Source organism: Ignavibacteriota bacterium (assembly GCA_016708125.1).
In the GTDB taxonomy this organism is placed as follows: domain Bacteria; phylum Bacteroidota; class Ignavibacteria; order Ignavibacteriales; family Melioribacteraceae.
The window spans coordinates 2310144-2367814 of record JADJGF010000001.1; the positions used below are offsets into that span (position 1 = coordinate 2310144).

The 57671-nt window shown below is 30.4% G+C and carries 47 protein-coding genes (2 of these 47 cut by a window edge); 12 read left to right on the plus strand and 35 right to left on the minus strand.

Going from position 1 to position 57671, the window contains the following annotated elements; all coding sequences use genetic code 11:
• The 6 genes from IPH62_10115 to IPH62_10140 all read right to left on the minus strand — a co-directional run.
• A protein-coding gene (locus tag IPH62_10115; protein MBK7105625.1) for a hypothetical protein crosses the window boundary here: on the minus strand, positions 1–231 show its beginning. It extends 249 nt beyond the left edge of the window; 231 of the gene's 480 nt are visible here — the first part of the coding sequence; it begins with the start codon at positions 229–231; the stop codon falls past the left edge of the window.
• Between the two features lie 35 nt (positions 232–266).
• Positions 267–3365, minus strand: coding sequence for an efflux RND transporter permease subunit (locus tag IPH62_10120; protein MBK7105626.1), 3099 nt, complete (start codon positions 3363–3365; stop codon positions 267–269).
• Between the two features lie 12 nt (positions 3366–3377).
• A complete protein-coding gene (locus IPH62_10125; GenBank protein ID MBK7105627.1) occupies positions 3378–4484 on the minus strand; it encodes an efflux RND transporter periplasmic adaptor subunit in 1107 nt (368 codons plus the stop codon).
• A gap of 16 nt (positions 4485–4500) precedes the next feature.
• Positions 4501–5841, minus strand: a complete 1341-nt coding sequence (locus IPH62_10130; GenBank protein ID MBK7105628.1) for a TolC family protein — start codon at positions 5839–5841, stop codon at positions 4501–4503.
• 5 nt (positions 5842–5846) lie between these two features.
• Complete coding sequence (locus IPH62_10135; GenBank protein ID MBK7105629.1) at positions 5847–6467, minus strand: TetR/AcrR family transcriptional regulator; 621 nt, start codon at positions 6465–6467, stop codon at positions 5847–5849.
• 161 nt (positions 6468–6628) lie between these two features.
• Positions 6629–7963: a YihY/virulence factor BrkB family protein gene (locus tag IPH62_10140; protein ID MBK7105630.1), complete on the minus strand. Its 1335-nt coding sequence runs from the start codon at positions 7961–7963 to the stop codon at positions 6629–6631.
• A gap of 301 nt (positions 7964–8264) precedes the next feature.
• Between IPH62_10140 and IPH62_10145 the strand changes: the two genes are divergently transcribed.
• Positions 8265–10193 carry a hypothetical protein gene (locus tag IPH62_10145; GenBank protein MBK7105631.1) on the plus strand — a complete coding sequence of 643 codons (1929 nt, stop codon included), beginning with the start codon at positions 8265–8267 and terminating at the stop codon, positions 10191–10193.
• A gap of 73 nt (positions 10194–10266) precedes the next feature.
• Here IPH62_10145 and IPH62_10150 read toward each other — a convergent pair whose 3' ends face one another.
• The 3 genes from IPH62_10150 to IPH62_10160 are packed head-to-tail and all read right to left on the minus strand — an operon-like array spanning position 10267 to position 13299.
• A complete protein-coding gene (locus IPH62_10150) occupies positions 10267–10572 on the minus strand; it encodes a heavy-metal-associated domain-containing protein (GenBank protein ID MBK7105632.1) in 306 nt (101 codons plus the stop codon).
• Between the two features lie 12 nt (positions 10573–10584).
• Positions 10585–12777 (minus strand): TonB-dependent receptor, encoded by a 2193-nt coding sequence (locus IPH62_10155; protein ID MBK7105633.1) that lies wholly within the window; start codon positions 12775–12777, stop codon positions 10585–10587.
• Between the two features lie 57 nt (positions 12778–12834).
• Positions 12835–13299, minus strand: coding sequence for a hypothetical protein (locus IPH62_10160; GenBank protein MBK7105634.1), 465 nt, complete (start codon positions 13297–13299; stop codon positions 12835–12837).
• 262 nt (positions 13300–13561) lie between these two features.
• On the opposite strand from IPH62_10160, the gene ccsA (IPH62_10165) reads away from it, so the two are divergent.
• The 5 genes from ccsA (IPH62_10165) (at position 13562) to IPH62_10185 (ending at position 17795) form a co-directional block, all read left to right on the plus strand.
• Entirely contained in the window at positions 13562–14260 is a 699-nt protein-coding gene (ccsA, locus tag IPH62_10165; GenBank protein MBK7105635.1) for a cytochrome c biogenesis protein CcsA, read from the plus strand.
• A gap of 19 nt (positions 14261–14279) precedes the next feature.
• The gene (locus IPH62_10170; protein ID MBK7105636.1) at positions 14280–14429 is read left to right on the plus strand and encodes a CcmD family protein; all 150 of its coding nucleotides are present in this window, start codon (positions 14280–14282) and stop codon (positions 14427–14429) included.
• Positions 14419–14808: a cytochrome c maturation protein CcmE gene (locus IPH62_10175; GenBank protein ID MBK7105637.1), complete on the plus strand. Its 390-nt coding sequence runs from the start codon at positions 14419–14421 to the stop codon at positions 14806–14808. The genes IPH62_10170 and IPH62_10175 overlap by 11 nt, the downstream gene beginning before the upstream one ends.
• An 18-nt stretch (positions 14809–14826) precedes the next feature.
• Positions 14827–17226 carry a cytochrome c biogenesis protein CcsA gene (gene ccsA / locus IPH62_10180; protein ID MBK7105638.1) on the plus strand — a complete coding sequence of 800 codons (2400 nt, stop codon included), beginning with the start codon at positions 14827–14829 and terminating at the stop codon, positions 17224–17226.
• A gap of 155 nt (positions 17227–17381) precedes the next feature.
• Positions 17382–17795 (plus strand): hypothetical protein, encoded by a 414-nt coding sequence (locus IPH62_10185; GenBank protein ID MBK7105639.1) that lies wholly within the window; start codon positions 17382–17384, stop codon positions 17793–17795.
• Between the two features lie 86 nt (positions 17796–17881).
• Here the strand turns inward: IPH62_10185 and IPH62_10190 are convergent, their stop codons facing one another.
• Positions 17882–19969: an ammonia-forming cytochrome c nitrite reductase subunit c552 gene (locus IPH62_10190; GenBank protein ID MBK7105640.1), complete on the minus strand. Its 2088-nt coding sequence runs from the start codon at positions 19967–19969 to the stop codon at positions 17882–17884.
• A 21-nt stretch (positions 19970–19990) separates the two neighbouring features.
• Positions 19991–20368, minus strand: a complete 378-nt coding sequence (locus IPH62_10195; protein MBK7105641.1) for a response regulator — start codon at positions 20366–20368, stop codon at positions 19991–19993.
• A 248-nt stretch (positions 20369–20616) separates the two neighbouring features.
• Between IPH62_10195 and IPH62_10200 the strand changes: the two genes are divergently transcribed.
• From IPH62_10200 to IPH62_10215, 4 genes are all read left to right on the plus strand, one after another.
• Positions 20617–22095, plus strand: a complete 1479-nt coding sequence (locus tag IPH62_10200; GenBank protein ID MBK7105642.1) for a HAMP domain-containing histidine kinase — start codon at positions 20617–20619, stop codon at positions 22093–22095.
• Positions 22088–23455: a sigma-54-dependent Fis family transcriptional regulator gene (locus IPH62_10205; protein MBK7105643.1), complete on the plus strand. Its 1368-nt coding sequence runs from the start codon at positions 22088–22090 to the stop codon at positions 23453–23455. Before IPH62_10200 ends, IPH62_10205 begins: the two co-directional genes overlap by 8 nt.
• 28 nt (positions 23456–23483) lie before the next feature.
• Entirely contained in the window at positions 23484–23837 is a 354-nt protein-coding gene (locus IPH62_10210; protein ID MBK7105644.1) for a DsrE family protein, read from the plus strand.
• A gap of 179 nt (positions 23838–24016) precedes the next feature.
• A complete protein-coding gene (locus tag IPH62_10215; GenBank protein MBK7105645.1) occupies positions 24017–24685 on the plus strand; it encodes an outer membrane beta-barrel protein in 669 nt (222 codons plus the stop codon).
• A 481-nt stretch (positions 24686–25166) separates the two neighbouring features.
• Here IPH62_10215 and sppA read toward each other — a convergent pair whose 3' ends face one another.
• Entirely contained in the window at positions 25167–26936 is a 1770-nt protein-coding gene (sppA, locus tag IPH62_10220) for a signal peptide peptidase SppA (protein ID MBK7105646.1), read from the minus strand.
• 142 nt (positions 26937–27078) lie between these two features.
• Between sppA and IPH62_10225 the strand changes: the two genes are divergently transcribed.
• Entirely contained in the window at positions 27079–28290 is a 1212-nt protein-coding gene (locus tag IPH62_10225; GenBank protein ID MBK7105647.1) for an ATP-grasp domain-containing protein, read from the plus strand.
• 180 nt (positions 28291–28470) lie between these two features.
• Here the strand turns inward: IPH62_10225 and IPH62_10230 are convergent, their stop codons facing one another.
• From IPH62_10230 to IPH62_10310, 17 genes are all read right to left on the minus strand, one after another.
• A complete protein-coding gene (locus IPH62_10230) occupies positions 28471–28917 on the minus strand; it encodes a hypothetical protein (GenBank protein ID MBK7105648.1) in 447 nt (148 codons plus the stop codon).
• A 63-nt stretch (positions 28918–28980) separates the two neighbouring features.
• A complete protein-coding gene (locus IPH62_10235) occupies positions 28981–29973 on the minus strand; it encodes a rhodanese-like domain-containing protein (protein ID MBK7105649.1) in 993 nt (330 codons plus the stop codon).
• A gap of 38 nt (positions 29974–30011) precedes the next feature.
• Positions 30012–31433: a hypothetical protein gene (locus IPH62_10240; protein MBK7105650.1), complete on the minus strand. Its 1422-nt coding sequence runs from the start codon at positions 31431–31433 to the stop codon at positions 30012–30014.
• 201 nt (positions 31434–31634) lie between these two features.
• Positions 31635–32975: a sigma 54-interacting transcriptional regulator gene (locus tag IPH62_10245; protein MBK7105651.1), complete on the minus strand. Its 1341-nt coding sequence runs from the start codon at positions 32973–32975 to the stop codon at positions 31635–31637.
• A 65-nt stretch (positions 32976–33040) separates the two neighbouring features.
• The gene (gene hemL, locus IPH62_10250; GenBank protein ID MBK7105652.1) at positions 33041–34330 is read right to left on the minus strand and encodes a glutamate-1-semialdehyde 2,1-aminomutase; all 1290 of its coding nucleotides are present in this window, start codon (positions 34328–34330) and stop codon (positions 33041–33043) included.
• Positions 34331–34494: 164 nt separating this feature from the next.
• The gene (hemB, locus tag IPH62_10255; GenBank protein MBK7105653.1) at positions 34495–35478 is read right to left on the minus strand and encodes a porphobilinogen synthase; all 984 of its coding nucleotides are present in this window, start codon (positions 35476–35478) and stop codon (positions 34495–34497) included.
• Between the two features lie 193 nt (positions 35479–35671).
• Positions 35672–37051 (minus strand): protoporphyrinogen oxidase, encoded by a 1380-nt coding sequence (hemG, locus tag IPH62_10260; GenBank protein MBK7105654.1) that lies wholly within the window; start codon positions 37049–37051, stop codon positions 35672–35674.
• Positions 37052–37056: 5 nt separating this feature from the next.
• On the minus strand, positions 37057–38013 hold the full coding sequence (gene hemH / locus IPH62_10265) for a ferrochelatase (GenBank protein MBK7105655.1): 957 nt from the start codon (positions 38011–38013) through the stop codon (positions 37057–37059).
• Positions 38014–38088: 75 nt separating this feature from the next.
• Positions 38089–39465, minus strand: a complete 1377-nt coding sequence (gene hemN / locus IPH62_10270; protein ID MBK7105656.1) for an oxygen-independent coproporphyrinogen III oxidase — start codon at positions 39463–39465, stop codon at positions 38089–38091.
• A gap of 6 nt (positions 39466–39471) precedes the next feature.
• The gene (locus IPH62_10275) at positions 39472–40527 is read right to left on the minus strand and encodes a uroporphyrinogen decarboxylase (protein ID MBK7105657.1); all 1056 of its coding nucleotides are present in this window, start codon (positions 40525–40527) and stop codon (positions 39472–39474) included.
• A gap of 10 nt (positions 40528–40537) precedes the next feature.
• A complete protein-coding gene (locus IPH62_10280; GenBank protein MBK7105658.1) occupies positions 40538–41311 on the minus strand; it encodes a uroporphyrinogen-III synthase in 774 nt (257 codons plus the stop codon).
• Positions 41312–42247, minus strand: coding sequence for a hydroxymethylbilane synthase (gene hemC, locus IPH62_10285; GenBank protein ID MBK7105659.1), 936 nt, complete (start codon positions 42245–42247; stop codon positions 41312–41314). It lies immediately after the preceding gene.
• Between the two features lie 6 nt (positions 42248–42253).
• Positions 42254–43540: a glutamyl-tRNA reductase gene (locus IPH62_10290; GenBank protein ID MBK7105660.1), complete on the minus strand. Its 1287-nt coding sequence runs from the start codon at positions 43538–43540 to the stop codon at positions 42254–42256.
• 24 nt (positions 43541–43564) lie between these two features.
• Positions 43565–44389 (minus strand): cytochrome c biogenesis protein CcsA, encoded by an 825-nt coding sequence (ccsA, locus tag IPH62_10295; GenBank protein MBK7105661.1) that lies wholly within the window; start codon positions 44387–44389, stop codon positions 43565–43567.
• A 177-nt stretch (positions 44390–44566) separates the two neighbouring features.
• Positions 44567–45409, minus strand: a complete 843-nt coding sequence (locus IPH62_10300) for a hypothetical protein (GenBank protein ID MBK7105662.1) — start codon at positions 45407–45409, stop codon at positions 44567–44569.
• A 25-nt stretch (positions 45410–45434) separates the two neighbouring features.
• Positions 45435–46616, minus strand: coding sequence for a cytochrome c3 family protein (locus IPH62_10305; GenBank protein ID MBK7105663.1), 1182 nt, complete (start codon positions 46614–46616; stop codon positions 45435–45437).
• Positions 46613–47893 carry a hypothetical protein gene (locus IPH62_10310; protein ID MBK7105664.1) on the minus strand — a complete coding sequence of 427 codons (1281 nt, stop codon included), beginning with the start codon at positions 47891–47893 and terminating at the stop codon, positions 46613–46615. Before IPH62_10310 ends, IPH62_10305 begins: the two co-directional genes overlap by 4 nt.
• Positions 47894–48199: 306 nt before the next feature.
• On the opposite strand from IPH62_10310, the gene IPH62_10315 reads away from it, so the two are divergent.
• The gene (locus tag IPH62_10315; protein ID MBK7105665.1) at positions 48200–48874 is read left to right on the plus strand and encodes an FMN-binding protein; all 675 of its coding nucleotides are present in this window, start codon (positions 48200–48202) and stop codon (positions 48872–48874) included.
• Positions 48875–48947: 73 nt separating this feature from the next.
• Here IPH62_10315 and IPH62_10320 read toward each other — a convergent pair whose 3' ends face one another.
• From IPH62_10320 to IPH62_10345, 6 genes are all read right to left on the minus strand, one after another.
• The gene (locus IPH62_10320) at positions 48948–51416 is read right to left on the minus strand and encodes a cytochrome b/b6 domain-containing protein (GenBank protein ID MBK7105666.1); all 2469 of its coding nucleotides are present in this window, start codon (positions 51414–51416) and stop codon (positions 48948–48950) included.
• Positions 51417–51565: 149 nt separating this feature from the next.
• On the minus strand, positions 51566–52408 hold the full coding sequence (locus IPH62_10325; GenBank protein MBK7105667.1) for a cytochrome b/b6 domain-containing protein: 843 nt from the start codon (positions 52406–52408) through the stop codon (positions 51566–51568).
• A 33-nt stretch (positions 52409–52441) separates the two neighbouring features.
• Entirely contained in the window at positions 52442–54364 is a 1923-nt protein-coding gene (locus IPH62_10330; GenBank protein ID MBK7105668.1) for a hypothetical protein, read from the minus strand.
• Positions 54365–54475: 111 nt separating this feature from the next.
• On the minus strand, positions 54476–55624 hold the full coding sequence (locus IPH62_10335; GenBank protein ID MBK7105669.1) for a response regulator: 1149 nt from the start codon (positions 55622–55624) through the stop codon (positions 54476–54478).
• Positions 55625–55651: 27 nt separating this feature from the next.
• On the minus strand, positions 55652–56455 hold the full coding sequence (locus IPH62_10340; GenBank protein MBK7105670.1) for a response regulator: 804 nt from the start codon (positions 56453–56455) through the stop codon (positions 55652–55654).
• On the minus strand, positions 56455–57671 hold the 3' portion of the coding sequence (locus IPH62_10345) for a HAMP domain-containing protein (protein MBK7105671.1). The gene runs 625 nt beyond the window's last position; the window shows 1217 of its 1842 coding nt (coding positions 626–1842); the start codon falls outside the window, past its right edge; the stop codon is at positions 56455–56457. The genes IPH62_10340 and IPH62_10345 overlap by 1 nt, the downstream gene beginning before the upstream one ends.

The following is a 57671-nucleotide window of genomic DNA, read 5'->3' on the forward strand; positions in this document are numbered from 1 at the left end:
GATTTTTAGCAATTCTCTTTGATGTCCATCTTTTTTATTATCTATAGAATTTACAATTGTTTTTATATGTTTTTGAATTCGTAAATCATTTTCGTCCATACAATCGAAAAGTAAAAAAGCTGAACGCCATGAATACGGTTGTTTATCAGATATTGCTAAAGTAATTGCTTCATCAAAATATTGGGGATGAGATTTTAGGAATTTTATTAGCTCATCCTTATATGATGTCATTATTTTTTTTTCTAATTCAGATTCCATTTAATCAATTATTTAACTTTTCTAGCTCTCCATTTAGTCTTTATTTTATCTTCCAATTTTTCAAATAAAATATATAAAATTGGAATAACAACTAATGTTAACAATGTGGTTGTTGTTAATCCGCCAATTACCGAGCGGGCAAGTGGAGTCCATGTTTCAGAGCCTGAACCAAATTCCAATGCTAATGGAACCATTCCCAAAATAGTTGTTAATGCTGTCATTAAAACCGGGCGCATTCTAGCGGTGCATGCTTCTTTAACAGCTTCGTATAATTCTTTACCTTGTTTTCTTAATTGATTTATATAATCCACCAAAACAATGCCGTTATTAACAGCAATGCCAACTAACATTACTAATCCCACTAAAGCCATTACACTTATGCTTGTGCCGGTCATAAATAGAAAAAAGAAAACACCAATAACCGAAAGAGGAACTGTGAACATAATTATCAATGGATCAACAAAAGATTCAAACTGAGCAGCCATAATCATATAAACCAATAGAATTGCCGCAATGAAAGCCAATGTTAAATAGAAAAATGCTTCCTGTTGATCTTCTGCGGTACCGCCAATTATTACTTGAAACTCGGATGGAATTGCAGTTTCAGCAACAATTTTATTTACTTCTTCTACGGCTTTGGATAAATCAATTCCGGAAAGTCCAATTCCGACCGATACAAATCTGCTTTGATTTTCTCTAAATATTGTTGGTGATGATTCTTCTTCAGCAATGTTTGCAATTTGTTTAAGTTGAATCATTTCACCGTTCATTAAAGGAATTTGCATATTTTCAATCATTGATTTTTGGTTTCGGAATTTTTTATCATACTGAATTCTGATATCATATTCATCACCTTGTTCTCTATACTGTGAAATAACCTTTCCAGCCATCGCAGTTGAAATATTACTTGCAACAGACAATCCGGAAAGTTTAAGATCATTCATTATATCTTTGTTAAGACGGACTTGTAATTCCGGTGTTGTTTCTTTCGTGTTCAATGTTATATCAACAAATCCTTCAACTTTTTCAAATTTACTTTTTAGCTGATTGGCGATTGCTTTTGCTCCATCAGTATCAAACCCTATAATTTTAACTTCTACATCTTTTTCAGTGGAAAATGTTGCGCCTTCTTGAAAGAAATAAGTTACACCGGGAATTTCATCAAGTCTTTTTCTTAAAGAATCTTGAATCTCGAATTGTGTAATTTTTCTAAGTTCTTTTGATTTAAGTTTTATAATTGCTTCAACTGTGCTTGATGTTGTGCCGAAAGCTCCAATTCCTTCTCGCTCACCATAAAAAATTGCTAATGATTCCATTGCATCAGCCGGAACAATTTCTTTTACAATATCCTCAATTTGATATGCATATAATCTTGTTTTCTCTATTGGTGTTCCCGATGGTGATTCCATTAAGAAATCTATAAATCCTTGATCACTTTTTGGTAAAAATTCTCCGCCAAGAAATGTTGTTAATCCTATTGATGCTATAAAAAATATTGCCACAACTAAAAGAACAGTTATTTTATGAAGTAAAGACCAATTCAAAATTTTTGAGTAATTATTTGAAAGGCGATCAAGCCAAATTCCAATTTTATTTTTATATGAATTTAAAAAACCATCGTTACTTTTTTTCTCTAATCGTAAAATATTTGCCGACATAAAAGGAACAATAGTTAGCGCAACAATTAACGAAACTATTAAACTGAATGTAATTGTTAAAACTAAATCTTTAAATAATTGCCCCGTTATATTTGGCACAAATAAAACCGGAACGAAAACTGCAATTGTTGTTAATGTTGAAGCTGTAATTGCCAAACCTACTTCTGTTGTCCCAATATCGGCGGCATCAATTTTATTTTTACCCATTTCTCTATGGCGATAAATATTTTCAAGAACAACAATTGAATTATCTACAAGCATTCCTATTGCTAATGCAAGTCCCGCCATGGAAATAATATTTAATGTTAAATTTGATGCATACATAACTGCAAATGTTACAATTACGGAAAGGGGAATTGAAATTCCCATAATTATACTTCCGCGAATATTGCGAAGGAAAAAGTATATTACAATAAATGCCAGAACAAATGAAATTATTGCGGTATTGCTAAGATTATTTACGGAAAGCATTATGAAATCTGACTGATCCCACAATGATGTTAATTTTGTTCCCTGCGGAAGTCTTGCTAAAATATCCGGCATAACTTCTTTAATTCTTCTTGAAGTTAAAACTGTATTTGCATCCGATTGTTTCATAATAAACATCATAACGCCTTCACCATAATCCGCACGCACTTCCGATGCATTTTCTTTATAACCATCTTCAACATTTGCAACATCTTTTACAAGAACCGATTCTGTTCCTCGAATTGTAACAATTGTATTTTTTATTTGTTCTAAAGTACGGTACTCGCTAAAAATTCTTAAGTTATAAGTTTTTTGATTTGTTTCAATTGTGCCGCCGGGCAAAAGTCCGCTCCCAAGTTGAATAGCTTGAGCAACATCATCCGGTGATAAACCAAACGATGCAAGCAATGTTGGATTTAGATTTATATTAATTTGTCTTTGCAAACCACCTTGAGTCTGAACAGATGCAACTCCGTCAACTCTTTCAAAAAGCGGCTCAATTGTTTCTTCAGCTAATCTTCTTAATTCGGCAGAGCCAAGATATTCCGAACTTAAATTTAAAAATACTATCGGACTCATTGATGGATCGAAAACAAAAGTAATTGGTTCGTTTGCATCAGCCGGAAGAAAATCTCTTATATAATCTAAATTTTTTCTGATATCAGCTTCTGCTTGATTCATATCAGTTCCGTATTTAAATTCAAGAGTTACAATTGATGCACCTTTGAATGATTGAGAATTCACTTTCTCAATATTTTTAACTGATGATACAGCTTCTTCAATTGGTCGTGAAATTAAATTTTCAATATCTTCCGGACCAACACCGGAATAATTTGTAATAATTCCGGCAATAGGGAATTGAATATCCGGGAAGAAATCAATTTTTAATTGTGAAAATGAAAATAAACTAAAACCAATAACTACAGCATAAAACATTATGAGTGTTATTTGTCGATTCAAAGAAAATTTTGTTAATATCATAATTAGCTCGCTTTAATCAATAATTTTAACTTTATCACCAGACTTAACAATATTTTGTCCAACAACAACAATTGTATCGCCAACATTTAATCCCGATAAAATTTCAATTCTTCCGTCACTGCTTATTCCTGTTTTGACTTCAATTAAATTTGCTTTCCCATTTTTAATCACAAAAACAAAATATTTTTTAATTGATTTTTGAAGTCCGGTTTCTCTATCTATTTTAACTTCTGTTCTACTTTGTATTGAATTTTCCGGAATTATAATGCTATTATCTTTTATCGATGTTTTAATTAGGAACTCTCCAAACATTCCCGATTTTATTGAGCCACCCGGTTTTATGAGTGATATTTCAACTTGTAAATTTTTGGAAATCGGATCAACTGCTTGATCAATTTCTGATACAATTCCTTCAAAAATTTTATTTGGAATGGATGGAAATTCTATACTTACTGATTGCTCTTTAAATATCTTACCAATTTCGTCGGATGGAATTTTAACTTTTGCTTTCATTGAATTTGAATTTATAATTTGTGCAATTGGCAAACCGGCTGCAACCATTTGATTTTGTTCGATATAAATTGAAGCAATAGTTCCGTTAAAAGGAGATTTGATATAACTATTATCGAATTGTTCTTTGGCTTGCTGCAATTGTACTTTAGAAGCTTGCAAACCTAATTCTGCAGATTCGTATTGTGTTTTAATTTGATCAAATTGCTGCGAACTTATTGCTTTTTGATCAAATAAATTCTTCATCCTATTAAATTCTTGTTGTGCTAAATTAAACTGAGTTTGCGCTGATTTAACGGCTGTTTCGGCAGCAGCAACACTTTGCTTAAATAAAGCATTATATTGCAAAGCAATTGTTTGCCCCTGCGAAATTTTGTCTCCGGGTTTAACAAAAACTTTTACAATTTTCTCTGAAACTTTAGAAAACACAATAACATCTTCGCCGGCTGCAATTGTTCCTGTTGCTTTTACAAAGTTTTCAATATTATCTAATTTTACGGTATAAACTTTTACCGGAACAATCTTTTCATTTTTTTGTTTTGTTTCTTCTTCGCATGCAGTAAATATTAACATTAAAAATATTGCGGAAACCAAAAATAATTTTTTCATTTTTTCCTCTGTAAATTTATTCCCAAATTTTATTCAATACACCCATTGAGTATAATAGATTTAGCTGACTTATATTGAAATTAAAAATTCCTTGATAATATTGAGTTTGATTTGATGTATTTAAAAATTGAGTATTTAATACATCTAATTGTGTGCTCATTCCTTCTGCATAAAGTAAATTTGAAAGTCGTAAACTTTCTCTTGATTGAATCATTGCTTCCTTTAAACTTTCAAGAGTTTTCACGGATTCAGAGAAATTGTAATAATTTTCTTCAACATTTAGAATTCTTCCTTTATCAGCTTGTTCAAGCATAATTTTCATTTGCTCGGTTTGAATTTTTGCTTGTTGATAATTTAGAATTTTCTTTCCGCCTTCAAACAAAGGCCAAATCATAGATAGTGAAATTGATTTAGAACGAATGTAATCATTCCACATAACTTGTGAATTATCAAGCTGGGCTTGATGCGCAAGATTTGCCGAAGCAGCGATAATTGGAGTAAAACTTCCAAGCGCAATATTTTCTCCTTGTTTTGTTGCTGCTAACTTGTATTGAATAGATTTTATATCAAATCTATTTTCTTCGGAAACTTTTTTTAATTCATCAAGAGAAGAAAGTTTGTAATCATTTAGAAAATCTTTTTGATTCAGCGAATCAGTAACAATTAAAGAATCATCTAAAGAAATATTTAACAGAAATTTTAATCTTTGTAAACCAAGCAATTTTTGAGATTTAGCTTTTTCTAAACTTGGTAATGAAGCAGCATATTGTGCTTTTGCTCTTTGCAAATCCAACTCGGTTGCAGTTCCGGCATCATAATATTTTTTGACTTGTTCTAAATTTGATTTTGAAACTTCAACTGCTTCATACGAAGTTTTTAATAATGAATTTGCTAAAATAGTTCCATAATAAGCTTGAAGTGATTGCAATACAACTTCTTGCTCTTTGCCTTTTAATTCTTCGCTTAGAGATTTCTTAATATTCGTTTGGATATTTAAATTAAACCATCGTGATCCGCCGGTAAATAAAGGGAGAGAGAGATCAATTGAATGTTGAAAAGTAAATTTTGTTCCAACAACAAACTGCTGACCCATAAAAACAAAAACCGGTAGTTCCAAATTATTTGTTGCTAATCCTTGATAACTTAACGTAGGTAAAAAATTTGAGTAAGACTTCCATGTTTCTAAATTCTGATATTCATATTCCAATATTTTTGATTTGAGTGATAAGTTATCAGTTTTGGAAATCTCAATAATATCATCCAGCGAAAGATGAATTATGTTTTTAGATTTGTGTTGAGAATAATTTGCTTCGGTAAAAAATAAAATTGCAATTAAGAAAAAATATACGCTTCTCATAAAAATTACTCCGCAATCTCTTTTATAATAAATGTATTTATCCAGAATTCAATAAAATTGTTAAGTTTTTTGTTCAGCTCTTTTATCGATAAATTAAAAATTAAAAATTCGCCAATGTACATTACAATTGTTCCAATAAAATTTATTGTTAATGTTTCGGGATTACATTGTTTGGAGATTATTCCTAATTTCTGATTTGATTTTATAATTGAAATTAATTTTCCCATTTCCGATTTATATCTGTTCAATTTCATTTCTAAAATTCGAGATGGAACATTTGTAGATTGAATAATTGCCGAGAATCTTGTTAGGTGCGGATAATTTGTAAGAAATTCGATATAAAGTTTTATCAAATTTCTAAGCATTAATTCAAGATTTTCTTGGTTATTCAAATATTTAACAACAAGCTCATCTACCTTTGAATATGTTTCTTTAATTAATTCTTCGAGCAATGTTTCTTTATCTTTAAAATAATAGTAAAGAACCGGTTTTGTTACATTTGCAGCACCGCAAATTTCTCTAACGGAAACTTTGTAAAAACCATCGCGCGCAAATAATTCTGCAGCAGCGTTAAATATTTTATTTTTTGTTTCGTTGGAAACTATTTTTTCTTGAATTTCTTTCATGTAAAATATCCTTTACTTACCGTTCGGTAAAATAAAAAAAATGAATATAATATTCTACCTACCGTTAGGTAATTTTACAACATTTGACGAATTTGTTTGTGAAAAGTTTTGTGGGAATTTAACATGAAATTATAAATAAATCAGATAATCGATTTCTAAAATTATAATTCTGTCAATAATTTATTTTCTGAAGAATCCGAAATTAATTTCGACATCTTTTCTGTAATTTCAATAATTGAATTAAATTCATTATTTCTTTTTAACGGAATTTTTGAACCGCGTTTTTCTAAAGTTTCCGAAACATAATTCACAGTAAAATATTGCAAATCCTTTGCCGGCTGATATAAATATTTTTTTTCTTTTTCCAGATAAATTTTTGAAAACAATCCTGCTTCAACAAATTCAGAAATTATTTTATCAGTTAGAATTATTGGAATTCCCAACTTTCCTGCAATTTCATTTGTAGATAAAGCTTTATTTCCCAATTGAAAATTTTTAATTACAACTTGTGCAATTGCCAGAGAAATTAATCTTTTCTGATAATAGTTAATTTTTTTTGAATCTGCTTCAAATTCATAATTACTAATGTTCTGAATTGAGTAAGAAATTTCTGCACCAAAAAGAAATATTAACCAGCTTGTTTGAAGCCATATAAGAAACAAAGGAAACACAGCAAAACTTCCGTAAATAGCATTGTAGCTTGCAATTCCAATTTGAAAAGTTACATATAAAAATTGTACAACTTGATAAAGTGTTCCGGAGATAATTGCTGCAATAAATGCTGCTAAATAATTTACCGGACCATTTGGCATAACAACATAAAAAAGTGTGAACAAAATCCAAATAATAAAGTAAGGAAGTATTTTTAAAATAAATGAAATTAACGGAACCATCATTCCAAGTAATTTATATTGCTCTGTTAAATCATCAATAAAAACACTTATGAAAACTGTTAATCCGCTGGAAAGTACGAAGAACAAAGGAGCCAAAAAAAGTATTGCTAAAAAATCGCTGAACTGCCGCGCAACGGTTCTGGAAGTTTTAAATTTCCAAATATCGTTTAAAGAATATTCAATATTGTTTAATAATTTTATTACGGTGTAAAGCAATAAAATAATTCCAATGCCGGCAATCAATCCGCCTTTTGTATTTTCTAAAAGTATGTTGGAGTAATTGACAATTTTAATCATTACAGCTTCATAATCTTTGAAATTATCGAGCAGTAATTTTTCCAATTGTGATTGAAGTCCGAAACCTTTAAAAATTCCAAATAAAATTGCAACAACGGGAACAATAGACAGCATCGAATAAAACGTAAGTGCGGAAGATTTTAAAACACAATTATTGTCTCGGAAATTTCGAATTGAAAGAATGATAATTCTTTGCTGCTTAATAAAAAAAGCTTTTTTACCTTTTAACTCACTAAGTCTAATTCTCCAAATATCTTCCGTAAAAAATTTGATGTACTTTCTTATTTGTTGAGATATATTTTTCATAACGCTTTATTGTTGAATTAACATATATGTAAACTAAATGAATTTTTTGAAAATATTGAATTGATAATTTTCAACACAAGAATTTCTAAGATGATTTATCAAAATTAAAATTTGATTATGTGAATAAAAAATTGCTAATTATACCATACTAATTCTTTTAAATTGCATATTGCTCTCATCCAAATTAAGTTTTAAAGAAAATTATTTTTTTTGAATAAATAAAATTTTCAATTAAAGCTTTCTCAAAATTCGATTTCCGAGTAAATCAAATAAAATTACGATTTAAAATAAGGTGGGAATTATGAACAATCCGACTAAATTTTTCAAATTTATTTATGTATTAATTCATTTACAATTTATACAACTTTCAGCGCAAACAAATGTGATACGCTCAGTTGAATATACGCAGATAAGCAGTTTTGAAATTAATATGGAAATTTGCAATATGAAAATTAGTTCTGATGGTTCAAGAATTGTTTTTGCAACCGGAGGTTCCGCAAAGAAAGTTTTTACAATAAACTCAGATGGTACTTCACTAAAATTAATTTATGATTTTCAAAATACTGGATTTGGACCATTTGTTGATATTAGTGCAGATGGAAGCAAAATTATTTGGTGCGATTGGGTTGGAGAAGGAGAAATATTTATTTCAAATGCAGATGGAAGTTCTCAAGAAAAAATTGTAACTCTTCTTCCGCATCCGGATCCCAATTTTGAAGCAATGAAACCGTATGTACAATTACCTCCAAGAATAACTTCAGACGGAAGCCGAGTTTATTTCATTCACAATCATAGAGACCCGCAGGGAACCGGAGTGTGGAGAGTTAATTCAGATGGTTCAAATTTGACTCAAGTTTTTAATTTTAATTCCTTTGCAGAAAAAGTATATGGCAGAGATGTAAGTAATATTTGGTATTTGAGCTTTACAGATGGGTTTGATATTTCTGCAACCGGAGATAAAATTTTAGTCGGTACAAATGTCTTTAAAGTTGAAATTGGCAACTATGATATTGGTGAAGCTTTCGTTTTTTCAAATGATAATTTTTATAGCTTAGGAGAATATGCAGTCGGAAATCAGCCATTTGCTACATATAAAAATGGGGATCAATTTTTAGTATTTAGAAAGGAATATAATTCTGAACTGAACAATGAAGAGATAAATGTTTACTTTGATCCAATTGAAACCGGAAGTCCAATAAAAGTAATTAGCGGTTTGAATGTATTTGGAACATCGGCAATGACTCAAATGGCCGGCGATGGTTCAATTGCAATTGTTCAATCAAATAATGGAAGACTTCCTATTACTCTTGTTGATAGAGCAACATCTTCTTGCTGTGATTTAGTTAGTATTGATGGAATTAGCATAAATGCATTAGGAGGATTTCGCTTTTCCGAATCAATACTTCCGTCAATTAATTGGAATGGAGATAAGTTTTGCTTTTTGGCTCAAAGTAATCCACCACAAATTTGGATTGGAGAAATAAATTCAGATGGAGTAAATAGTGTTCCATCAATTTCCGAAATTGAATTTTCACCAAATTTTGTTTTGATTGATGGTTCAACAACTTCAATATTTAAAGCTCATTTAACAAGTGCACCAAATACAATTCATACTGCAACTTTTGAAACTTTTAAAAATGGACAGATTAAATTTCGTGCATTAAAATCAGGTTGGCCTTATAACGGATTTTTAATTGATAATGGAGAATTTGGAGATACTCAAGCTGGAGATGGGTATTATTTTAATAATAGTATTTGTGCGGATTTACCGGAAACACCAATAGGAGATTATACAATTCGGTTTGCTGCAATTAATTCAACATTAAGAAAAATTACTTCGGTTGATGTTGAAACATTTTTTATTCTAGACGAACCTAATTCAATCTCAGGTGAAATGAATTCAACAAATAATTTTTGTTTATTACAAAACTATCCCAATCCGTTTAATCCGACTACAACTATTGAATATTCCGTTCCCTCTGTTTCTGTCATTTCGAACAAAGTGAGAAATCTCAAAGATTACTCATCGCAAACTCCTCGAAATGACAATGTGAAATTAATAGTTTATGATATTTTAGGAAGAGAAATTGCAACACTTGTAAACCAAAATCAGAAACAAGGGAATTATGAAATTATTTGGGACGCTTCAAAATACTCAAACGGGATTTATTATTACAAACTGAATTTTGGCACTTTTACACAAACCAGAAAAATGATTTTATTAAAATAATTTAAATTCTGCCACCGAATTTTCGATGGCAAAATTAAATTTTGAAAGAAAAGAATTCTACACTATTTAAGAATTAATTTTTCTTAAATTCATTTATACTTTTTACATAAGCAGAATATCCAAGTTCGTTAATTTTTTCTGCTAATTTTTCAACAGTTGTTTCTTCGGAATTAAAAACTAAAGTTACAAGTTTTTCATTCAGTTCAACTTTCAAATCAACTACTCCGGCTTCTTTCGGTAAATTATCCAACATCGTATTTACACAATTTTCACAATGAATTGATGTATCAAACGTAACAACTTTTAAATTATTTGGATCTAAATTTGCACTGCATGCTGCAAATAAAACTAATATAAAATATTTAAATAAATTTTTCACTTTGTTGTTTCCTTATTTTAAAGTTAATCTAAAACCCAAATAAAATTTTCGTCCTTCAATTGGTCCCCAAATCATTGATGAATCATAATCTTGACCAAACGGATCATAGGCAGAAATAATTATTTGCGATTGTGTAAAATCAGTAATATTTTCAATTCCTAAAAATATTTCCCAGCCTTTTAGGTAATGTGTAACTTGTGCCATCATATTTACATAAGAAGGCGATTTGGTTCCATTTTCGAAAAATATATTTTCGGAAAGTTTTGGAATTCTAGATGAGCCGTTAAATTGTGCGGTTAAATCAAATTGCCATAATCTTAATTTTGTTAAATATGATAATGAAATCAATCCTTTGAATTTTTTATTAAGCGGATCAGTCAATAATTTTCCATCAAAAGTAGTTTTAGAATCTGAATATCTTACTGCTCCGGTAAAATCCAAATTTGAAATAAACTCATAATTTAATTCTATTTGAAAATTATTTGCGAAAGATTTTCCATCTAAATTATAAAAATTTACTTCGTGCGGATTTTGATCAATATCAACAACAACTTTATTTATAAATTCGGTTCTATAATATTCAGCGTTGATTGATAATTCCTTACCAAACAAATGGAAATATTGCGTAAGATTTATTCCATAATTTAATGCCTCTTCCATTTTCAAATTTTTAGTAAAAATAAAATTTCTTGATGAAGCCAACAAAGAAATATTTTCTGAAATTATATTTGATGTTCTATAACCTTTACCGATTGTAAAACGCAATGCAGTATTGGCTAACGGCGAATATCTCGCATGAAATCTCGGAGTAAAAAACATTCCGAATTTATTATTGTTGTCTGCGCGAACTCCGCCGATGAAAGATAAATTTTCTATTGGCTGAAAAGTATATTGAAAAAATGCTCCGGGAATAAATTCATATTTGTTGAAGTTTTCGTTAATAAAATATTCATCAATATTATCATAAGCTAAGCTTAGTCCGGCATTGATTTTATTATTTTGATTAAAAATTTGCGATTCAAAAATTAAATTTGAATAATAACTAACTTCATCTGAATTATAAATTCTATTGCCGAAAGTTGAATTTTGTTTATGTGTTGTTAGCATATTAATAAATCCAATGCTGGAGTTGGATTGATTGGAAAACATATAACCAATTTTTGACCAAATTTGAAAACGATTTGTATTTATAATATTTCTGTATTTATTGGAATTATTTTCTGAACCAAAACCAATTTGTCCGCCGTATCTTTCTTCGGTAATATAATTAAGGGTTGCAGCAATATGCCAATTTTTATAGTCCTCATAATTCCATCTATTTAAAATATTAATTTGTCTAACATTCGGATGATCCAAAAAACTATCATTATTGTGATCTACAGTTTTACCAAAATATTCTCCGTGAAGAAATAAAGTTGTTGAAAGATTATCATTAATATTAATTGTTGAAATTGCGTTCACATCATTTTTAAGTTGATCTGTGGAAAACAAATCTGCATAAAAAGAATTTGGCAGAATGGATTTTTTAAACTCAATATTTATTTGTCCGGTTGTTGATTCAAATCCGTTAACTACTGAAGCAGTTCCTTTTGAAATTTGAATTGATTCCATCCACGGACCCGGAACAAAATAAATTCCATACGCGGTAGCAAGTCCTCTTAAATTTGGAATGTTTTCCGTCATAATTTGACTGTACTTTCCATCAAGTCCCAAGAGCTTAATTTGCTTAGCTCCGGAAACTGCATCGGTGTAAGAAACATCAACCGAAGCATTAGTTTCAAAACTTTCAGATAAATTACAGCAAGCGGCTTTTTTAAATTCCTTATTAAAAAGTGTTTGGGTTAATATCGGATTTAAATCATCAAATTCGGTTCCTTTGGTTTTTACGGAAACAGTAATTTCATCAAGCTCAAGATTTTCTGTAAGAATTATCTCAATAAAAGTTTCAGACTTTTTAACAATTATTGTATCCGGTTTGAAAGTAACATAACTGATAATCAAGTTTGCAGAAACTGCCGAAGTTTTAATTATTTCAAAATTTCCTTCGGAATTTGTTGTTGTTCCAATTGTAGTATTTTGCCAAAAAACATTAACGCCCGGAAGCGGTGAAATTTTTGCATCAATATTTTCGTAAACAATTCCTTTCAGCTTTTGCGGAAATATTGCAGAAACGCAAAAGAGAAAAATGATTAAAATATATTTCATTTTAATCCTCCTCATTAAATAGAATTAAATAAATTTTAAAGTGTAGATTAGTATAAGTTATGCTTTAAGAAGAGCTGGAATTTTTGTTTTGTGAAGTGCAATTACGAGTGAACGCCCGGAAATATTGGGCAAAGTTTTTATTTGATCTGATGAAAAATAATTTTGATTTTCAGTTTTGGTTTCTTCAATTAAAATATTGCAAACTACTTCTAAATCTTGATTGCATTTTTCTATTTCTAAATTAATTTGATAGATGTCTAATTTAACATATCGATTTATTGAATAACAATGTCCGCTGCAATTTTTATTTTCTTCAAATTTTTTATGTAAATCATTTTCTTCGTTTTCCGAACAGCAATTATCTTTTTCAATTTTTACAGAGCAGCAGCTTTCTTCATTAAAAACATTAATAACAAATTTTGCATTTTCAAAACAACAATCTTCATGCAAAATAAATCCGATGTTAGAAATTAACATTGAAGTTATAAGAATTACAGAAACGATATTTTTATAGTTTTGCATTGAATTAAAATAATACTGTTGCTCCAAATAAACTATATTTTGATAGTAAATTCAAGCTAAATTCTCATAATAATTTTGCAATCTTGTAATTTTGTAATCTTGCAATCTTACAAATTATTTTGCATCGATTATTCACTTGTATAAATTTTTATATTAACCTATTTTAGTAAAAGTTTTTCGGTGTCTATCAGACAAAGTGTGCTTTTTTGAGTGCGGAAATTTGGTTATATTTTAGTTCAATTTTCTAAGAATTTTATTTTTTATGATATATAAATCAATTCTTTTTGTCTTAATGGTAATTGTTATAATTACCGGAATTTCATTTCCAATTGTGCTTAAACCATCGGTTTGGTATGAAATTCCAAACATTCCCGGTTTGGAAGAAAAAGCAAAAATTATTTTTTTTCATGTTCCAACGGCTTGGCTTTCTGTAATTGCATTTTTAATGGCAATGATTTATGGAATTAAATATCTGAGAAATCAAAATTTGGATGATGACGCAAAATCAAACGCCGCATTGCAATTGGGAATGATTTTCACAATTCTTGCAACTGTAACCGGATCAATTTGGGCAAAATTTACGTGGGGAGCTTTTTGGCATTGGGATCCGCGTGAGACAAGTATTTTTATTTTACTCTTAATTTATGGTTCATTATTTGCATTAAGATCGGCTGTAGAAAATGAAGATAAACGTGCAAAACTTTCTGCGGTTTATTCAATAATTGCGTTTTTAACTGTGCCGTTTTTTATTTTCATTATGCCAAGAATTATGTCCGGTTTGCATCCCGGTTCCGCAAATGATGATAACGCAGGTCCCGTTGTAGATTTTAAAATGAACGGAACAATGCAGATTATTTTCTATACTTCACTAATAGCGTTTACAATGTTTTACTATTGGATGTGGAAAATCGGTTACAAATCAATTATTATAAAAGATAGATTATTGAAGAAAATTATTTAAGGATGTAAAATTGGAAAATTTGTTAAGCTTTTTGGAAAACAATTCTATTTATATAGTTTTATTTATTGTTCTAACAATTTGGGTTGGAATTTTCACTTATATGAATTCATTAGATAAAAGATTAAAAGAAATTGAAATTGACTTAAAGGAATCAAGAAATGAAAAATAAATATATGTTTGGCGGAATTATCATTGTTGTATTTTTAGGAATTATGTCGTATCTGTTTACGGAAACTAATATTTCTTACGAAGAAAATTTTAGTGAAATTATAAATTCCACAAAAACCATGAAAGCAACCGGAAGCTGGGTAAAAGAAAAAAATTACTTAATGGATAAAGAAAAAAAGGAATTTTCATTTTATATGAAAGATTATCTTGGCAATGAAATGAAAGTAATTTATAACGGAACAATTCCAAATAATTTTGAATCTGCAACTTCTGTAGTTGTAACCGGAAAATATAAAAACGGTTATTTTCATGCAGATGATATTCTAACAAAATGTCCATCCAAATACGAAGAACAGTTTGATCAATCCGAAAAATCTTAATTAGAAAGGCAAAAACTTATGTTAGGGAACATCGTTTTAACAATCGGTTTTTTAGCCGGATTGTTTACATTTTTTATGTATTATCTAACCTACAAAGGTTATTCAAATACATTAGTAAAAGCAAGAATTGGATTTCATGTTGCTTCAATGATGACAATTTTAGCAAGTTTAATTTTGGTTCACGCAGTTTTAACTCATCAGTATCAATATAAATATGTTTTTAATTACAGCGGAAGCGGTTTATCAACCGGATTATTGCTTTCTACATTTTGGGGTGGACAAGAAGGAAGCTTTTTACTTTGGGCTTTTTTTACCGCAATTATTGGAATTATTTTACTCGAATATACTTCAAAAAGAGGGGATTTAGAACCACGCGTTATGATGGTTTTTACTCTAAGTTTTACTTTCCTTTTAATTTTAGTAAATCCGTTGTTAAAAAGTCCTTTTAACTATTTGTGGATGGAACCAAGTTTCATCGAATTAAAACACATAAATAGTCAGTTTCTTTCAATGCCGTTTATGCAAAATTTTATGTTTGAAGATACTGCCGGCGGTAAAAGTTTTGTAAGAATGGATCAGCAATTATATGCTCAGCTAATGGCTTCGGGAATTTCTATAAAACAATTTATTATAGATGGAAAAGGATTAAATCCGCTTTTACAAAATTTTTGGATGCAGATTCATCCTCCTATTTTATTTGTAGGATTTGCAATGTCCGCCGTGCCATTTGCTTTTGCTAATGCCGCTTTGATTAAAAATGATTATAGAGATTGGATTAAACAAGCATTTCCTTGGATGCTTGTTGGAACAATGATTTTAGGTTTGGCAATTATGCTTGGCGGTTATTGGGCTTATGGAATTTTAGGCTGGGGCGGTTATTGGGGCTGGGATCCGGTTGAAAATTCAAGTTTAATTCCTTGGCTGGTTGGAGTTGCTTCAATTCACACTCTTTTAATTCAGAAAAAAACACAATCAACCGGCGGTACCGGAAGATTTGTAAAAACAAATATCATTCTTGCAATGATGACGTATATTTTGGTTTTATACAGCACATTCCTAACAAGAAGCGGAATTTTAGGAGAATCATCGGTGCATTCTTTTGCAGAACCCGGAATGTTAGTTTATTTGCTTCTTGTAATTTTTATGGTAACATTTTTGTTAATTGGAATTGCCGGATTTATATATAGATGGAAAGCTTTAAACTCAGAATTTGAAAACGAAGAAAGTATTTTATCAAGAGAACTCGCTTTATTTACGGGAGCAGTTGCTCTTTTAGCTTCTGCAATAATTGTATTTGCTGGAACTTCTGCCCCAATTTTTGGTAAAGCCGTTGAAATTAGATTTTACGATGAATTAAATCTACCAATTGCAATAATTATTGGATTATTAAATGGGCTAAGCTTAATTCTAAAATGGAAAACAAATAAATCTCAAGAACTTTGGAAAAAACTAATTTCTCCAATAGCTATTTCTTTAGTATTAACAGCACTCGTAATATTGTTTGGAAAAGTTTCCGGTTTTATGATCATTCTATTATCATTCTCATCAATTTTTACAATTGTGGTAAATTTTGAAATTGCATTTAGAATAGTTAGGAAAAAAGTTTTATCGCTTGGCGCTTACGTTGCTCATATTGGAATTGCTTTGTTTTTACTCGGAGTTGTTGCAACCAGCGGCTCTTCAGATGCAGATTCAATTGATTTAGAAAAAAATAAAGCCGCAAATATTTACGGATATGATTTAACATTTTTAGGTTATAATAGAATTGAAAATACAGAAAAGTTTGAATTTAAAATAAAAATTGAAAAAGAAAACTCAAGCAAAACAATTGCACCAATAATGTATGTTTCTTCAATGAATAATAGTTTGATGAGGGAACCAGATATTTGGACAATGATTACAAAGGATTTTTATGTTACTCCGCTTAGTTATACAGATGGAACTGAAGAAAATTCTTCAACCGGCGGAACAAGTGTAACTCTTAAAAAAGGGGATAATATAGATTTCAAAGGAAATAAAATTACATTTGAAAGTTTTAATTTCCCTCCGGATGCCATGTCTGCAATGATGGGCGGAGGAAATTTTACAATCGGTGCAAATTTGTTGGTTGAAGCTTATGGAAAAAAATACAATGTTGAACCTAAAATGAAAAGTACCGATGGAAATAAAGAATTTGTTTCTGTAGAAATTAAAGATGCTGATTTACGAATTGAAATGACAAATCTTGATGCAAGCGGTTCAGTTGGATTAACATTAAATAATTTATCAAATAACACAGAAGCAGTTCAACAAACTCCAAAAGAAGTTTTATCTGTTGAAGCGAGTATTAAACCATTCATAAATTTAGTTTGGACCGGCGTTCTTTTAATGGTTGCGGGATTTATTATATCTGCAGTGAAAAGAACAAAAGAGGTTTAATTTTTTTGTAGTCATCTACAAATCGGTGACTACAAAAATTTTCTAACAATTCTTTATAAATCTATAATTTTCACTTCCCGATTTTATTCCCAAAAATATTGTATTGATTTTTTTATCTAATAGAATCAAATTTAAATTAAAAATTATACAATATTATGAGAATCATATTTTTTACTATTTCGATTTTAGTTTTAACTACTTTTTGCAGTGATTCAATTACAGAAACTGAGTCATTTAATTTGTTTGATGATATAATAATTGAGTACAATCAAAAATTAGTTAATGATGATGAAAATATTTCTATTCAATTTACAGAATTAGTTGGTGATTCAAGATGTCCAATTGATGCAATTTGTGTTTGGGAAGGTGATGCAGAAATAAAATTTAGATTTTCGAAAAATAATAGTTTTGAAGATTTTACTTTACACACATCTATAAATTATTTTAACGCAGACACACTTTTATTTGGTTATAGAATTGAACTTGTTGAAGTTTTTCCTTATCCACAAATCAATATAGAAATTCCTTCCAAGGACTATAAAGTTAAAATAAAAATTGAAAAAGAATAATTAAAGCATAAATTTATTTTAAAGATAAAAAAACCCGACTCGAAAGCCGGGTTTATATCATTCACTTACAGTAGAGGCAAATTAAATTACTTGAGTAATACCATTTTCTTTGTAGAAACATAATTACTTGTTTCAATTCTGTAGAAATAAATACCAGCGGCATTATTTGCTGCATTCCAATCAACATTGTAATTTCCGGCATTCATTTGTTTGTTAACTAAAACTGAAACTTCTCTGCCAATTGCATCAAATACTGTAATTTTAACATTTGTTGCTTCAGGAATTGAGAAATTAATTACTGTAGTTGGGTTAAATGGATTTGGATAATTTTGTGATAATTTATAATCTGTTGGTACACTATTAGTGAATTCGTTAACATCAACAAGTTCACCCTTCATATCAGAAATTGCAGTTTTTAACATTGCAATTGTAAATTGAGGATTGTGAACACCAAGACTTCTGTCTTCTTCAACAAAGAAATAAACATAACCGGCTCTCATAATTCTTGGAGTTAAACTATCATCAGCAGCGGTTGTAAAATCAGCAGTTGATTGAATTAAAACTACGCCGTCTGCATTTTTAGGCAAATATGTTGCTAATTCTTCCAATAAACCGTGAACTTCTTCTTGAAGACCTTCTGCAGTTCCGTCACCATCTAAATCTGCGCTTCCATTGATATAATATTTTTTCTCTTTGAAAGTTTCTCCAACATTTCCATGACAAGGTTCGCAAGCTTCAACATTATCTTCACCTTCTTCATTATTCATGTTAAATGTATGTCCGCCGAATTTTAACAAATTACCTTCGGCATCAAATGCGCTTTCACCAGCCATATGACAATCAACGCAAGCATTTCCGCCGGCAATTGCGTGTGGTGAACTTGGAAAATCAACACCATAATTAGGTGCATTTTTACCTAAAAGCATATCAGCTTGCGGTCCATGATGAGCACCAAAATGTGCACTGCCATTTTTTATGTCTTCAGCATAAGTAGATGCTTGTCTTCTACTTCTGTGGCAATCCATACATTGAGCACCTGTTCCAAATTTTTCAAATGATAAAACAGTTCCATCACCTAAAACTGTTTCAGTAGCTCTTAATTGATATGGATTTTCTGCACTATGAGGATCATGGCAAGTTACGCAAGTAAAATTTGTTGGATCAGGTCTAACAGCAGTTTTAGCTGGTAAGCCTAAAGCGTCAACTGGTCTTCCTTCTTTAATCCATTGAACATATCCTGCACCGCTATGGCAAGGTGAACATCCATCTCTATTTGTAGAACTTACAAATGCACCAACTGTATGTCCGCCATGGAATCCACGACCATCATATTCAGTTGCATCTAAACCAGCTTCTGTAAATAATGCTGGAATTGCGTGATGTGTACCTGCATCGTGGCAATATGCACAAGTTGCACTTGATGCTTCTGAAACCATTTTGCTATCTGCAACAACACCATTATGAGCACTTCCTGGTCCGTGACAAGCTTCGCATTGAACATTTGCTCTCTGCATTGCATTTGGATAAGCTGCGACCAATGCATCATAATTTCCTTCAGCTAAAGCTGCAGGGAAAACAAATTCAAAATCGTCAAAACCATCATTTGAAGCGGCTGCATCATAACCTGTTGTATGGCAGCTCATACATCTATTTGCAAAATGTCCTGCAGGATCATCAGTATATGGTTTAACTGTATTAGCATGACCAGTTTCCATCCAGCTTGCTTTTTCAGCAGTGTGGCACGTTCCGCATGATAAACCAGTTGCAGGCATACCAACAAATTTTGCAGCATTTAATGTAATTGAACTTGTCATACCGCCATCAGTAAACTCAACTACATAAGTTCCTTCCAAATCAAGAACTAAAGAAATTGCTTTTTTAGTATCGCTTAAATCTTGATTTCCTAAAATAGCAACTGTTGAACCACTTGGTTTTGTAACAATATTCCAAGCCGGGCTTGTGAAATTTGTATCAACTGCTTCGCCAGCTAAGTAAACTGTTGTTCCAACACCAACGTTCGATAAACCATTATATTTTACTGTAAAAATATCATTGGTATCTGCAACTATACTTCGGTCAGATAAACCATATGGTTTTACCTCAAGTGTTTGGCTGTTTATCATTCCAAAAGAAAGGAAGAAAAGCAGCATTGTTATAGTTATTTTTTTGAGCATTAGGCTCCTCCTATTTGTTGATTAGTAAAGTAAATTTTGATTTTGGGTTCTTACTGAATTAATAAATTCTCTTAAATTGAGCGTATCAATCGGTTTAATTAAATAAAATGTTACGCCTATATTATTTATTGCTCTTCCTAATTCAATACTTAAGTTGGATGTTATAAAAATTATAGAAAGTTTTGGATTTACTTTTTTAATAGTCTCGAGTAATCTGATAGAATTTGGTGCTATAAAATCGTCATCCAAAATAACTAAAGTAGAATTTTTACTTAACACTTCTGAAACAATATCTAACGGATCTTTCGAGTTTTTGAAAATACTATAATCACATCCAAACTCTTTAGATAAATTTTCTAAAGAATTGTAAATTTGATCATCGTTTGATATTATTAACATTTTTCCCATATTAACTTATTACTTACAATACTTATGCCACTAATAAATTTTATTAATATAAATCATCTTAATTTACTTCTTTCAAAAAGATTTGATTTTAATCTAATTTCGATGTTTTTATAAGAGTAATAATTAGTAAATTTGGTTTGGATATTTAACAATTATAAAATATTAAGTTCTTGGTGTGACAACCAAGTGACAGTGTGGCAAGTTTGTCACAACAATATTTTTTATAAATTAGAGGCAAAATGTTTCCTACGATAAAAACAAAGTTTATTGCACTTTCAATAATTATAATTATTCTAAGTATTGGAATTCCGGTTGGATTTTTATTAAATCAGTTTAGCAAAAATTTTCACGACAGATCCGTAATTATGGTTGGGGCAGCAATTGATTTAATGATTTTTGGACTCAACAATTCCATGATGAAAGGCGATGAAAAAAATGTTCAAAATATTGTTGAGCAAATTGGACAAAATAAATCTGTGGAACACATAAGAATTTTAAACAGCGATGGAACAATTAAATATGCAATTCATAAAGAAGAAATTGGAAAGAAAATTGATGTTGTTGAACCCGGGCATTTGAAATCAAAATTATCTGATATTGTAAAAAGAAATATTTCTCTTAACGAAAAAACAAATACATATACTGCAATTCAACGTATTAAAATGGAAGAAAGATGCCAAACATGCCATAACAATGATAAAGTAATTTCTTATCTTGATGTTGATACGGATTTAACAAAAGCCGAAGTTAATTTTTATACCGGTTCTTTTCACATGATATTTTTTGGCTTGCTGCTAATTTTTGTATTAGCATTTTCATTTTATATAATTTTTAATAAATATATAAACAAGCCTTTGAATAATTTTATTTTAGCATTGGGAGAAGTTGAAAAAGGTAATTTAAGTTTAAATTTACCAGCTTCCGGAAAAGACGAATTTTCGATTTTACATTATCATTACAATAGAATGGTAAATGAACTTAAATATTCGCGCGGACAAATTGAAGAAATGCATTTTGAACAATTGCAGAGAGCCGATAAAATGGTAACACTCGGCGAGCTTACTGCATCAATGGCGCATGATATAAATAATCATTCTGCAATAATTATGTCACGAGCAGATTATTTAGTTTACGAAGCCGAGAATAATAAACTATTATCAAAATACATTGATGATTTAAATGTGGTAAATAATCAAATTGAAAAAATTTCTAAAATTACCGGAAATATTTTAAAGCATAGTAAAAAATCGGCAAAAACATTTTCAAGTTTTGATTTAGATAAATTAGTAGAAAATAGCATTGAAATGCTTGAGCCGTTAATCAAAAAAAGAAAAGTTGTTTTGTTAAAAGAAATAGAAATTTCTGAAGCAATAATTTTTGGAGATCCTAATCAAATTGAGCAGGTTGTTCTTAATTTAGTAAGTAATTCACTTGATGCGTTAAGAGCAAATGGAAAAATAATTATTAAAATTAATTTATCGGAAAATAATAAAATTCAATTAATTGTTAATGACAACGGAACCGGAATAGATGCGACATCAATAGAAAAAATATTTTCGCCTTTCTACACAAATAAAGAATCCGGAAAGGGAACAGGTTTAGGTTTATACATTGTACAAAATATTTGTAAAAATCATAATGCAGAAATAAAATGTGAAAGTAAAATTAATAAAGGCACCACTTTCATAATAACATTTTTGGGGGAAAACAATGTTTGAAGTACTTTTAATAGATGATGAAAAAGAAATGCTTATTGGCTTGGAAAAAATACTTTCAAGCAGAAATAATTTTAACATTACTGCCATTCTTGAGCCACAGAAAGCATTTGATTTAATTAAAACAAAAAAGTTTGATTTAATTATTACTGATTTAAAAATGAATGATTTTTCCGGGATTGATATTTTAAAGTGTGCTAAAGAAAATCATCTACAAGCAAATGTGATTATCATTTCCGGTTACGGAACAATAGAAGCAAGCGTTGAAGCAATGCAGTTAGGCGCTTTCGACTTTATTGAAAAACCTTTTACATCAAAAAAATTATTTCAATGTATTGATAAAGCTTTAGAAGCGATTGCAGTTAAAACTTCAATTAATGATGAGACCGATCCAATTATTAAAAATTCGGGAATAGTTTATAAAAGTCCCGAAATGAAAGAAGTTATAGATTTAGTAAAAATAATTGCGCCGCAAATGATGAATGTTTTAATAATCGGCGAAAGCGGAACCGGAAAGGAACTTGTAGCAAGAGTAATTCACAAATTAAGCAATAGAGATGAAAATCCATTTGTCCCGGTAAATTGCGGAGCTTTGCCAGAAAATCTTTTTGAAAGCGAGTTATTCGGTCACGAAAGAGGAGCTTTTACCGGAGCCGTAAAAACCAAACCCGGCTTGCTTGAATTTGCAAATCAAGGAACTTTCTTTTTTGATGAAATTGGCGATATGAGTTTGCAATTGCAAATTAAACTTTTACGAATGCTTGAAGATAGAAAAATTAGAAGAGTCGGCGGACAAAAAGAAATTGATATCGATGTTAGAATTATTGCCGCAACAAATAAAGATTTAGAAAAAGAAGTTACAAATGGAAATTTTAGAGAAGATTTATTTTACAGACTAAATAATATGCAAATTCATATTCCGCCATTGCGACAAAGAACCGATGATATTATGCCTTTACTTGAGCATTATCTAAAAGGACTTTGCGAAAAAGAAAATAAACAGATTAAAAATTTTTCTGTTGATGCAAAGGAATTGTTAAAATCATATCAATGGCCGGGAAATGTTAGAGAACTTCAAAATATGATTGGAAGAGCATTTTATTTATCAACATCAAACGTAATTCAAAAAGAAGATTTACCAAAATATATTTTAAAAGATGATTTGCCAATTTCAAACAGCATTTTAAATCTTCAATATAATGATGCAAAAGATAAAACAATAAGCGAATTTGAAACTGAATATCTATCATATCATTTGAAAAAAAATAAAGGCAACATTACAAAAACTGCAATAGAATGCGGATTGGATAGAAGATCGCTTCACAGATTAATTGCTAAGTATAATATTATTTATAAAGAATAAAAATTTGTTCAAAAAAAAGGAATGAAAAATGAAAATATTAATCATTATTAACGATGCACCGTATGGAACTGAGAAAGCATATAATGCATTAAGACTTGCAATGAACATTCAGAAAGAAAGTTCAGAAATAGAAGTAGCAATATTTTTGATGGCAGATGCAGTTGGATGTGGAATTCCAAATCAGAATACACCTCAAGGTTATTATAATATTGAAAGAATGTTGAAATCTGTAATTCTTAAAAGTGGAAAAGTTAAAGCATGCGGAACATGTATGGATGCAAGAGGATTTACAGAAATAAATTTAATTGATGGCGTTGAAAGAAGTAATATGAAAGAATTAACAGATTTAACTTTAAATTCGGATAAAGTAATTACTTTTTAAAATTTCTTTTTTTTTGGAAAAAATCTATTTATAATTTAAAAACAATTGTCGCTTTTATTATTCATTGTAGAAAATAATATACAATTCTAAATTTTTATTGCGGTAAATCATCAAATTTTCAACTCATTTTTTGGCATCATGATTGTTTTATAATTACGTCATTAGATTTAGAGGTAATTATGAAACGAATAATTTTTATCCTTTTAATTTTTTCTGCGCTGGTTTATTCACAGCCGAGATCATATTTTTCAAAACAAAATTTGTCAAAATCATCAACAATAAAATTAGGAAATTTCGGTCCATCGGCAACAGAATCCGGATTTATTATTGGTTACGAAAGTGGAAAATATATTGATAGAAATTTTGATATCGGCTGGAGTGTTGACTGGTTTAACAAAAATTATGTAGATCAAATTTTGGTTGAAGAATTTAATGATTATTATGGGTTCTTTGAATCTGAATTGAATGAAGTTCGCGCAAAAACTAATCTTCACAGTATTCCGGTATTATTTAATATGACCGCAAAATTTCAAATCAACCAAAGATTATCATCATTTGTAACCGGTGGAGTTGGAGTTGAAGCGTTATTAATATTTTATAGAAATTATCAAAATACAAATGAAAATGAATTTGAAGGCGCGTTTGATTTTAACTGGAGATTAGGTTTCGGCGTTGCTTATCAATTAGGAAGACATTCGGATTTTGTTGCAGAAATTACATATCATTCTTCTCATCCAAGCTGGACATATGAAATTAATGATCCAATGATTGGACGAAAGAAAATTTTAGAAAGAGAATTTGATATGAGCGGATTGATGGCGAGAATTGGATTTAAATTTTATTATTAAAATTCTTACAACAGTTCAAATAAAAATTTAATTGTGCGCCGGACTTGTTCCGGCATCTATTAGTTTTTAAGATTACGGTATTTCATCAAAAATATATGGAAACCGAAATGACAGAAAATCATATATTTATTCTTGGGGTTTTAAAATCTTCCAAAGGTTTCAGAATTTGAAATTTAAATATGCCATCTTTTCAAAAAATGTATATATATTAATTTGAAGTTCGTCATTTCGACAACGACAATTTTTATCAGAAAATAAAACTCATAAATTTAATAAGAGATCTCTCACTAAGAAACGTTCGAGATGACAAAGAAAAGCGAGATGTCATTTCGAATCCAATGTTTTTTATTGGGTGAGAAATCTCACAATTATAAAGAATGAGATTCTCATGTCGTTCCGATAAATAGTGAATACTCAGAATGAGGTTTAAATTAAAGATGCCATCTTTTAGAAAGATAGCATCTTCTTAAAAGAAATGATTTTATCGAATTTCAAATTCAAACGGTAACCTTGTTTGAATTCCGGTGTACTTCAAAGCTTTTGATAATTTTTCAATTTGATTTAGTTGCTCACCAAATAAATATTTATTAAAATCAATTCCAATTTTTGAAGAAAACATTTCCATAATTTTTTCAAAAGTTTCTTTCTGAGTTGGGTATTCAACAATTTTATAATCTTTAATTCCGGCAGATTCTGCTGCAATTTTTAAAGCTAAATTTATTCCTCCAAGAGTATCAATCAAACCTATTTCTTTTGCGTTTATTCCGCTCCAAATTCTACCTTGTCCAATTGAATCAACTTGTGCAAAAGTCATTTTTCTTCCTTCTGCAACACGCGAAACAAAATCAACATAAATTTCTTCAATCTGGTTTTGAATATATTTTTTCTGAACTTCATTTAAAGGATTTGTAATTGTTGCCCAGCCGGAGTTTTCACTTGTGGAAACTTCATCAAATGTAATTCCTAATTTTTCATTAAAAAATTTCTGAGCATTTGGAATAATTCCGAAAACTCCAATTGAGCCGGTTAATGTTGTTGGTTCTGCAACTATTTTATTTGCGGCGCATGAAATATAATATCCGCCGGAAGCCGCTAAATCGCTCATCGAAACAATAATTGGTTTTTCACTTTTAATTAATTTTATTTTTCTCCAAATTAAATCCGAGGTTAATGCTGAACCACCGGGAGAATTTACGCGCATTACAATTGCCTTAACTCTATTGTTTTCATTTGCTTTGTCTAGTGATTTTACAATATTTTCCTTACCGATTGTACCTTCATCACCATCACCATTTGTAATTTCACCGTTTGCATAAATTACGGCAATTCTATTATTGCTCGAACCATTTTGTACATTTTCTGATTTAAAATATTTTTTAAACGAAATTTTTTCTGCCTCATCTTCAGTTGAACCATTCACCAATTTTGCGAGAATAGAATCAACTTCATCTTCGTATTTCAAATTTGTGATTAGTCCGTATTTATGGGCATCTTCGGCGGAATTTATTTTTAATCCAGAAGAAATATTTTTTAATTCTTGTGATGAAATTTTTGTATTCGAAGAAATTTCAGAAATAATTTTATCATAAATTGAATTTAAAAATTTATTTAATTGTACTTTGTTATCTTCACTCATTTTTTCAAGTCGGAATGGTTCAGTTGCACTTTTGTATTTTCCATGCTGAAATATTTGAGCTTCAATATCAAGTTTCTCAAGAGTTTTTTTGAAAAATGTAAGTTCAATTCCGAATCCGTCAAATTCCATATTTCCGGTGGGAGTTAAATAAATGCTATCCGCAACGCTTGCCAAATAATATGAAGCCTCGCTGATTGTATTTCCGTGAGCAATTATTATTTTTTTAGAATTCTTAAATTCCAACAATGAATTTCTGATTTCCGTTAGTTTAGAAATTCCCGGAGAAACGAAATTATCTAAGTCTAAATAAATTCCTTTTATTTTTGAATCATCTTTTGCTGAAGCAATACTTTTTAATAAATCGTTTAATCCAATTACTTTTTCAAAAGAGGGAATTGTACCGAAACTAAAATTTGGTTCTTTCGAAGATCTTTCTTGCAATTCAAAATCTAATTTAATTTCCATCAAAGAATTACTTTTAACGGTAACGGTTTCTTCGGTATCAATAGTAGAAATTATTGCAAATGTGAAAATGAAAAAAAATATACCCAAAATAAAAAGTGAAATAAAAAATCCAAGTATAGCGGCAAATGTAAATTTGAAAAACTGTTTCATATGTTCCCCAATTCAAAATTTAATTTTACAAAAGTAAATTTATGCAACTTTAAACCATTCTACAATTTTGCTTTTAAGAACAATTAATATTGAATTAAAAAAAATAATTACGCATTTTAGAAAAAACTCACACGAGGCATTAATGAAAACTGAAAATCCACTAACGGTTTTGTGTTTAGCAAGTTATGAGAAAGGATTCGATTTTTTAATTCAATGTAAAAAAATTGGGAACAGAGTTTTATTAATTACATCGCAAAGTTTAATTGATGCAAATTGGCCAAGAGATTTTATTGATGAAATATTTTTTATTCCGGATAATAAGAATGAATGGAATATGGAAAATGTTACAAAGAGTATCAGCTATTTAGCAAGAACCGAAAAAATTGATAGAATAATTGCGCTTGATGATTTTGATGTTGAGAAAGCCGCAAAGTTAAGAGAGCATTTAAGAATTGGAGGAATGGGCGAAACAACTGCTCGTTATTTCAGAGATAAATTAGCAATGCGAAAAAAAGCTGAAGAAGATAAAATTTCAATCCCGAATTTTGTTCATGTTTTAAATCATAATGAAATAAATAATTTCCTTGATTCAAATCAACCGCCGTATATTCTTAAACCCCGCTCGCAAGCTGGCGCAATTGGATTAAAAAAATTATATTCAAAAGAAGAAGCTTGGGAAACCATAAATAATTTGGGCGATGAACAATCTTATTATTTACTGGAGCAATTTATTGAAGGAAATATTTATCACGTTGATTCAATAATTTTTAATTATAAAATTCAATATGCTTTAACGCATGAATATGCTTTGCCGCCTTTTGAAGTTGCTCATGAAGGAAGAGTTTTTTGTTCACGCACAGTAAAGTTTGGAAGCAAAGATGAAAAATCTTTGTTGAAGTTAAATAAGCAGGTAATAAAATCACTTGGATTGAAGAAGGGAATTTCTCACAGTGAATACATAAAATCGAAAGATGGGAAATTTTATTTTTTAGAAACTTCCGCAAGAGTCGGCGGTGCAAATATTGCAAATTTGATTGAAGAATCTTCGGGAATTAATTATTGGAAGGAATGGGCAATTATTGAAAATTTAAATGATAATGTAGAGTATAAATTACCAATTCCCCAAAAGGAATATGCGGCAATTTTTATTTCATTAGCGAAACAAGAATTTCCCGATACAAATTCTTTCAACGATAAAGAAGTAGTTTGGCGATTGAATAAAAAATATCATGCGGGATTAGTAATTGCTTCTGAAAATTATGATAGAATTACGGAATTAATAAATGATTATACAAAAAGATTTTACGAAGATTTTTTTGCATATCAGCCAATAAAGGAGAAAGCTTCTAATTAATATGTAAAATATTAGAATGACAAAGAAAAAATGAGATGTCTCATCAAAAAACGATTCGACATGACAGACTTTAGCAATTGTCATTTCGATTCCGATGTTTTTTATCGGGAGAGAAATCTCTTAAATAAAATAACAAAAACCTCAAACTGAGTGACTTCAGTTAATTGTTTATTGATAAATTTAGTTGGAGATTTCTTTAAGTTTTTTCTTAAGAATAATTAGGATGGAATTTAGTTTTACATCATTAGGAATTAATTGCAGAGCTTTTTCAAAATACTCAATTGAATTATGAATATCGCAGTAGAGCCAAAGTATTCCAAGAGTTTCTAAAATTGTTATACTTTCGGTTCCATATTTACTTTTTACTTCAAGATTGTTGACTAATTCGGCACAAGGGCAATCATCTTTAGCTGGATCTGTATTTACAATACAATCAATATTTTCACTTATAAAATCTGCAAACAACTCAAAAGCTTTTGAAAATTTACCAATTTGAGTTAATGAAATAATCAATTTCTTTTTTGCATTCAAGTTTTTGGGTTCATCCTTTAAAACATTTTGAAAGGCATCTGCAGCACCCAAATAATTTCTTGCCATAAAATATTGATTGCCTAACATTTCATTCATTTTATAATACCGGTTTTATAATTTTGAGCCTCAAAGTAGAGGCTCAAAATTAGAATATAAATTTTATTGAACTAATTCATAATTATGAACATGTGCTGCCGCATCAAATTTTGTACCTGGCATTGTATCATGAGCCAATGCGTTCATACCATATAATAAAGTTTTTGCATCATAACCTAAAACTTTTAAGTATGTTGCAACAAATGCTGATGTTGTTCCAGTATAGCAATATACAACAACCGGTTTATTTGTCGGTAAAGTTTTTAAATTAGCAGCAAGTTTAAAATCTGCTTTTGGTGTATATTGAACTGCTCCTGGAATATGTCCCCAGTTATAATCTGTTTCTGACCAGTAATTAGCAATATAATATCCTGAAAGATTTGCAAATACCGAAGCATTTGAAACTTTAATATCACCAAAAGGATCAGCGGTTGATAACATCTCAGTAATTCTTGCTCTTAATATTTCTTCACCTGTAGTTTTACCTGTGCTTAGAACTGGTAAATCTCCGGCAGCATTTTTTACTGCTGCGGTTGTGCTTAATTCAGCAGCTTTTCCATTACTAATTGCACCTTTCCAACCACCAGCAGTAGCGTCGTTCCAACTGCACATTCCTAAGAAAAGATCAAAAGTATTTGAGTAGCCGAGTAAACGTAAAAGAGCTGTTGCATAACCAGCGGTTTGTCCGGAATAACAAGCAATTACAACTGTTGTTTTGCTTGCAAGATTATTTGATTCATAATGTGTAACAATATCTTTTAATGCAACGTTTACAGCACCTTTAATATGACCAGCAGCATAATCTGTTGCTGATCTAATATCAATTACATACATTGTAGCATCATTAGCTAGAATAGCTGCATTAACCTCTTCGGCTTTTTTTGTTACTGGTGCTAAAGTATTTGTAAAATCACCCATATCATCTTCAAGATATTTTACAAGAACTTCAGATTCATTAACTACAACAGGATCTTCATCATCTTCGCTGCATCCAGTGTTAATAAATAAAATTGGTATGATTAACAACAAGTAAAACAATTTTCTTAATTCGTTCATTTTTTCTCCTTTATAACTATTGAGTTGATTAGTTTATTTTAATTTACATCCCACCACGAAGGGAGTTTTCCATCTACAGTATATTGACCAGTTGCTGATTTTTCCCAAGATTCAATTAAATCTGATTCAAATAAATAATATTGTTTGTTTTTAATATTTCCCTCAGCATCTTTGAAAATATGGCATGCTTGCGAACATAGAGGTTGAGCTACATTTTCATCTAAAATAATTTTAGATGTATCTGTTCTTGCAGTCCATTTTAATATATTATGAGGTGTAGTATATTTATAAGTCGGTCTTTCATCAAAATTAGTAAGTGTTGGAACTCCAAAATGATCCCAGCTATCCGGAGCCATTAATGATTGCCTTAATGTAGCCATTTTATAAGGTTTGATATCCGGAATTGGATTCATACCAATTTTGAATTTAAGATGTGAAGGAACTCTTGCACCTTCGTCGGTTCCAACATGACAGCTTCCGCAATTATTATAATCTTGCGAGTGACAAGTTTGGCAATTAAAATCATCAAAATGCATACTGTGAAAATCATTTGCAGTTTCTAATCCTGAGTGGCAATCAACACATTCCGGTTTTAGTTTATTTTTGTATCGTTGATCATAATAATTTCCGTCACCGTGAACTTCATCTTGTGTATGGCATCCCATGCAAGTAAATCCGGCTTTAGTTAAATGTACATCCGGAACAGTTCCAATTCCTTCGCCAAAATATGCATGTCCGCCACGACTAACATGGCATGTAGTACAATTGTTTCTCATATCCGGAGTTTTTGCAAATTTATGACCGTTAGATAAACCGCCGCCGCCGGCTGCTGGTCTTGTAACATGGCATTCAGCACAACTTCCATGACAGCTTTGGCAATTTGCTTTATATCCGTCTTTCAATTCTTGAGGTAATTGATCAAATTTATCTTGTCCGGTTCCCAATCCATAACGAATTGTAACCATACTTTTTTGTCCCCAGCCTTGTTCGTGTGTACTGTTGTGAGTACGTGCAACTATATCCGGGTGACATGATGCGCATTTTTCAGTTGCGGCTAAAGAAGGACTTGCAATAAAATCACCGGAATGCGCAATATCTTTAGCTGCTTTTAAATCTTTGCTTTCTGCATTTTCAACGCCGTTATGACAAGCAACGCAGCCAAGTTTTCCATGAACAGTATTTTTAAATTCTTCATAACCATCACCGCGTAAAACAACTCTATCATAAGGTTCATAATGTGGAGCTTCGCCACCGCAGCCATGTCCGCCCGTAGATGGTGGATCTGGAGAGTAAACTTCTTTTAGTAAATCATAATCGGTATGACAGCCTTCGCAGCTATTTTTTGCCAATTCACCGTTTACCCCGGGAGTAATTGTCAATTCCTTTTCATCATCATTACAACTTGTAATAATTAAAACAAAGGATATCAGAATAAATAAGTGTTTTGTAAATTCCTTCATTTTTTTCCTTTTAATTTAAATTCGATATGTAAGTGCAAATAAAATGCCAAATAAAATGTATTAAAAGCGATGAATATCGTATTATTGAAACGAACATTATGTTTCAATAATTCCGATACATTGTTTGTTTGATCTGTAATCTATTGTTAATAAATAAGTTATGAATTTTTGAACGAAACGTTTCGATAAGTGAACATGGAACTAATTCTCTTGATCAGCAATACCAAATTGTTTCATTCTTCTCCAAAGAGTTGTTCTGCCAATTTTTAATTCTTTAGCAGCTTTTGTTTTACTCCAGTGATTTTTTTCCAAAATATCTAATAATTGATGCTTTTCAAAAGAATCATCTTCATTCAGATATTTATTAAAATATTTCTTTTTTGAAATATTTCCTCTAACAACCGGAGGGAGTTTTGCGGCGGAAATTATATTTGAATTATTAGTTCTTACAAACGAATACTCAATAACATTTTCAAGTTCTCTAATATTTCCTCGCCATTCAAAATTTGAAATTAATTCCAAAGCTTCATCATCAATATCCGTAATTTCCTTTTTATAAAGCAGCGAAAATTTTGTTAAAAAATGTTTTACAAGCGGAATTAGATCAACTAATCTTTCTTTTAACGGCGGAACTTCAATGGGAATTACGTTTAATCTATAATATAAGTCTTCTCTAAATTTTCCGGTTTTTAGAGCTTCCTCAATATTTATATTTGTTGCCGCAATAACTCTAACATCAACACGCCGCGTAATAGATTCTCCGACTCTTTCAAATGTTCCTTCTTGAAGAACTCGTAATAATTGAAGCTGCATTTGCAGCGGCATTTCAGCAACTTCATCCAAAAAAATTGTACCGCCATCGGCAATTTCAAACCTTCCCGGTCGGTCTTTTACGGCATCGGTAAAAGCTCCTTTTACATGTCCGAAAAGTTCGCTTGCTAATAAATGTGGTGGGAAAACTGAGCAATTTATTTTAATAAAAACTTTGTCTTTTCTGCTGCTTGTCTGCTGTATTGCGTTTGCAACCATCTCTTTTCCGGTACCGGATTCACCGTGAATAAAAACCGGCGCATCGGAATCTGAAATTTCCCTAATTAACTCAAAGATTTCTTGCATTGGTTTACTTTTTCCAATTATTCCGTAGAAATTGCTATCCTTTGATAAATCTTGATTAATTCTTTCTATATCGGAAATTTCTCGAAAAGAAATTACGCCGCCGATTGGTTTTTCTTCTTCATTATGTAAAACTGCTGCGTTAAGTTTTATAGGAATTATATTCTGATTTACGGATTTTATTTTCGATTCAAAATCGTAAATGTTTTTTTTGGAATTTAGAACTAATGCAATTGGGCAATCCGTAAAACATACTTTGGATTTGAATACGTTTTTGCAGAATTGACCTAACACATTTTCTTTTTTGTGACCGGTAATTCTTTCAGCGGCTTTGTTGAAGAAATTTATTCGGAAATTTTTATCAACTGTAAAAACGCCTTCGCCGAGACTGTCTAAAATATCATCATTTTTAATTTCGTAATCTGACATAAATCAAATTGTTTCATTTGTGAAACAAAACTTTTCTAATTGTTATTACTAACATATTGTTTGATTTACAGAATATCAATTAAAGACTTGTAGTGAGCCTCAATAGTTTTATCCAAATCTTCTTTTGTGTGAACTGTTGAAACAAATAAAGCTTCAAATTGAGCTGGAGCTAAATAAATTCCGTTTTCTAACATTTTATGAAAATATTTTCCGTAAAGTTCTGTATCAGATTTTACTGCCGAGTTAAAATTATCAACTTTTTCTTCGGTGAAAAACATGCACATCATAGAACCAACACGATTCGTTGCATAATTTTTACCTAACTTTTCTAAATTTTTACTAAATCCATTTTCCAAGTATGATGATTTTTCTTCAAGCAAATTATAAATATTTGGATTTTCTTTTATGTATGATAAAGCTGCAAATCCCGCATTCATTGCAAGTGGATTTCCGCTCAATGTTCCGGCTTGGTAAATTGGTCCGGATGGAGCGATTTTTTCCATAATTTCTGATTTTCCGCCAAAAGCGCCAACGGGTAAACCTCCACCAATAATTTTCCCAAAAGTTGAGAGATCGGGAGTAATTCCTAAAATTTCTTGAGCGCCGCCTTTAGCAACTCTAAATCCCGTCATAACTTCATCAAATATTAAAACAGTTTTTTCTTCATCACAAATTGTGCGCAATTCATTAATAAAATTTTCTTCGGCTTTTACAACACCCATATTTCCGGCAATTGGTTCAATAATAATTGCTGCAATTTCGTTTTTATTTTTGGAAATTAATTCTTTGACAGAATTAATATTATTAAATTCCGCAACTAAAGTATCTGCTGCATTTCCGGTTGTAACTCCGGGACTTGTAGGAACACCCAATGTTAATGCGCCCGAGCCGGCTTTGATAAGAAAATAATCTGCGTGACCGTGATAACATCCTTCAAACTTTATAAATTTTTCGCGATTTGTAAATCCGCGTGCTGCACGAATTGCAGACATTGTTGCTTCGGTTCCACTATTTACCATTCTTATTTTTTCGACTGATGGAACAAGCTCAGTAATGAGTTCAGCCATTTTAATTTCTATTTCTGTCGGAGCGCCAAAACTTGTACCTTTTTTAATTGCTTCATTCAATGCTGAAATTATAAATTCCGGATTGTGCCCGAATAAATGCGGACCCCAACTTCCGATATAATCTATAAAATCATTTCCATCAACATCAGTAAAATGCGAACCTTTTGCTTCTTCAATAAATAAAGGAGTTCCGCCGACAGATTTAAAAGCACGAACTGGAGAATTAACTCCACCCGGAATATATTTTTTTGCTTCTTCAAATAATTTTTCACTTTGTGAAATTTTCATTTTTTTACCTTAAATTCTAAATTTTATTTTCTTCTTAATCATACTCTTGAACTTATTCTTAATATTTTTTTTAAAATCTTTATTTTAATCTTTTGTTTTATATTGTTCTCAGAATAAGATTATGATTAAGATAAAGATTAAGAACTGAAAATTTATTACAAAAGTTATTTTATTTTATCCAAATACTTTGCAACATCTTTTGCGAAATAAGTAAGAATTATATCTGCTCCGGCGCGTTTTATTGCAATTAAAGATTCAAACATAACTCGTTCTTCATCAATCCAGTTAAGCTTTCCGGCAGCTTTAATCATAGAATATTCTCCGCTAACTTGGTATGCTGCAGTCGGCATTTGATATTTTTCTTTAACTGATTTTATAATATCCAAATAAGCACCGGCTGGTTTAACCATTATAATATCGGCACCTTCGGCAATATCACTTTCTGCTTCACGCAAAGCTTCTAAAGAGTTCGCCACATCCATTTGATGAGATTTTCTATCACCAAATGCCGGAGTTGATTCTGCCGCTTCGCGGAATGGTCCATAATATCCTGATGCATATTTTACTGCATAACTCATAATTGGAATATTTTTAAAACCGTTTTCATCCAAACCATTTCTAATTGCAAGAATTCTTCCGTCCATCATATCTGATGGAGCAATCATATCTGCACCGGCTTTTGCATGAGATACAGCTTCTTTAACGAGCAGCGAAACTGTTTCATCATTTAAAATTTCATCACCTTTTATTATTCCGCAATGACCGTGTGAAGTGTATTCGCACAAACATACATCTGTAATAATTAATAAATTTTTAATTTTAGATTTAATAGCACGAATTGCTTTTTGAATAATTCCATTTTCGGAATAAGCTTCTGAGCCAATTTCATCTTTATGTTCGGGAATTCCAAAAAGTATAATTGCTTTAATTCCTAGAGAAACTAATTCTTCACATTCCTTAACAATATTATCAATCGAAAGCTGATAAACATTGGGCATTGAAGAAATTTCTTTTCTAAAGTTTTCTCCCGGCGCTACAAATAAAGGATAAATCAAATCATTTTTTGTTAGAGAAGTTTCGCGAATTAAATCTCTAACAATCGGATTGTATCTCAATCTTCGTAATCTTTTTTCTGGATAATTTGCCATTTCGATTCCTATTAAAATAAATTCTACTTTGTCATTCCCGAATGTTTCTATCGGGAATCTATTTTTATTATAAATTCTGGATTCCCACTTTCGTGGGAATGACTTCTAATTATTCTCACATCACTTCGCTCCTCAGAATGACTGTAGTGTTATTTGTCATTACAAATCCGTAGGTTAACGGATGAGAAATCTTTTATTGGGCTAAATAATCTTTAATCTTTTCAAAATTTGTGTAAGAGTTTTTTACGCAATCACCGACAGAAATTCCGCCGCGATAATTTCCACTTAAAAATATTCCGGGGTTTTCATTTTCAAATTGTTCAAAATATTTTTCATGTTCGATATAACCCAAATTATATTGGGGGATTGCTTTGTTCCAAAATTTCCATTGCAATAAAGTTGGCGGAGATTTTATTCCCATTATTTCATGAAATTCTTTTAGTACAATTTTAATTTTTGCATCAACTTCTGAAACCTTAAATTCCGGATTTCTTGCTCCACCCACAAAAATAGTGAACGCTGCATTATCTTTTTGCGCTCTATTTATGAAAATTGTGGAACTCCAAATTGCGCCTAAAAAACTTTTATTTTCTTTAGAAGGAATTAAAAATCCAAATCCATCTAATTTTTGAGTTATAACTTTTTTATCATAACCTAAAAATAAAACCAATACCGGCGGATAAAAAATATCATCTAAATGTTTTGTTAAGTTCGTATCAAATAAATTAGAAAACTTTGATAATCTGTGAGATGGAATTGTTGATAACAAAACAGCACTTGTAATTTTTCCTTTTATGCCGTTTTGTTCAAGTTCAACAATTATTTTCGAATCTTGCCTTATAATATTTTCAACAATGCAATTATAAAAAATGTGTCCCTTAAAATTTTTTGCTATTGCTTTTGGAAAGGACTGCATTCCATTTATGAACGAAAACATTTTTGCATTTTGTTTTGATTCTTCATTTCTGAGTTTTCTTTCTTTCGCTCCTTTGAACATTCCCTTAATCAATCCGCCATAAACTTCTTCTAATCTATATAATTTTGGGAAAGCTGATTTCACACTTAATTTTGTTGGGTCTCCAGCAAAAATTCCGGATACAAAAGGATCAATTGCATTATCTAAAAATTCTTTCCCCAATCTTCGTTCAACAAATTCGGCAATGCTTTGATAATATCCATCTTCTGATTTTCCAATAAAAGGTTCTTTCAATAATCTTAATTTTGCAGATAAAGAAAATAATTTTGTTTGTAAAAATTTTAATGGAGAAGTCGGCAAAGGAATTAGTTTATTATTTTTTAAAATGTATCTAATATTTCCTTCTTCGTTTGAGTAAATCATTTCATTGGATAAACCAATATCGTTAACCAATTCCTTAATTTTTGGAGTTGTTTCTAATCCGCTGTTTGGACCAAAATCAATTAGAAAATCATCAACAATTTTTGTAACCATTGCTCCGCCAACTTCGGAATTTTGCTCAAGAATTGTAACATCATATCCATCTTTTTCAAGCCAATGAGCTGTTGCTAAACCGGAAATTCCGGCACCGAGAATTGTAACTTTTTTACCTTTCATAATTTTTACTTATTTAAAATTTTTATAACTTCTTCGTGCAAAGCATTTATAAATAATTCTGAATTATTTAAACCTTCCATCACAATGTAATTTTCAATTCCAACTTTATCAGCAACATGCCGATATTCAATATTTAATTCAAACAAAGTTTCAACGTGATCCGATACAAAACTAATTGGAATAATTAACAAATGTTTTTTTCCTTGAGAAGAAAATTCTTCAATCATTACATCAGTGGCTGGAGTAAGCCATTTTACTGGTCCAACCTTACTTTGAAAACACAAATGATGTTTGTGAGAATATTTTCGTTCTTTCATCACTTTATCAATTGTTTCTTTTATTTGATGAGAATATGGATCACCATTTTTTACCATGCTAACGGGAGTTCCGTGCGCACTAAATACAAGCTGAATTTCTTTTCTAACATTTTCCGGAAATTTTAAAATTGTCTGATCGATTCTTTCGTTAATTGCAGAAATATATAATGGATTTGTTTGATAATTATTAACGCGAAAATCTTTTTCTTTGTTTGGAGTAAAACACCTATCCCATTCATTAAATGATGAACCGGTTGTGGATATTGAATAATGCGGATAGAGTGGAAGTAAAATAATTTTATCAAAATTTTGCGATTTAATATTTTCTGCAACATCTTTTGTAATTGGATTCCAATAACGCATTGCGGTGAATACAGAAACATTTTCAAAATTATTTTGCAATTTTTCTTCCAACATTTTTCTTTGAATTTCCGTCCATTCGTTTAATGGTGATTTCCCGCCAATCAACTCATATTCTTTTTGAACTTTTGGTGATCTTCTACTTGAAATTATTTTTGCAAATAATTTTTGTCCGAAGGGAAGTTTAAAAATATCTTTATCAGAAAAAAGGTTGAACAAAAATGGTTCAACAGCTTCTAAAGAATCTGGTCCGCCTAAATTAAAAAGTACTACTGCAATTTTCATTTTCAACTTTTTATAAATACTAAACAATAATAAATTAACCTCCGAGGTTTTAAAAACCTCGGAGGTTTGAATGTATTAAACAGTTCGTGAATATTTAGCTGTATCGGTTTTGCGTTCAATAAATCCATCAAAATTTATTGCGATATTTCTAACTAATAGTCTACCCATTTTTGATACAGTAATTTTTCTATTTTCTAATTTTATTAAATTATCATCAATCAATTCTGCTAAATTTGCCAAACCAAATTTAAAATATTCATCAAAATTAATTTTGAATTTATTTTCAATTTGAGAAAAATCCAATTCGAAATCACACATAATTTTCATAATTACTTCTTTACGAATTATATCATCTAAATTCATTTCATAACCTTTTGCAATAGGGAAATTCCCTTCATCTAATACGGAAAAATATTCCTTTTCGGTTTTCAAATTTTGTGCATAAATATTTCCAAATTGACTAATACTTGTAATTCCCAAAGCGTATAAATCGGTTCCGGCATTTGTGCTGTATCCTTGAAAATTTCTATACAATTTTTTTTCTCCTAATGCGATTGATAATTCATCATTTGGTTTTGCAAAGTGATCCATTCCAATAAATACATATCCAGCTTGAGTAAGTTTTGCTGCCGACATTTTTAATATTTGTAATTTTTCTTCCGGAGTTGGTAAATCTTCCGGTTTAATTAATTCCATATGTTTTTTCATCCACGGAACATGCGCATAATTAAAAAGCGCAATTCTATCCGGCGAAATATCAATAATGCTTTCAATAGTTTTTTCAAATTCTGCAACTGTTTGAAAGGGAAGACCGTAAATTAAATCGAGATTTATACTTTGAAATTTTAATTCACGAATCCATTCAACAACTTTTCTTGTTAATTCTTCGGGCTGAATTCTATTTACAGCTTTCTGAACTTTTTCATTGAAATCTTGAACGCCCATACTGATTCTATTGAATCCGCCTACACGTAATGAAACGAGATGTTCGTATGTTAATTCACGCGGATCAATCTCACAGCCGTTTTCCGGATTTTCGACAAAATTAAAATTTTCATTTATATATGAAATTAAATCTTTTATTTCATTTGGTAAAAGGTGAGTCGGTGTTCCGCCACCCCAATGTATTTGAGCAACTTTTCTTTCCGGTTTCAAATAAGTTCGAAGTAAATCAATTTCATTTTTTAGATAGTTTATATATTTGCTAATTCTATCTCGATTTCTTGAAATTATCATATTGCAGCCGCAGAAATAACAAAGCGTATCGCAATAGGGAATATGAAAATACAATGAAAGGTTATTTGAATTTTCTAAATTATTTGTACGAATTATTTCATTAAGAAAATCTTTATGTGTAAAATTTTCATGAAATTGCGGAGCCGTTGGATAGCTTGTGTAACGCGGTCCGGGGCGATCATACTTTCTAACTAAATCTAAATTTATATCAAACATAACTTCCTAAAAATTTTGATGAAATTTAACACTTTCCTCTTTTACAATTTTAACCAATGCTTTTGCATTTTCGGGAGAAATATCCGGAAGAATTCCGTGACCCAAATTAAAAATATGTCCGTTTCCGTTTCCGTAAGATTGCAAAACTTTTTTTATTTCTGTTCTAATTTTTTCTTCATCGGCATATAAAACAGTTGGATCCATATTTCCTTGAAGCGCAACTTTATCATTTACAATTTTTCTTACATCGCCCAAATTCATTGTCCAATCCAATGCTAAAACATCTGCGCTGCAATTCACTAATTTTTCCAAATTATAATGCACGCCTTTAGGAAAATAAATTATCGGTTCGTTTGTTCTTTTAATGTTTGTAATTATTTTTGTGATGTAAGGAAATACAAACTCATCAAAATCTGATTGTGATAAAATTCCAGCCCAAGTATCAAAAATTTGAACAGCATTTGCACCGGCTTCAATTTTAGCAGATAAATATTCAGCAATAACAATTGAGAGTTTATCCAATAATTTATGAGCAAGATTCGGATTTGAATAAATAAATTTTTTAATTTTTGAAAAAGTTTTTGATCCGCTTCCCTCAACCATATATGTCATCAAAGTCCAAGGAGATCCGCTGAAACCAATTAACGGAACTCTTCCGTTTAGTTCTTTTTTTGTAAGTGAAACAGCATCTAAAACATATTTTAATTCTTTTGTCGGATCAACAATTTTTAGTTTTTCAAAATCATTTTCTGTTTGAATTGGAGAAGGGAAGATTGGTCCTTTTCCTTCGTGCATAATTAATTCCATTCCCATCGCTTCGGGAATTACAAGAATATCAGAAAAAATTATTGCTGCATCAACATTTAAAATATCAATCGGTTGAATTGTAACTTCTGCGGCTAATTCCGGAGTTTTGCACATTGTTAAAAAATCTGCTTTAGCTCTAACAGCTCTATATTCCGGCAAGTATCTACCGGCTTGACGCATTATCCAGATTGGTGTTCGGTCAACTTTTTCTTTTCTGCATGCTCTAAGAAATAAATCATTTATTAATTTTTCCAAAATTCTTCCTTTAGTTTTTGTAATAACTTATAATTTCTTCAATTAAATTTTTCATATCATAATTTTGTGGAAATATATTAGGCTCAATTCCTTTATCAATCAATGTTTGTCTTGTTGTTGGACCAATTACAGCAATTTTTTTTTCTGCAAAATAATTTTTAGGGTTTTCAATTTCTAATATTTCTAAAAAATTATTAAATGTGGATGGACTTGTAAACACAAATAAATCCGCATTAAATTCTTCAAATTTTTCTAAATTAATTTCATTTTTTTGTGGAATTATATTTTGATAAACTTCACACTTTGTAACATTTGCATTAAGATTTATCAATCCATTATATAATTCATTTCTCATAATTGTTGAGCCGGGAATGAGAATATTTTTATTTGAAATTTCTAAATCAGAAATTTCACTTAATAAATCATTCGCACTAAATTTTGTTGGAGTAAAATCAATTTTAATTTTAGAATCACTTAATAATTTTTCAGTCCCTTTCCCAATAGCAATAATCTTAATTTTATCAAAATTAATTTGAATTTGTAATTCAGCAATTCTTTGAATAAAATATTTCACAGAATTTGCTGATGAAAAAATTATATAATCAAATTCATTTACATTTTTAAGAATTTTATCTGTTTCAGAATAATCATCAAGTTTTGAAATAATAATGGTGGGAAAGCTTAGAACTTTTGCACCAAGTTTTTCAAATTCCAAAATATCATTTAATGATTGAGATTCCGAACGTGTAAGAACAATTTTTATATTTTCTAAAGGTAAACTCAATTATCTAATTTCGTTTATTTCTTTTAAAATTTTATTTGCGCCGGATTTAAGTAATTCGTTGGCTAAAATTTTTCCCAACTTTTCTGCTTCGGATTTTTTCCCTTTAACTTTTGCTCTAAACGAAATTGAACCATCCAAAGATGCAACCAAACCTTCCAAATATAATCCGTTGCTCTTTACTTCTGCATAAGCACCAATCGGAACTTGGCAGCCGCCTTCTAATTTTTTTAGTAAAGCTCGTTCAGCAATTACTGCGCAATATGTATTTTCATTATGAATTGATTTAACAATTTCTTCAGCAAATTTATTTTTTTCATTAATTTCAATTCCGAGTGCACCTTGTCCAACAGCCGGTAAAATTTGGTCAATGGGAATAATTGATGAAATATGTTTCTGCAATTTTAATCTTTCAACACCGGCGCGAGCTAAAATAATTGCATCCCAATTGCTTTCCAAAAATTTATTAATTCTTGTCGGAACATTTCCGCGCAATTCTACAATATTAATATCCGGTCGTAAATGTTTTAATTGACTTCTTCTTCTCAAAGAACCGGTTGCAACGGTTGCGTTTTCTCTTAGTGATAAAATTGTTTCTTTTTTCTTTTTCGAAATTAAAACATCTTCAACATCATGACGTTTTGTAACGCATGCAAGTTTCAATCCTTTTGGAATATCAGTTTGCAAATCCTTTAAACTGTGAACCGCAATATCAATTTCGTTATTTAAAAGTTTTACTTCCAATTCTTTTGTGAATAAACCTTTATCGCCAATTTTGGAAAGTGCAACGTCAAGAATTTTATCGCCTTTTGTGTTTATAATTTTAATTTCAACTTCAAGGTTTTTATTTTTATTCTCTAATTCTTTCTTAACAAAATTAGCTTGCCATAAAGCTAATTCGCTTCCGCGTGAGCCAAGAATTAATTTATCTTTTTTCAAATTATTTTATTCCTTATTTCCATTTTCTGAAATGTTATCCAAATCAAATAAAAATTTTAAAGTGCTTGTATGAATATTTGTTTTATCAAGATCATCATTATTTTCTGCAAGTTCGCGTAATTTTTTTGTCGGATTGTGTAAAATTCTTCCCACTAATCTTTTTGTCATTTCTTCCAATTTAATAAAATCTTCATCAGAAACTTTATTTTTAATTTTGTTCAGCTCATCAAATTCAATCGATTCAAAAAAAGAACGCAAAGATTTTATTGTTGGCACAATTCCCAAAGTATTATACCAGCTGTAGAATCCTTCAATTTCTTCATTAATTATATTTTGAACTTTCGGAATTTCGTGTTTTCGTTTTTGCAAATTTTGATCAACAATAATATTCAGCGAATCAATATCATTGTAAAATACGTTATCAATATTTTTTACTTTTGGATCTATATCTCGTGGAATTGCAATATCCATTATGAATATAGGCGTTCCTTTACGTTTTGAAATTGCAGATTTAATATCATTGTATGAAACAATAAAATCTTTTGAACTTGTTGCGCTAATAATTATATCAAATTTGTGAAGATGATTTTTAAATTCTTCAAATAAAATAGTTGAACCGGAAACTTTTTTTGCTAACTTTCCGGCTTTTTCTTCTGTTCTGTTTGTAATTGTAATTTTTCCAATATTTCTACTATTTAAATGAATTGCGGCTAATTCGCTTGTTTCGCCGGCGCCAATTATTAATGCTTCTTTCTTATCAAGATTTGCAAATATTTTTTCTATTACTTGAATTGCCGCATAACTTACGGTTACAGCTCCTTGCGAAATTAAAGTTTCCTTAATTGCACGTTTTCCAATTCTTACGGCAACATCAAAAATTTTACGAGTTGTTGTATTGGAAAAATTTTCATCAACGGAAAGTCTGAAACTTTCTTTGCATTGACTTAAAATTTGACTATCGCCAATGATTAGTGAATCAATTCCGGAAGCTACGTGAGCAATATGTCTTAACGCATTTTCAGTATCATAACTTTCTATGTTTCCGAATTCTAAATTATCAACATTTTTAAAATTTATTAATTCTGCGAAAAGTAAGTTTTGATGAATTTGATGATTTATCGGAATTCCAAAAATTTCCGTTCTGTTACAAGTGGATAAAACAAATCCTTCCTTTAACAATTTGTTTTTAAGTAACGAAATAAATTTTTGTTGTTCTTCTAAACTTAAATGAACAGCTTCTCGTTGTTCAATAGTAGAAGTTCTATGATTTATTGAAATACCAATCAAATTCATAACAAAATAAAACTTAAAAAAATATTAATAAAACGAATGAAAAGTTTGGGCAAATACGTTTGAAGCCAAAAGTGAAAGTATTGCAATCACAAAACCAATTAATGAAAATAATATAACTTTTTTACCATACCATTTTGCAATTAATTTTGTGAGAATTCCAATTCCAAACACAAGCCATACAATACTTACTGAAATTAATTTTGGATCAACATAACTAATTTTTGGGAACGCAATTGGCAGCCAAATAAATCCAATTAAGATTGATATTGTAAGAAGAATAAATCCTATAAGTACAGAATAAAAATTTAATTTCTCAAGAATTTCCAAACTTGGAAGTCTTTTAAAGATCAAACCATATCTATTGAATTTAATTTCTTTATAAAGCAGAAAAAATAATAATCCATGAACGGCTGCAATTGTAAAACCCGCATATCCGCCTAATGCGCTAACAACATGAATTCCAAGTAATCTGTTGCGCAATACTTCTTTTACTTCAATTAAGTCTTGAATAAAAATTGAAGAAATTAATTGGAAGATTAGTGAAAATAAAATTATGAAAGATCCGGTTCCTCTAATATCCGTAAGCAATTCCAACAAGAAATATGAAAACCCTAAACAAAATGCCAGCACCGTAAAAATCTCAAACTTATTTGTAATCGGCGGATGATTAAATTCAATTGTTCGTAAAATTAAATAAAGTAAATGAAGTAAAAGCGTAATGAATAAAAATATTCTTTTTGCGTTGTGAACTTTACTATCATCTTTTATAAAATTATAAAGATAAATTCCAAAAGTTAAGGAATAAAAAATGGGGAGAATTATATTTAATGAATGAACAGAATCTATCATACTTTATTATTTTCAAAATTGATAAAATTACAAATGAACTTATTGAGTGAGTAAAATTACTCAATTCTTATGAATTTATTTTGTGAAAAATATTTGCCAAAAGTTATTTTTAAAATGTTATATAACAAAAAAGGCATCCAATTGAATGCCTTTTCAAAAATTATTTTTATACGGATTTTAATTTAAATTCTTTTCACCGTTTGCATGAGTAAATTTGTTTAAAGTTCCATCTTCGTTAAAAGCCGAAGGATGACAATTATTACTTGCACAAGTTTCTGCTTCCGGATCAGTTCCTTCTAATAAATGTCCTCTTGGCGGAAGAAGATGACAAGTTCCGCACGCAGCTTGAGTTCCATCAACTCGATTCCATTTAGGAGTAAAATTCTCACCGGTTATTACATCTGCTTTATAAATAAATGCAAAATCCGGATCAACATCAGTTTTCTTGAATTCAAAATTTCCGTGGCAATAATTATTTTCGCAAGTTAAGTTTGAAAAGCTATATCCGGAAATTGACATTTCAGCGGGCAATCCATCTATATGAGCTTTAACAAAATCGCCGTTTCCAACATTTGAAGGATGACAAGTGAAACAAGAATATCCGTTGCTTAAATCACTTTCGTAAACGTGAGATGAATGTGCACCAACACCTTTGCTTGATGTTTCATAATTATTTGAAATATCAGTCGGAGGTGCAATTTTTGTATCATCTGCAAAAACACCATGACAAGTATTACAAGCTTCCGGTCCGGCACTGCTTGAGTGGCAATCGAGACAACTTTCGTTTACTGTTCCGCCGGAATAATCAGCTCCGTGACATTTTTGACATTGAACTAAATCCCAATTGGTTGATTGAAGTTTAAAACTATGAAAATCATCAGAACCCAATTTTCCAAAACCTTCCGGATGAACACCTTCTAAAATTGGAGTTTGAGTAATTTCGTCTTGAACTTCACTGCAATTAAAAAAAGCTAATGAAATTAAGCCAATTAGAAATATAGATAAAATTTTTTGTTTCATTTTTTTACCAATAATGTGAATTTATTTAATCTTCATCTGCTCCGTGGCAATATCCACAGAAGCCAACACCGGCAATATTTGTATTTGAATGACAATCGTAACATAATGAAGCGCCGTCTGAATGCCAATCTCCTTCAGTATCACTCATAAAACTTGATGGATGAGTTTTTGGATTTGTACCTTTTACTCCGTCCGGATCTGAATGACAAATTATACAATTTGGATCTGCGCCTTGTGTATCATGGCAAGAAGCACATCTTTCAATATCTCTTTTTGCAAGAATTGCATGCTCTGAACCCGGAGTTAATCCCGTAACAAAATTTGGTGAAGTATGCGATAAAGGCATTATTCCGCCCATTGCAAAATCACCGTCTTCCGAAGTATGACATTCTGCACAAAATGTTTCTGTTTGATGACAAGTTTGGCAATTATCAGTTTTTCCTTTTGCATCAATTCCGTGTGTAAATCTAAAATTCAAATCATGAACTCGAGTAATTACTTGCTGCTTTGTTCCATCGACATATTTATGAGGAGAATAAGGTGTATAAAAATCATTGTTTAAATTTGTTTCTTCAATTCCGATTGTTGCAACATGGCAATCTTCGCAGAATGTTTCTTGGCTATGACACATTTCGCAATTATCATTATTGAATTTGTGATTTTTGAAAAAGCCAACTTGCTGATGATTTTCCGGAATTAAATTAACTGTAGAAATATGACATTGTTCACAATTGTTTGTTGCAACTGAAATATCATTATGACAAGCAAAACATTTTTCCATTGATGGATTTGCACCGGCACTTTCAAAACTATAATTAACTTCCATAATTCCAACATGGCAATCCTCGCATTTCATTGATTGATTTTCCAAATGAAATTTGTGATTGAATAATAATTCAGAAGTCTTTGGACCCAAAGTTTCGAAAACTCCATCATAGTGACACATTTTACAATTTTCTTCATCTTCAACATCGTGACAAGCTGCACACTCTGCTTTTGTAGGAAGCAAACTTTTCCCCAAATTACTACTTTCCGCAACATTCGTGTGGCAATCAGCACATTCAGCATTGCCATCATGAGCACTGTGCGAAAATATAATTATTGATTGATTTCTGGTTTTAACTTCTTCTGAAGTTGTAAAATTTGTAAAACCAAAGTAAAGGATTGAAGCCAATCCCACAATTGTATAAACGTATTTTAGTTTCATAATAAGTCTAAATTTGTATTGAACCAATAGTTTATTTTGAAAAACAATCTTAAATCATTTTTGTAAATTTTATTATCAGAAAATTGTCCTTGCAAATCAAAAGAAAGAGTTTGCCAAGGTCTAACATTCACGCCGGCTAAAGCTGAAATAATATTATTAGCTTCGTCACCTTCAGAAAGTTTATAATTTGTATATGCCAAACCGATTGAAGGGGTTAAAAATCCATCTAAAAATGTTCTTGCTGAATAAGCTGAAATTGAACTTAATTCTCCGGCATAACCTAAAGTCTGTCGGTAACTTAAACCGCCGTAATTTGAATTTACTCCAAGTGTAAATCTTTGAGAATTATCATCTTTATATTCTACATTTCCGAACTTTCCGTAAACCGTAAAATCGGAATTTATTTTATAATCAGCACCGGCTTCAATTTCACTTGTATTACCAAAATCGAAAACTGCAAATATTGAATTGTATCTTATTTGAGGGGCACGATAATTATAATAAAGATTTAGACCAAGATCTTCTGTAGCAGAATATCTTCCGCTTAATTCTGCTTTAGATAATTCCATAAAGTTGAAATCATAATTTACTCTTGCATTAACATCAAGTAATCCAAAATAAGCAATAGCTGCAGAGCCATATCGGAATTGATTAGATTTGTTTTCGATCAGTATTGTAATTGGATTTAAATTTATATCTAATCTTTGAGCTTCGTAATCTAATGGTTTGAAATTTTTATCTACATAAGAAAGTGAAATTTTTGTATTATCTAAACCTTTATAAGTAACTTCACCGCCAAAAATATTATTGTTTTTTAAATCTTCGGAAAATTCTAACTTTTGGTAAGCCGGAACATTTCCGCCCCAATAACCGCTTAAAGTAAAATCACTAACATCAACTTTTAGATTAGCTCCGTCAAAAAGTCCGCCCGCAACTTGATTAAATATTGGTTGTCTTCCCAATTTTAAAGTTGCAACATCAAACAATTTTCTTGCTTCAAAGTATAAATTGTAAAATCTTAATTTGGGATCGTTTTCGAGAGCATCACCAAAATTTGTCTCGAAATTTAAACGGGATTTAAGTGAATAATTTCCTTCATTAATATTGAGGATTAAAGTCTCATATCCTCTAAGGAACATATCACTATTATCGATTGTTTGAGCTCTTTCAAATGCATATAGCGAGGAAGAAATTTTTCCATTAATATTTTGTGCTAACAAACATTCAGTAAAAATGAGCAATGAAAAAGCAAAATAGAATAGTGTTTTTAATTTCATTTAATTCTCTATTTTCTTTACTGGTAAATAATGTTCAACAATTATTTGTAAATTCAGAATTATTCAGATATTCTGTACTTAATTTTATTTTTCTAAAAAGTTCAAAAAAATATGGAACTTTGACATATAATTTATGTAAAAAAGATAACAATATCCTAAGAAAAATAAAAGAATTTTATGATTATAAATTAGTAAAATTTTGATTAATTTTTTGATCAATAAATTGCAAATTAATTGAAATATTCTAATTTGAATATTCTTTTAAAATTATTATGTTTTTACTACTTAAAATAAAATGAGGAAAAAATGAAAAAATCTTTTTTAATGAACATTTCAATAATGTTATTTTTTGTTGCTGGAAATTTGCTTGCTCAATATACTCCGGGAACATATAAAGGTTCAGCAATTGGAAGAGCGGATAATGAACATGATGGGCTTGTTGAAGTTGAAGTTACTGTTTCTGAGTCCAAAATTGAAAATATAAAAGTGTTAACTTATCACCAAAGTGTTGATCATAAAAAATATGGTGCTTTAGTAACTGAAGCACAAACAAAAATTCCAGCTCAAATTTTGGAAAAACAATCCTTGGAAACAGACGCAATTACTGATGCAACAATGGCAACAAATGCAATTAGTTTAGCAGTTGCAAAAGCATTAGCTCAAGCTGCTGCTCCAAAATATACACCCGGAACTTACAAAGCTACAGCAATGGGAAGAAGTGATAAAGAACATGATGGAATGATTGAAGTGGAAGTTACTGTTTCTGACTCAAAAATTGAAAAAATAAATGTTGTAAAATACAATCAAAGTGTTGATCACAAAAAATACGGCGCTTCTGTAACTGAAGCCAAGAATAAAGTTACAACTCAAGTTATTGAGAAACAAAATTTAGATGTTGATGTTGTTACTGATGCTACTTTTGCTACTGTTGCTTTAGATTTGGCAGTTGCTAAAGCTTTGGAAAAAGCTCGTACAAAATAATTGTAAGTAAAGTTTAAAATTAAAAAGGCATCTAATTTTTGATGCCTTTTTTTGTTGCCCAATAAATTATCAGTTATGCTAATTGTTTCATAATTTTTTCTGTTTCTTCTTCATACCACAATCTAAGTTCCAGGTCTTTATTTAATTCACCTTGAATAATATTTTCTAAATCATAATCATTCTTTTCAAGAGTTTCTTTGAAAAGTTTAGTGTAGTTAGTTAATTTCTTTCGTGGATGTTTTTCATAGTTAAATTCAAACCACTCTAATACAATTCTCTTAAAATGATTTTCATGATGATGACGATAATGTTCCAAAGTCATTTTCCCGTCTGTCCATGCAAAACTCATTGGGTATTCCGAAGGTCTGTAAATTACAAAGAACCAATGCCAAACTATAATTGCAAGCGATGCAAGAATTGCTTCCATAAAATGGATTATTTCACTTACTTTAATTAACCAAACCGGTGCCCAATCGCCAACCATTGTTGGAAACCATAAAAGTAATCCGGTAATTGCCATAACAAAAGTTCCCCAAATCAAAGCCCAATATTCAGCTTTTTCTGCATAATCATACTGGTTGAATTCAGGATGTTTTTTTGATAATCTTAAATAGTAAGTTATATTATCTCTTAAATCAGTTATATCTTTAAAAGTTGGAAGAAGTTCTTTAAATACATCTCTACCACGTGCTGTAAATGTCAAATAAAATACATGATATAAACTCAAAACAATCATTAAAACAGCCGAAACTCTGTGAGTATATTGTCTTACTGTTTCACTCATTCCTAATGTATGAAGTCCTTCCGCCCAAAAACTATTTGGATATTTTAATGCAAATCCGGTAATTGCTAAAACAATAAAAGAGGTAGCTAACAAAATATGTTGAACTACTTCGTTTCTTGTAAAGCGGGGCATACGAATTGCATTTTTTTCCTTTCTACGTTTTTTTCTTGTTTCATATAAAAATATTAGAAGGTTATGAACAAACATTCCTCCAATAACTGCAATTATTAACCAGAAATAAATATTGCTTACAAAACTTTCTATTGATCTTGCACTTTCTGATTCTGTTTTATGTGAATAACTTTTGCTAAAAATTTCTGTTGCATCGGTATGACATTTTTGACAAGTTTTTGTAACATTATCTGGATTTGTTGAAGCTTGGGGATTACTGCTTGGTAAAATGCTATGAACATTGTGGCAATCAATACACAAAGCAGCATCTTTATCACCTCTAATAGCTGCTAATCCGTGGTAACTATTTAAATATTCTTCAACTTGATTTCCTTCTTTCCCATATTTTTTAGCAACACGAGAACCTTCATGGCATCCAATACAAGTTTCTTGCTGCATTAATAATCTATTTGCTTCTCTTCCTTCCGAGCTAATTTCCTCAATATTGTGTTCATTGTGACAATCATTACAAACCGGTGCATCTTTAATTCCACGCTGAACTCTAAACCAATGAACAGAATTTTTATATTCTTTAACTTCTTTTTCATGGCAATTTTCGCAAGTATTCGGAAGATTTAGAGTAGAAATTTTTGAACCTTCCTGCACTCTATTTTTTATATCATGAACACCGTGGCAAGTTGAGCAGTTTGCTGCATCTTTTTCACCGGCTTTTACATGTTTTCCGTGAACTGATAAAGAATACATTCTTCCCGGGCGAACAACACTCATTTTAAATTTTTCTTCAAATTTTGGATCATCATGGCATTTGCCGCAAGTTATTGCCAAATTTTTAGGATGTACTTTACTTTTTTCATCATCAACTTTTTGAATATCATGAGCTCCATGACAACTACTGCAGTTTGCGGCTTCACTTATTCCTTCAGCTAATTTTATTCCATGAATGCTTTGAGAATGTTCTTCAGCAATATTTTTGTGACAAGTTTCGCAAGAAGCAGATTTTGCCATATCTAAATCAGCTTCATGATCTTGCAAATTTGCGACTGCAAATGTGTGACAATCTGCGCAAGAAATATTTTTATGTACGGATTTTTCTAATGCAAGAGTTTGCTTTTCTATATCTTGATGACATTCTGCACAAGCTACATTACTAACAAAAACTTTATTATGAAAACTTTCAGCACTTTTTCCATCGGTGTGGCAATCAGAACAAAAATATTTTGTTTTATCAGAAATTGTATTTATTGGTTTTGCATTATGATAAGAATGGCAAGTAAGGCAAGTCGGAATTTTTTTATCCTTACTTTCAATCGTTAGTCTATGATGAATATCATTTTTTGTTTGATCAGAAATTTTGCTGTGACAATTTGCGCAATCAACTTTATAAATATTTTTTCCTTCTTTATGCGGAATATCATATGCGTCAAATCCCTTATGGCACTCGATGCAAGAAACATTTTTATGCGCAGAAATATTGAAGTTTTTTTCATCAACAAATAAAGAAACTTCTTTATTATTTCTAAATCCTGTTAGATCTTTATCGCTGTGACAATCAATACAATCAGAATTGGTTTGAGAAAAAAGTAGTTGTGAAAAATAAAAAATAAACAAAATTATATATGATTTCATCTCGTAACTTATTTTTGTGAATTGATAAAGTTTTGGACTTTTTTGAGTTAAAAAGATTATAATATCCTTTTCTAAAATATCCAGAAAATCTCTCTTTGTCAAACTTGAAAGTTAATAGATGTTCGAAACTGAATTGGTAAAAATTAAATTTATTTGTATAGAAAAATCATCGCATAAATAATCATTATAATTATAGAAAATCCAATAATTAATGCTGTGTAACCAAATATTTTTGAAGCTTTTATAAGCCATTCCTGCGGCGGTTCAACCAAATGTTTTTCTAATTCCGAATTTGCAATCATTTCATAATATTGTCTCGGTCTGTCTTCCTTAAATTCTTCTATTGACATACTTCCGGTAAAAATTGTTGTATCAATTGGAAATTTATCTGGTCTGAAATGCGTATTAAAAAAATGAACAGTAAAAATAAATCCTACCGCAAGCAGAGCTTCATCGGAATGAATTATTGTTGCAACATTTATAAACCATCCGGGAATTCCCAAGCTTGTAAAAAACTCGGGAAACCATAAAATTAGACCGCTAATTCCAATTACAGCAACGCCCCAAAACACTGCAAAATAATCAAACTTTTCCCAATACGTCCATCTTCCATATTCCGGTCTTGGTCCTTTTCCAATAAACCATTTTATTGTTGCGATAAATTCTTTCAAATCACGTTTATTAAACATCATTGAATTTTCGCCGGAAAGTAAATAACGGAAAGATTTAATTTTACTTTTTTTGAATAGAAAATAAATATGAATTCCAAAGTAGGCAAAAGTTACAGTTGCGCCCAAACGATGAATAAAACCGGTAACTTGATAACCTCCAAGAAGGGAAGACAATGTTTGAAAAATTCCAACATCTGCAAATTTTATTATCATTCCGGTAATTGCAAGAGAAATAAAACTAACAATTATAAGTAAATGAGTAAATCTTAAAATTGGAGGAAATCGTTGAACATATTTTTCTTTTTTGATTTCGGTGCTCAAAATTTATTCTCAAAATTAAATTTGGAAAATTATTTAGTGATTATTTTTTTTCAGCTTTTTTTCCTTCAATGCGCGTGGAATCCAAAGTAAAGTATGTAAACCAAAAAATGTAAATGTGGAAACTAATAAAATTGTCATTGCCCAAAATGTATAAAATAAAAACGGATATTTTTCAGAATCATGATGAGTTGCGTGAGTTAAATATCCAACAAATTTATGGTTAGAATTTGGATGACAAGTTTTGCAAGTTTCAACTACATTTGCTCTGCTTAAAGTTGATTTCGGATTATCGGGCGGAAGAATATTATGTGAACCATGGCAATCATAACATTTTGCTGCACCAACTTCACCAAGCTTAGAAACTTTTCCGTGAAAAGTATCAAAATATGTTTTTGTAACTTCCTCATGACATTTTCCGCATTGATCAATTATTCCTTGTCTAAAATCACTTCTCTCAACTCTTTCTATTGAGTGAGATTTATGGCAATCAAAACAAGTGGGAAGTTTTTTATTAGTTTTGGTTATGGATTTACTATGAACACTTTCCTGAAATAATTCATAAATTCCGTAATGGCATTGCGAACATGTTTTAACAATATTAGCTTCATTTATTGATGAGCGCGGATCAGATGATGGAAGTTCTTTATGACTTGTATGGCAATCTGTACAAATAGCTGTAACTGTTAAACCGCTTTCCATCAAACCTTTTCCGTGAATACTCATTTCATAACTTTCAACAATTTTTTTCTGATCACCTTTATATCGCTTTGCGGCTTTTTCTCCTTCTCTATGGCATTTTGCACAAAGCTCGGGAATGTTTTTTCTGAAAGTCATTGACTGAGGATCAGATTTAACTTTTGTTTCATGTTTTTCATGGCAATCCGTGCAATATGGCGCATCTTCATTTTTCTTTGCAAAAAGCTGTCCGTGATAACTTATTTGAAAATCACTAACTTGCTCAGCATGGCAAGCTGAACAATCAACCTTTCCACTTTCTAAACAAACCGGATTATTTGCAACATTAATATTAGTATGACATTTTATACAAGAACTTTCTTTGTGAGCAGAATTTTTAAATTTATCATAATTAACAAAAAGAGAAATTTGTTTTCCGTTTTCAACTTTGGTTAAATCATTTTTAATATGGCATGACATGCAATAATTATCTGTGTATTTTTCATCATAAATAACTCTTCTTACCGAATGCGGCTGGTGGCAATCAATACAAGCCGGAATTTTGTTTGGTTCAGTTTCCCATAATTTTCCTTCAATAACTTTTACATGAACAGCTTCAATCTGCGCATGACAATTACTGCAAGTATTTGCAATGTTATTTCTGTTAATGGATGAATTTGGATCTTGATGTGGAAGAATATTATGTGAAGAATGGCAATCATTACAAACTGCAGTTACAATTAAACCTCGTTTAAATAATCCGTCTCCATGTATTGATTCCGAATAATTTTCCAGAATACTCTTTTGATCAATATTTTTTAGTTCGGAAACCTTTGTGCCGTCTTTATGGCAATCACCGCAAAGCTGCGGAATATTCATTTTATATGTTTTTGATTTAGGATTTTTGCTGCTTAAGATATTATGCTTACTATGACATGTTACGCAATTGGGAGCTAAGTATTTTCCCTTTATTAAAGCTTGTCCATGTAAACTTTTTTCATATTGATCAACAATTTCTTTGTGGCAGTTTGAACATTCAACTTTGGCAATGTTTAAACCTTCTTTGTGAGGAATGTTTTCGGGATCAAAATCAATATGACAATCAATACATTCAAGAATTGGATGAATTGATTTTTCTAATATTGATTTATCAACATATAATGAAATAATTTTTGATTTTTTTTTTATCGATAAATCTTTATCACTGTGGCAGTCCAAACAATCTTCAGAAGACTGAGAAAAGATAAAAGAAGATGTTAATAATAGTAGTGCGATTATCACAAAGTAACCCAGTTAGTTACAAAATGGATTATAATCTTTATAAATGTAAAAGAATAGCTAACTCTAAAACAAGTTATTAAGATTAATCCATTTTGTCAACTGGACTTACTTTTAAGCTGTAAAAAATTTCTTAACTATTTTATCGTAATCAAAATCATTTAATTCTGCAATTTCACCTTTAAAGATTGTTTCTTTTTTCTCTTCCGAATCGGTATTTAATTTAGAAATTTCTTCCATATACTTTTCAATATCTTCTTGATACAAAGCAACTGCAGAATTTCCAATTTGAAGATTTCTAATTTCACTATCCAAATTATCTGCATCAATCGAGCATATCCAATTATTTTCGTATGATGAAACTTCTAACGAATCCATATTATCTTTTAGTGTATTATTGATTTGCGTAACACTTCCGGTAACGGGAGAATTAAAACTAACTTTTCTATTACCTTGCTTAATGCTGAACAATGGCTGATTAGCATTAATTTTCATTCCGAGATTTGGAAAATTTACATCATCAATTTTACCGATTATTTTTTTTGCGAAATCATCAATTCCAACTTTAGCTTTTCCATCTTGATCTATTGCAAGCCAGCAATGATTTTTTGAAATAAATACTCCGCCGGGAATTGCAAATTCTCCCGAATTAAAATATTCACTTCCGGTTAAATGAGAAATATGAACTTGTGGACGAAGTGTTTTTTTAATTCTATCTAATCTCTTGATTAAAGATTTTTTTACAAATTCTAAAAGTTCATCTTCTGTAAATGGTTTTTGTACATAATCCATTGCACCGAATTTCATTACTTCAACTGCGCTTTCAACAGTTGCATAACCGGTAATAATTACAACATCAATATCTGGTCTTAAATGTTTTACACCTTTTGCAACATCAACTCCATCCATAGATGGCATTTTCAAATCTGTAAAAACAAAATCATAGTGATTTATTTGAACTAAGTGAAGAGCTTCTTGTCCAGTTTCTACAGTATCAACGGCGTATCCATCAAGCACAAGAATTTTTCTAAAACTTGATAAAATAATTTCTTCATCATCAACACAAAGAATCTTTGCTTTTGGATTATCCACTTCAGCTCTCTTTAAAGTTTTAGCTTCTTTAGAGAAATCCAAATTTAAACTTACCTTTAGAACATTTTCTCTTTCTATTTTTATTTTCTTTTCTTGTACTCGTTTTATAATAAAACGAATTAGAATATCTGCAATTACAAAAATTATTACGGCTAAAATAAAGAGTGCCATTTTTATCTCCTGTTTATATTTAATTCTTTAAAAATCTGAACTACATGGCGTTAAATTTGATAGTTCAGCATCTATATTATTTGGAATAATTCTATACAACCATCCGTTAAAGTATGGATCTTTCTCTAATAAATTTTTTATTTCAAATATTTGATTATTTACTTCAATAATTTTTCCGCTAACCGGCGAAAGTAATTGGTGAAGAAGTTCTTTGCTGTCAACAATTTTGGCGCAAACTCCGCCTTGGTAAATTGAATCTCCTAATTTCATTAAATCAAGAGATTGAACTGAATTAATTGATTTAAGAAATAAATCAGTTACGCCTATTTTTATAGTCCCTTCTGATGAATAACATAGCCAGCTATCGTGACCAAGTCTGTAATATTTTGTTGGACAAGGAACGTATGCAATTAACTCGTTATTGGATGTTTTGCTCAATTTGAATTTGTCTTTAAAAAGTTTCTGGTATAATAAGCCACGCGAAATTAAACTTATTAACTCTTCAATTGTAAATGGTTTGGGTATAAATCCAATTGCTCCATCGTATAAAACTTTTACAGCATTTTCTAAAGTAGAATAACCGGTTGTAATTATAACCGGCGTTGCAATTCTTTTTTGATTTAATATTTGTAAAAGTTGAAAACCATCTTTTCCGGGCATCATAATATCACTAATAATAAGTCGGTAAGATTTAGTTTCTAATTTTTCTAAAGCTTCATCAACATCAAGGCAAGCATCAGAAGTAAGATTTTCTAAACTTGCAATTTTTTGAATCGCATCAAGAATTACTTTTTCGTCATCTATAATTAAAATATCTTTTGGATTATCCATTATACTTCCGGTAAATGAATTTTAAATGTTGTTCCTTTTCCCACTTCACTATCAACAGAAATTTTTCCTCTATGATTATCCACAATTCCCCAAATAACAGAAAGCCCAAGACCGGTTCCTTTTTGTCCTTTTGTTGAAAAGAAAGGATCAAAAATTTTATCCATATCATTTTTATCAATTCCGCATCCGGTATCGGAAATAATTATTTCCACAAAATTGTGATCGCCGCTTTCATCAACAAAATCCCACTTTTGCCAATTGCATCCGTATTTGGTGCAGCCTTTTAAAGTACCTTGTTCGGGAACCATCAATTTGTAAATTGGTGCTTCACAATTAGGACCAAATTCAGTTTCATCCAAAAGTGATATGCCGCATTCGGGACAAAATAATTTTACTGTTTCATTTCTGTTAAACTGAATTCCGTAATGATGATTATGATTTCCGTAAATTGGATCAAGATGAATAAATCCCTCATTGTTTCCGGATTTTGCTTTTAATTTTATTGATGGTCTTCCGTTTATTTTATGTTCTTCATCAATAAGATCATGTCCTTTTGGACATAAAGCTTTTCTTATTTGAGTTATTCCGTAAGGAGAAAGCTTTATTATACTTGTTTTGATAGAAATTATTCCGCCTTTACTTCCTACTGCATCAATAGCATTTACAATTAGGTTAAGAATTACTTGTTGTATTTGGTTAGAATCTCCGGAGATTTCAGGTATTTTTGAATCGTAATCTTTTTTTAATTCGATGTGATTAATTTTAAGTTGATTAACAACAATACTTAGTGCATTTTCTATAACTGAATTAATTTCAACCTTTCCTCTTTTTGGAGTTGATTGTCGCGAAAAATCCAACAAACCTTTTACAATTTCTCTGCTTCTTTTTGTCTCGCGAACAATAACTTCAAGATCAGCTTTTAATTCGGGATTATCTTTAACTCGATTTAAAAGAAAACTGCTATAAGTTAAAACTCCGGTTAAAGGATTGTTTATTTCGTGAGCAACACCGGCTGCAAGTTTACCGATTGAAGCCATTTTATCAGATTGAAAAAGCTGCATTCTCATTTCAGAAATTTTCTTTGTCATATTATCAAACGAGTTTGCAAGTCGTCCCAGTTCATCTTTTCTTTTTGAGGCAATTCTATAATTAAAATTTCCGACTGCAACATAATTTGTAGCTTCAACTAAATTTCTTACCGGTTTCTGAATTAAAT

Excerpts from the sequence above, each read along its gene's own strand:
- IPH62_10340 (MBK7105670.1), bottom strand. The coding sequence starts at position 56,455 with ATGGATAATCCAAAAGATATTTTAATTATAGATGACGAAAAAGTAATT.
- IPH62_10130 (MBK7105628.1), bottom strand. The coding sequence starts at position 5,841 with ATGAGAAGCGTATATTTTTTCTTAATTGCAATTTTATTTTTTACCGAA.
- IPH62_10155 (MBK7105633.1), bottom strand. The coding sequence starts at position 12,777 with ATGAAATATATTTTAATCATTTTTCTCTTTTGCGTTTCTGCAATATTT.
- sppA (MBK7105646.1), bottom strand. The coding sequence starts at position 26,936 with ATGAAACAGTTTTTCAAATTTACATTTGCCGCTATACTTGGATTTTTT.
- IPH62_10245 (MBK7105651.1), bottom strand. The coding sequence starts at position 32,975 with ATGTCAGATTACGAAATTAAAAATGATGATATTTTAGACAGTCTCGGC.
- hemB (MBK7105653.1), bottom strand. The coding sequence starts at position 35,478 with ATGGCAAATTATCCAGAAAAAAGATTACGAAGATTGAGATACAATCCG.
- IPH62_10235 (MBK7105649.1), bottom strand. The coding sequence starts at position 29,973 with ATGAACGAATTAAGAAAATTGTTTTACTTGTTGTTAATCATACCAATT.
- IPH62_10120 (MBK7105626.1), bottom strand. The coding sequence starts at position 3,365 with ATGATATTAACAAAATTTTCTTTGAATCGACAAATAACACTCATAATG.
- IPH62_10125 (MBK7105627.1), bottom strand. The coding sequence starts at position 4,484 with ATGAAAAAATTATTTTTGGTTTCCGCAATATTTTTAATGTTAATATTT.
- hemL (MBK7105652.1), bottom strand. The coding sequence starts at position 34,330 with ATGAAAATTTCACAAAGTGAAAAATTATTTGAAGAAGCAAAAAAATAT.
- IPH62_10145 (MBK7105631.1), top strand. The coding sequence starts at position 8,265 with ATGAACAATCCGACTAAATTTTTCAAATTTATTTATGTATTAATTCAT.
- IPH62_10135 (MBK7105629.1), bottom strand. The coding sequence starts at position 6,467 with ATGAAAGAAATTCAAGAAAAAATAGTTTCCAACGAAACAAAAAATAAA.
- IPH62_10310 (MBK7105664.1), bottom strand. The coding sequence starts at position 47,893 with ATGAAATTAAAAACACTATTCTATTTTGCTTTTTCATTGCTCATTTTT.
- IPH62_10300 (MBK7105662.1), bottom strand. The coding sequence starts at position 45,409 with ATGAAACAAAAAATTTTATCTATATTTCTAATTGGCTTAATTTCATTA.
- IPH62_10210 (MBK7105644.1), top strand. The coding sequence starts at position 23,484 with ATGAAAATATTAATCATTATTAACGATGCACCGTATGGAACTGAGAAA.
- IPH62_10305 (MBK7105663.1), bottom strand. The coding sequence starts at position 46,616 with ATGAAACTAAAATACGTTTATACAATTGTGGGATTGGCTTCAATCCTT.
- ccsA (MBK7105638.1), top strand. The coding sequence starts at position 14,827 with ATGTTAGGGAACATCGTTTTAACAATCGGTTTTTTAGCCGGATTGTTT.
- IPH62_10200 (MBK7105642.1), top strand. The coding sequence starts at position 20,617 with ATGTTTCCTACGATAAAAACAAAGTTTATTGCACTTTCAATAATTATA.
- IPH62_10195 (MBK7105641.1), bottom strand. The coding sequence starts at position 20,368 with ATGTTAATAATATCAAACGATGATCAAATTTACAATTCTTTAGAAAAT.
- IPH62_10225 (MBK7105647.1), top strand. The coding sequence starts at position 27,079 with ATGAAAACTGAAAATCCACTAACGGTTTTGTGTTTAGCAAGTTATGAG.
- IPH62_10320 (MBK7105666.1), bottom strand. The coding sequence starts at position 51,416 with ATGAAATCATATATAATTTTGTTTATTTTTTATTTTTCACAACTACTT.
- IPH62_10215 (MBK7105645.1), top strand. The coding sequence starts at position 24,017 with ATGAAACGAATAATTTTTATCCTTTTAATTTTTTCTGCGCTGGTTTAT.
- IPH62_10315 (MBK7105665.1), top strand. The coding sequence starts at position 48,200 with ATGAAAAAATCTTTTTTAATGAACATTTCAATAATGTTATTTTTTGTT.
- ccsA (MBK7105661.1), bottom strand. The coding sequence starts at position 44,389 with ATGATAGATTCTGTTCATTCATTAAATATAATTCTCCCCATTTTTTAT.
- IPH62_10290 (MBK7105660.1), bottom strand. The coding sequence starts at position 43,540 with ATGAATTTGATTGGTATTTCAATAAATCATAGAACTTCTACTATTGAA.
- IPH62_10230 (MBK7105648.1), bottom strand. The coding sequence starts at position 28,917 with ATGAATGAAATGTTAGGCAATCAATATTTTATGGCAAGAAATTATTTG.
- IPH62_10190 (MBK7105640.1), bottom strand. The coding sequence starts at position 19,969 with ATGCTCAAAAAAATAACTATAACAATGCTGCTTTTCTTCCTTTCTTTT.
- ccsA (MBK7105635.1), top strand. The coding sequence starts at position 13,562 with ATGATATATAAATCAATTCTTTTTGTCTTAATGGTAATTGTTATAATT.
- hemN (MBK7105656.1), bottom strand. The coding sequence starts at position 39,465 with ATGTTTGATATAAATTTAGATTTAGTTAGAAAGTATGATCGCCCCGGA.
- IPH62_10175 (MBK7105637.1), top strand. The coding sequence starts at position 14,419 with ATGAAAAATAAATATATGTTTGGCGGAATTATCATTGTTGTATTTTTA.
- IPH62_10160 (MBK7105634.1), bottom strand. The coding sequence starts at position 13,299 with ATGCAAAACTATAAAAATATCGTTTCTGTAATTCTTATAACTTCAATG.
- hemH (MBK7105655.1), bottom strand. The coding sequence starts at position 38,013 with ATGAAAATTGCAGTAGTACTTTTTAATTTAGGCGGACCAGATTCTTTA.
- IPH62_10335 (MBK7105669.1), bottom strand. The coding sequence starts at position 55,624 with ATGGCACTCTTTATTTTAGCCGTAATAATTTTTGTAATTGCAGATATT.
- IPH62_10185 (MBK7105639.1), top strand. The coding sequence starts at position 17,382 with ATGAGAATCATATTTTTTACTATTTCGATTTTAGTTTTAACTACTTTT.
- IPH62_10205 (MBK7105643.1), top strand. The coding sequence starts at position 22,088 with ATGTTTGAAGTACTTTTAATAGATGATGAAAAAGAAATGCTTATTGGC.
- hemG (MBK7105654.1), bottom strand. The coding sequence starts at position 37,051 with ATGAAAGGTAAAAAAGTTACAATTCTCGGTGCCGGAATTTCCGGTTTA.
- IPH62_10140 (MBK7105630.1), bottom strand. The coding sequence starts at position 7,963 with ATGAAAAATATATCTCAACAAATAAGAAAGTACATCAAATTTTTTACG.
- IPH62_10240 (MBK7105650.1), bottom strand. The coding sequence starts at position 31,433 with ATGAAGGAATTTACAAAACACTTATTTATTCTGATATCCTTTGTTTTA.